Below are 40,455 nucleotides of genomic sequence, written 5' to 3'. Positions count from 1 at the left end.
ATCCCCTTTATATCAATAACTACTTTTTCAAAGAAATTTTATCCTTCGAAGTTATTAGACTTTTGTCAGGCTATTTTCTACATTAACCAATGATTGTCTCGCCTCATTTCTCAGCTTGCTTCGGTCTGAACCGAATGCCAAGAATAGTTTCTAATTATAGTCCGCCACCGATCATTTCAGAGAACTATATTGATCGTAAGAAATATTGACTCCCGTCCTATTTGACTACGAAGCAAAACTTCAATTCAATGTATAAGGTTATAAATATACTTACTAAAAAACGTATCAGGAAACACCGCCCCCATTACCTATAGAGATAACGAGAAGAAATGAGGACATCAATCAGCCCCATTCCAACGATATTAGTCTTGGTTGCTTTCTTCGTCTTCTGTTTCGCTCTCCTTTTTAAAGTCATCAATACTTTCAGCGGTAATAATATCTTTATCTTTTAAAAGATTAAACCAAGTAAACACTTTCTTGATATCAGAGACATAAACTCTTTCCTCATCATACTCGGGCAACGCCTCTTTGAAGGCCTTTTTTAATTCATTGGAAGAAGCTTTTTTGGGATCAACCTCCACCTGTTTTTCAAAAATAGAAGCAAAAACATTGGCCAATTTCACATCACCATCAATAGTGAAAATAGAAATATCTTCCAACGAGCTAATCTTTGAAGTGGCATAGGCAGGCATGCGCTTACCATCCAGCAACGATTCCACAATAATGCTGTTTTTAGCATTGGTAATCAACTTATAAAGACCGGGTTTCCCGGAAATAGCAAGGATTCCTTTTAACATCTTATTTCATTTTTAGTTTGGAGCGACAAAAATAATATAAACCTGTAATTGGCCTTCAGTTTACCCCAATAAAATAAAGTCAACAACCGAAGTATTTTATCCATGATCATCATTAGCGCTCACTTTCGTCAGCTAATACCACGCTCCTTTTTAATTTTGCTGTATGCCTCGTTGACTTTAGCAAATTTTTCATTGGCCGCTTTTTGGAATTCCGGACCAAGATGGCTGACTTTATCGGGATGAAACCTGAGTGCCATTTTTCGATAGGCTTTTTTAACCTCTTCATTAGAGGCAGAAGGGGATATTTCCAATATTTTATACGCCGCCTCCAAATTGTCATAAAACATATTCAGGACAGCCTGATAGTCGGAATTGGAAATACCCAACAAATCAGAAATCCGATGAATGGTGTTGATCTCTGAGGAGTCCAGCAAGCCATCGGACAGTCCCAATCCGAACAACAAATGCAGAAGCTGAACCCGACTATCGTAATTAATATTAATACGAATTTGATGACACACCTCTGTGAGCGGAATTTCTTTATTGGTTAAGTCTCTGAGTAATATCAAAGCCTCTCCGGCTTTTTCCGTTCCCAGGAGATTTTTCAGATAATTTTTAACGTAATCTAGTTCTGAACGTAATATTTTACCATCAGATTTCATCACTGCCGCCATCAGGACAAGCAGCGATACAACAAAACCATCCCTGGTGGAACCATATCCGGCAGTTCTGTTTACCGTATCTCCGGTGGTAGCATTTTCTGCCTGTCGTCCCAAAAACATACCAATTAATGCACCGACAGGTCCCAATAGCCACCATCCCAAACCAAATCCTATAAGTGATCCTAAAAAACCCATTACTTTAATAATTGAAAATGAACATTTAAAACTTGAGGCACAACCAACTGGTTATCATCAGCAACAATCTCATAATCAGCCAAAGGACGCCTTTCATGATCGGTCCACTGATGTTCCATCCGCTTGCGAACTTGTTCAGCGGTTACTCGGTCACGTTTGGTAACCCTGGCGATTCTAACCCTTTCCGAAGCACTGACCAATACAACTTTGTCAAGGAATTGATGTCCTCCTCCTTCCAACAAAACAGCTGCTTCCTCAATCACGTATGGTGCATTCTGTTTTTCTGACCACCGAATAAAATCATCACGTACCACAGGATGAACCATTTCATTCACCTTTGCAATCAATTTGCGATCCTCAAAGATCATTCTGGCAACATGCGATTTATTTAATTTTCCATCAGTGAAAGACTCTTCGCCAAACAAATTCCTATACCCATCCACCAGAAGCGGATGTTGCTCTATTAACCTCCGGGCTTCAGCATCGGCATAATAAACCGGCACCCCCAAAGATTCAAAGATTCTGCAAACAGTGGTTTTCCCACTTCCTATGCCACCAGTAACACCAATCTTCAGCAAAACTATCGCTTTTTTTCGATTAAATAATCCACAAAAATAGGAGAAAAACTAAGAGATTCAATGTTTACCGGTGCTTTATCCAGCCGTACTTTTAAACGATCCGGTCTATCATCATGAAGCACCGGTGAAGCATCCACCACTGCACGAAATTGTGATTCATCAATTGTACCATACTTGCTGATTCCAACCCGGAAGGAGACCTGAATCTCGGAAGGGAAAGTTTTTATCCTCAGGGTATCCGGCAAACCATAGATTCTTAAAGGGATCTTTAGATTCAGTTCTGTAAATGGTTCGACAGGGATGGTCGCCATCACCCTTTTTTCTGAGGACTTAACACGGGAAGGAATAACCAATGGAACACTTGTGGTTACAGAATCGGAAAGACCTTGAATGGATATTTTACGCGTTTCCACATACCGGATAGTATCGACAACGGATTTGGGGCCTGATATTTTCACAGAATCAGGGTCCAGAATAATTGGGCCGGCCTGTAAATATTGTTTTTCAAATCCTATCTCTGCAGAGATGCGGACAGGTACCATGGCATTTCCTTTTTCGGCCAAGGGGACAAATAAAGTATCCGGATGAATCTCTATCAATTCCATTCCCTGAGAAAGCTGGCCAACAATCTTGTTTTGTTCTCCGGAGGTAAGGGTATAAACCCCCTCTCCTGACGCGGATTTCAGAGGTTGCATATCGGAGACACTAAAAGTAAGAGGCAGAAAAGCATTACTTAATTGATAACGGAGGATAACAAACCCCACAGCCCGAACCTTTACTTCTATCCTACTTTTAAAATCATTGGGTAGCATTTTGTCCTCAGGCAGGTCGACAAATTTTACCGGATAGCTGAGTGTGGCTGTATATTCCTTTCGCAAGGCATTCAAAAACCAGAATCCGGTCGATATAACCAGGAAAATCAGAAAAATCAGCATATTTTTATCATGGCGAAATTGGTCGAACCACATCCGGATGCTTCCTAAGATCTTCTGATAACTAATATGAAATCTTTTTTCCCCCATTAAAATAACATTCAATCAAATACTCTAGTTAAAATGCCTGGCAAAAATGGCTTCCGACCGACCCATTGAAAAACCCGGATATAAAAAAAGCCAATGATTTACAAAAATAATCATTGGCCAACTAATACAAAATTATTTTAAATCTAGATAGCTTTGGAAATTATTTTTTTACGGCATCCGACATATCCATAATAATTCCTGCTTTATCTACCTTAATATTTACATTCGTAGCAATTTCAACAACCACATAATTCTCTTTAACTTCGGCTACTTTGCCATAAATACCTCCAGTGGTCACAACTTTGTCACCTTTTTTCAGGCTTTCCCGATATTTTCTCAGTTCTTTTTGTCTTTTTACTTGAGGGCGAATCATAAAAAAATAAAACACCACAATAATTAGAATAAAAGGCAATAATTGCATTAGCATGCCAGGTCTTTCGGCAGCTGCAGCCTGTAAAAATAAGCTCATCATAATTCTTTCAATTTTAATTCAAAAATATATTAATTCGCAATATAAGCAATTAATTAGTTACCTGAGCTACCAACGATAAAAGAATGGGACTTTTCAATCCCTTAAAATAGACACTTACCTGCTGAAACTGGGCTCCATATTTTCCGGTACTGTCAAAAATCACCTCTACAAATCCTGAATCTCCAGGCATGACCGGCTTTTGGGTATATTTTGCCACCGTGCAACCGCAGCCGGTTTGTACTTTTGTAATAACCAGAGGAGCTTCACCTACATTCTTAAACCCAAACCGTGCACCGGCTTCTTCACCTCTTTTCAAGGTTCCCAAATTTCGCTCTACAGTCCCAAACACCGGTTTTCCCAATTGCTCTTCCCGATTCGACAGAGCATTCTCCACATCGCTCCTATTCTGCTTTGACTCATTTGGTCCAAAGCATCCGGTCAGCAATAAAACACCGCCTACAAGCATTAAAACATTTACCAATCTCAATGATAAGTGTTTCATCAGTATAAAGTTTAACTAATTTATTGGTCTGATGGAACTCACATGAACGAGATTTTCACATACTCTTTTGCGGCAATCTCTCATTACCATGCTGTAAAAATGAAATTTAATTAAATCCCCATCTCGCTTCTGCCTGTGCACTATATAGATTCATATTGCGACAAACGAAAATTGGTCATGCTCGTTTCATCCGGGAAAAGTGTATCCCGTTATTTGGTCCGGAACCTCTCCTGAATACCAACGAAAGGCATAAAGAACTCTAATGGCGAAGGGACTAATTCTTCCAATACCATCAGAAAAGGTGTCCACGATGCCTTTCCATGTCCGAATCAATATGTCTAATCCTCAGAGGTCAGCTTTTCCAGCTGATTCTCCTTTTTCAGGTAGTTAATTATTTTATCGAGAATGCCATTTATAAACGTTCCACTTTTGGGAGTAGAATAATGTTTGGCAATTTCAATATATTCATTAAGGGTTACTTTTACCGGAATTTCCGGAAATTCCAAAAACTCGGTAATAGCAATCTCCATTAATACAATATCAAGGTTTGCCACCCGATCAAGGTCCCAATTTCGTGAAAATTTCTTTATCAATGCTTTATAGTCGGAATGATTCAAGATGGTTTTCCGAAATAAGGTTTTCACAAAATCACGGTCCTGTTCATCTTTAAATTCTTTCTGCAGAGATTGCTCTTCACCCTTTTCTTCCTCAAAATCTTTAATGGTTTTAACCACAATACTCACCACAAATTCCGCTTCATCATTCCAAAATATACTCTCTTCTTCACATAAAGCATACAATGGCAGGTACTGTCCTATCACTTTCTCATAGAGCTTAGCAATAAATTTACGATCAGCATCATAGGAGTTATCTTCCGACTCCATGTATTGTTGATACAATTCCGATTCGCGGATACATTTGAAAACATCCCTGACAAATTTCTCATTGTTCTTCCAGGAAACACCGGTTGCGTCAATATACTTCAATAACTGACGATTTTCGTGCAGCTGCTGAATAACCTTATTATTGACAAATTTCCGATTGGGGTTCAAATCCTCGTAAGAAGGTCTTTTCTTGTTCAACCCGATTTCAATACGTTTTTCGGCAAGATCACGAACATCGAGGATTAACAACAAAAGCAAATGATAAAGTTCATGGGATTTGGAAATACTGTGAAACAGTTCATTTTCGGCTTCCCGGAGGGTTGAGTCACCCCCTCTGAAATGACCGTAAACCGTTTGCATCACTTTCACACGGAGCAATCTTCTACTAAGCATTCGTTAAAGAACTTTTATGACTTCAGATAATTTATACCTCACAAAAGTAGATCTTTTTTTATTTCCTACAAGAAAGCCTGCGGCAAAAATCATTGATCTGCTTAATAAATGATATCCTCCCACTGGAAGAGTGGTCTGCAGACAAAAAATAGCCACAGCCAACAACAGATTATAAAGATAAGAAATTCACCACATCTTAATATAATATTCAGACAAATCTGCCAAAAATCATCATTTGTCGTTAAATAGTTTAAATTTTAGAATAATTCTGTAAACAATTATTGGTTATTTTGAAAAATTATTGCCATTTTTGAGCGGGAGAAACACGTAGTTTTCTTACTCAAAAATTTATTATAAGATGGAAGGATTTGACAAAAAAGATGGAATGGAAAAAAAGCGAAATGAAAGGGAAGACATCTTTTCAAAAGTTGTAAGGGCAGGTAAGCGTACTTATTTTTTTGATGTAAAAGCAACTCGAAAAGATGATTATTACCTGACCATTACCGAAAGTAAAAAGCGCTTCGAAGAAGACGGCCGTTTTCACTTCGAGAAGCACAAACTCTTTCTATACAAAGAGGATTTTGAAAAGTTTTCCAATGGTCTCAAGGAAGTCATTGATTTTATTCAGGCCGAGCAAGGGGTATATGAAAGCAGCATGGCTGACCAAGGATCTCAGTCCAGCACTGACGAAGCCCTTTCTACGGCGGAATATACCAATGTAGACTTTGAAGACCTTAACCAGGAGTAATGGTCGATAAGAATTGTTTTTCGAAAAAAATGGGACTGGAAAAATTCCAGCCCCGTTTTTTTTTACATTTTAGAGGTTTTATTGAAGAGAACTTTGATCGGCACTGTTGCCAACGTTTCTTTTTTCAATTTTTTTGAGAATCTCCCCAAGTTCAAAAAAGGTTAGCTTTTTAACATTGGTAAGGACAAAGTCGCGGCGGAGTCCTCCTCCCAGCAAATTGGCTTCTTCAATCGCCATTTTCACTTTCTCATTTAGGGAAACATCAATCGGAACAAGCCCCCAAAAGGTCACAAATTGTCCTGAAAAGGCAATAAACTCCAGCTTTCCATTAAACTTTTCGAACATGTACTCCACTTCCCCGGAGATCACATGTTGACGTGTTTGATCAAAATCACGACCATCCTTCGAAAAAAAGGCACCAAAGAAACGTAATTTTTGTCCTCTTCCCCCTAATCCGGTAGAGATAAACATGGGGGGATGATCCAGCATCGAAGCCTGGAATATTAGTTTACATTCCTGAAGTGCCAGATATGTCCAATCTTCCAAACCTTTGTCAGGATTCTCGTAATAACTTTGAAGGGTACGGATTGCATCCGGTGTGCCTATTGAGGCAAGGGCTGCCAACCGTTTTCGCTTACTTTGTTTGGAAGCGTTTTCGTCCCATAATTCATATTTGCCGGAACTCACCAACTCGGGACGCAGCTCTTTTTTCACCTCCTTCGACATTCTCATGTACGCCATTTGGGTGTCAAGAGATACTTCACGCTCCATGACCTGAATTTCTCCCCCATTTTCTCTGACAACTTTTTGAAAATCTTCAAACGTTCCTGAAAAATCCATGGCGTTCCTTTATTTTATTTTTGCTAGACCTATCAATTATCTTACCAAATTCCTTCCCCAATCCATGCTCATAATCGTTGAAGCCAGCTCTTCCTTGTACGGCAGATTACTTTTTATAACCCGATTGAACTATATTATTCTACAATATATGAATAGATTCTTAAACAAGAATTATTTTATAAACCACTTACCATCTATTCATAAAAGAAAAATTCCACCAACAAATGAATTTTCTTTTTCTCATACGTTCAAAAACCTTTTATCCCCCCAAAGGCAATCTTTGTCATGACCAATAAATAGACACACAGTTCTACGAACAAAGCATCACATAGGTTTGGGCTTTAGTATAACGAACGGAATCCTTTTATGTTTAATTCCTCCATTCTGCCGTTTCGTCACTTCTTTTTCCAACTTCTGTCAATATTACACCTGTTTGAAGGTTAAAAAATAAAAATCCCCAATAATTGGTATTGTTGGGTAATGGAACTATAAGTACTTTTGAAAAATTTCAAGATAAAGGTATCACTACATATATGAATCTTGCAGAATTAACGACCGGACAGGAAGGGGTTATTGTAAAAGTAAGAGGACATGGGGCCTTCCGAAAAAGAATTATTGAAATGGGCTTTGTGAAAGGCAAAAAGGTAGAGGTGATTAAAAATGCCCCATTGAAAGATCCCATTGAGTACAAAGTAATGGATTACAAAATATCCCTTCGAAGGAATGAAGCCAGAATGGTAGAGGTCATCTCCAAAGAAATGGCAAATTCTTTTGAACCTCAATTTTTTAACACCAATGTTACCGATGAAATCTTAACGAAGAAAGCTACCGAAAAAAGGAAAACCATCAACATAGCCCTTGTTGGGAATCCCAACTGCGGAAAAACCACCATTTTTAATCAAGCCAGCGGAGCCAATGAACATGTCGGGAATTACGGCGGAGTAACCATCGATGTTAAAACGGGGATCTTTTTTCATAACGGATACACCTTAAAAGTTTCAGACCTACCCGGCACCTATTCCCTTTCGGCTTACAGCCCGGAAGAAGTTTACGTTAGGGAACACATAAGCCAGGAAGTACCGGATATTATCATCAATGTTATTGACGCATCCAATTTGGAAAGGAATCTTTACCTGACCACCCAGCTGATAGATATGGATGTCCCAACGATTATTGCCCTCAACATGTACGACGATCTTCAAAGAAGGGGCAACAAACTGGATTATCGTCATCTGGGTAAAATGCTGGGCATTCCCTTCGTACCTACTATTGGTTCAAAAGGGGTCGGAATCAATGAATTATTCCAAAAGGTGGTGGATGTCTATGAGGCAAAAAATGATACCATCAGGCACACTAAAATCAATTATGGAGCACCTATTGAAAAGGGGTTGGAAACCATTGAAAAAGAAATTGCCCAACATTCTGAATTAAGTAGTAAAATTTCACCCCGCTTTCTTTCCATTAAATTACTAGAGAAAGATAATGTTTTTCTTGAAGAACTGGCTGCACCTCAATATTCATCTATCCTGGCAGAGACCCAAAAACAATCCAGAAAACTGGAAAAAATCTATCAGGAAGATACCGAAACCATCATTACCGATGCTCGTTATGGATTTATTGCCGGTGCATTAAAAGAGACCTACCGTGAGAATCCGCAACAACGTAGAAGGAAGACTGACCTGATTGATTCTGTGTTGACCCACAAACTATTTGGTTTTCCTTTCTTCTTTTTCTTCATTTGGTTAATGTTTCAAGCCACATTCAGATTGGGAGAATACCCTATGAACTGGATCGAATCGGGGGTTTCCCTGATTTCCGGGTGGGCCTCGTCAACATTGCCGTCAGGGCCATTTGTCGATCTGATCGTAGATGGCATCCTTGGTGGTGTCGGTGGTGTCATCGTTTTTCTTCCCAATATTCTGATATTGTTTTTCTTTATTTCATTTATGGAAGACACGGGATATATGGCCAGAGCAGCATTCATAATGGACCGGATCATGCATAAAATAGGATTGCATGGCCAATCGTTCATTCCGCTCATCATGGGTTTTGGATGTAATGTACCGGCAATTATGGCCACCCGAACCATCAAAGATCCCAATAATCGGATTCTGACCATTTTGATCAATCCATTTATGTCGTGTAGTGCCCGACTTCCTGTTTACATTATTTTTATCAGTGCCTTTTTCTCGGAGCACCCCGGCACGGTTCTTTTTCTCCTATACGGAACAGGTATCACTCTCGCGGTGATTATAGCGCGACTATTTAAACGGTTCCTTTTCAAAAAGAGCGACACACCCTTTGTCATGGAGCTTCCCCCCTACAGACTTCCCACTCTTAAAAGCACCTTGCGCCACATGTGGTCGAAAGGACGTCAATATCTGAAAAAAATGGGGGGTGTCATTATGGTGGCTTCCATAATAATTTGGTTTTTGGGATATTACCCACGGCAAGACGAGGCAGCTGTTGCGCTGAACAAGAATAAGGCTGAGATTGAACAAAAATATAATGCACTGATCAATGCATCCAATGCTGAAGAAAAAATAATTCTGGAGCAAGAAAAAGAGAAGAAAATTGGAGAAATCACCCATTTACAAGAGCAATTAAGACAGCAGAACAGTTACATTGGACAACTCGGTCAAAAAATTGAGCCGGCTATCCGTCCATTGGGTTTTGACTGGAAGATGGGAGTCAGCCTTTTGAGTGGTATTGCTGCCAAAGAAGTGGTAGTAAGCACTATGGCGGTCCTATACCAGGCTGATGAAACGTCCACCAATGAGAATCAACAGCTGATTGAACAGATAAAAAACGACACCTATACAGATGGGACACCTGTTTTTACCCCTTTGACAGCCATTTCCTTTCTGATATTTACATTGGTCTATTTCCCCTGTGTAGCAGTGGTTGCTGCTATTCGCAAAGAAACCGGATCATGGAAGTGGGCTTTGTTTACCATTTTTTATACCACCGGATTGGCCTATTTGCTCTCTCTGTTGGTTTATCAGGTGGGACAATGGTGGATATAGAGCGGGAAAAGAAGCAGCATACAGAAAGAGTAAGAATTTGTAGGATATGAAAGGAGAGGTTTTGATTTCTTTTGGAAAAAGAACCGGCTATTAAAACCGGGATTTTTAAAACAGGAGAATTTAAGACCGGACCCAAAAGCGGACCGAATCATGGCCGCGCATGAAAACAAACTCAAAACAAAATACAACATAGTCGTTTTCTATTTGTTTTGGGAAATAGTGTAAACATTTAAGAAGAGACCGATATGATTCAGGAAATTTTAACGGTAGTTACGGTTGTTGGGGCGTTTATCTATACCATTTACTCTGCCTGGAGAACCATTTTTTCGAAAGAGAAGCACGCTTGTGGGGGTTGCTCTTCTTGTGAAGCCAAAGATTTACTGCTAAAGGACATATACAAAAAGGGCCAAAAGTCGGAATTTAAAACTTTTCGCCCTTTAAGAAGTTAAATGGTTATCACAATCAGAGACTTTTCAGCATAACAAGAAGGTGATCCCAAAATTTCCGAACACTTTCAATATGCAAACGTTCGTCGGGAGAATGAGCGCCTTTAATGGTAGGGCCAAATGAAATCATATCCATGTCAGGATATTTCTGTAGAAAGAGGCCGCATTCCAGGCCGGCATGAATAGCTCTAACCGTAGGTTTTTGATCAAACAATTGCTGATAGGTTGAAACGGCAACTTTCAGCAAAGGAGAGTCCAAGTTGGGAGCCCAGCCTGGATAGCCATCCGAATTTTCCACACTGGCGCCAGCCAATTCAAAAACGCTTCTCACCATATTGGCGATATTGTTTCGGGCACTCTCCACGGAGCTACGCTGACTGGTTGAAATCACCAATGTATCATCAATATATTTCACAGATGCCAGGTTGGTAGATGTCTCCACCAGATTTTCAATCTCCTGACTCCAGGCCATAACGCCATGGGGACAAGCATACAAAGCATTTAAAAATCGCTGTTGAAAGTCTTTGGTAAATACCTTATCGGGCATCTCTGTTGTTCCCAATTCCAGCTTAACTCCCGAATCTGTTTTTCGCAATTCCTGCTGAACATCATGGGCAAGGAAATTCAATACCACTCGCGCTTCTTCCTTATATTTTGATGGGACCAATGCTGTGGCAAAGGCTTCTCTGGCGATTGCATTCCGAAGGTTTCCCCCTTCAAATCGAGCCAAACGCACCCCATAATCACGCTCCATCTGCCAGAGGTATCTGACCAATATTTTAATGGCATTTCCCAATCCTTTATGTATATCGTCTCCTGAATGCCCACCTTTAAGTCCTTTCACCTGAATGTTCAATGCGATATGACCGGCTGGCACCTCTTCCACCTCAGCACGGAACCGCGCTACCGTGTCGATTCCTCCGGCGCAACCAATAAACAGTTCACCTTCATCTTCGGAATCCAGATTAAGAAGAATCCTTCCTTCCAAAAAATCATCCATCAGATAAAATGCACCTGTTAATCCGGTCTCTTCTTCCACTGTGAATAAGCATTCCAAAGGCCCATGCGGCACGTCATCTGATGCCAAAAGTGCCAATTGTGCCGCAATACCGATGCCGTCATCCGCACCGAGGGTAGTCCCATCCGCTTTAATCCACTCCCCATCCCGTATAGGAGTTATCGGATCTTTCAGAAAATCATGTTTTTTGTCCTGATTTTTCTCGCCAACCATATCCAGATGCGATTGCAGTACCACAACAGGTCTGTCTTCATAACCACGATAGGCAGGTTTTGAAATGACCACATTTCCTGCGTCGTCACGTTTGCCTTTTAAACCTTTCTCTTTGGCAAACGCCAATAACCAATCGATAATCTTTTCTTCGTGTCCCGACGGTCGCGGAATCTCACAAATGGCACCGAAATACTTCCAGAGCTTTTCCGGATACAATCCCTCAAAAGTTTTATTCATAATTTCAATAAATCGTTAGAATTTCAGATAGATGCTGCTCTCCATACCCTTAAATGGAGATGCTTCATTTTTATCGGGAAAAATCTCCCGACATTTCATCAGTATAAAATTAGGATAAATCATTGGTCTGATGGAACTCGCATGATCATAAGTTTTATACATTCTCTTGTTGTGATAAACTTCGTTGGTCATGCTCGTTTCATTCGCAAGCTTACACATTTTGATTTTCATTGAAAACCAATCTCAACTCTCTAACCTCTTCAATCTTGTTTTGTTGCCCCACTTGTTCATACGCCAATAAAAGATTATTTAAAACCCGTTTAATGGTATCGAGGTTGGAGCAGGGATTAAAAAAGGACATATTGGTTTCCAGCTTTTGCTGTTTAATAAATTGTTCAATCTCACGCCGTCCCAGCACGGCACCTTTATTAATGGGATTAATGTAGAAAAGCACCGAAGAATCTTCGCTTAGGCGGATACGGTTACTCTGCTCCGGCTCATCCATATAGGCAAGAATATAGTTTTTAGGAAGATTAACGCCATAAACCGGCATTCCCAATCGTTGCGCTATTTCTGCGTAAATAATCGACAAAGAAATGGCATTTCCTTTTCTGGTATCAATAACGTCGCAGATAAATGAGTTTTGAGGCGCCAAAAGATTACTGTTATTTCTGGAAAAACCGTAAACATCAAAAAGAATGTGATTGATGACGCGCACCTTTTCCAAAGCGGTAAGGTGTTCGTTCAGTTCCAGCCAAATATCTTTCCTTAATTTATCAATGGATCGATCAATTTCCTCATAGGTTAATTCCGGATACTGATATTTGGCAATTAACCATACCCCTGTAAGCAAGTCCTCACCATCTGTTGCTTTCCATTCCCGCAATCTCTTTTTCACATCCCGAAACTGCAGGGAATGGATAATATTTTCAAGTCGGCTTTGCACAACCCCATCGGCTTGTGTTTCCCAAATCTTTTCCAGTTCCGGCACAATATCCACCTCTGCTTTCAGCAGTTCATTTTCCACAGTACTGAAAATTTCCTCACTGGGATCATCCAGAAGAGTGATTAGGGCTTTAATTTTTTGGGTATCCATACTCATGGAAAACAACTCTTATTTGGATAAACGTTCTAATACATACTGAATCAATGCTTTTATACCATGCTTATAATCTTTACTGTATGTTCCGGCCTTCCGGTTGGCGATAATGGCACAAACCGTTGCCGCCTTATGACCCAATAGTTTTGACAAACCATAGATTGCCGAACATTCCATTTCATAATTGGTAATTTGGTCTCCTTGAAAATGAAACGCCGATAACTTTTCGTTTATGTCTGGATTTTCCAACACAAGTCGAATCACTCGTCCCTGAGGACCATAAAATCCGGGAGCAGAAATAGTTATTCCATCATGTAGGTTGGTGCCAGCCAAACGATTAACCAACTCCTGATTGGCCTCAACCACATAAGGACGCGTAAGACGTGGCGACCATCCGGTATATTGGGTCAATGCCTTCTCAAATTCCACATCTGAAATGGTTTCAACACCTTCATAGAAATTGAGTAATCCGTCAAATCCAATGGCCTTTTTACTCAACAGCCAACTATCGACCGGAAGCGACTTTTGCAAAGAACCGGAAGTTCCAATCCGCACGAGATTCAACGATTTTTTTTCTGCCTTAACGGTTCTGGTTTTAAAGTCTACATTCACTAGGGCATCCAGTTCATTAAGAACAATATCAATATTGTCGGTACCGATACCTGTGGAAAGGACCGTAAATCCTGTTCCTTTATAGCTTCCGGTACGGAACACGAATTCACGATTTTCAGCGCCAAAATCAATGTGGTCAAAAAATCCGGCAACGGTATCAACCCGCCCCGGATCGCCAACCAAAATTATATTGTCAGCCAATTCACCTGGTTTTATATGCAAGTGAAAAACAGATCCGTCGGGATTCAATATCAGTTCCGATTCTTCTATCCTTCTCATATCTTTAAATTTATTCGTTTATTGACTCTAGTTTAATCCAACAGAATGACCAAGTTCTAAATTTAAAATGCCCGATCCCAGATTTTGTATCTCCAACCCATGTAGATGCTCCATAGCCAGGGCTTCCCGATCCTTTTTCATCCCGATGACCATTTAGATCGCACCACTTATCGCGCCATCCACCAATCTTTTTAATCCATTCTCCGTCCCCATGTCTAACACATTCCCCACAATGAACAGGGCAATTCCAAAATAAGAAAAAATAATCGAAAAATAAAACCCCTAAAAGAGGCGGAACCTCACATTTTTTCTAAGAAAAGATGATTTCACCAACTATTTTATATTTTTGCATCAAAAGAATTCAACAATGATACAACGCATTCAAACCGTATATTTATTTTTGGCTGCTCTACTCACAGGCACCCTGTTTTTCATGACCATTGCCGACATGGCAACCATGGATAGTTTTTATGAATTAACCTGGAAGGGAATTTTCAAGGTAGAATCGGAAACAACGACCACACTGGTGGTCCCCACCATGGCTCTTTCTATTTTAACCATAGCAGCAACCGCAATATCATTCATCACCATCTTCTTGTTTAAAAAAAGGGTGTTACAGATTCGTCTTTGCGGATTAAATATGGGATTATTACCGGGTCTATCCGGCTTGATCTATTACCTGGGAAAAACCGGTGCCAAAAACCTTAATGTCACCGACCTTTCATTCAACTGGCCGTTGGTTTTTCCTCTCATAGCACTGATATTGGTATTTCTGGCCATTCGTGCCATTGGCAAAGATGAAGCATTAGTAAGATCAATGGACAGGATACGATAACCTCTCGAATAACGATGGTTATTTACCCTGTCCTATAGAAATTCTATAACTCCAATAAGCTATTCATGGGGTTTTTACCGCCATGCAACAGCATTTCGGGGTTTTCAATCATTTTCTTAACATCCATCAGGAAGCCTACCGAATCTTTTCCATCGATCACACGGTGATCGTAACTCAATGCCACATACATAATTGGCCGGACTTCCACTCTTCCATTGACCGCAACAGGTCGTTCAACGATGTTGTGCATACCGAGGATGGCCGATTGTGGCGGATTAATCAAGGGTGTTGAAAACATTGAACCAAACACGCCTCCGTTGGTAATGGTAAAAGTTCCTCCGGTCATCTCTTCCAGCGAGATTCTTCCTGAGCGGGCCTTATTGGCAAGTTCCTTCAATTCCATCTCGAGATTGGCAAGAGATTGTCGCTCCACATTTCTAATCACCGGCACCATTAAACCCTTGGGCGTCTGTACTGCCACAGAAATATCCACATACTGAGGTATGACAATATCTTCATTCTCAATCATGCTGTTAACCTTTGGCCGTCCCATAAGGGCCAGGGCGGAAGCTTTCAGAAAAAAGGACATAAATCCCAGCTTCAGTCCATGCTTTTCAACAAATTGTTTTTGATACCTTTTTCGGATATCCATAACTGCCGACATATCGATCTCGTTAAAGGTGGTAAGCATGGCTGTTTCATTTTTCACCTTAACGAGTCGCTGACTCAGCTTTTTACGAAGCTGGCTCATCTTTTCCCGCTTCACACTTCTAACAGCCTCCTCTTCAGCGCCGAGAGATGCGTCTGACGACAATCCTTCAATGACGGCATCCACATCCGAAACGGAAAGTTTTCTGAGTCCCTCAACAATGTCGTCAACCGAAAGGCCGGCAGCTTTCATCTTCTCTCTGGCCAGAGGGGTGGTTTTAACTTTCTTATTGTTTTCGGAAATTATCTCTTTTCGGTCCTTTTTCTCAACTTTTGAATTGGTTGTTCCTCGATCTTTTTCGGTTGGTTCCGACACCGCCGAAGAACCTTTGGGACTTATGAGAGCCTTCTCTTTACCCTCCTCCTCCGCAGTCGGCGCGGCTTTTGCATCTTCCACTTTCACCGAAGTATCTATTTGGCAGGCCACGGACCCTACTTTTGCGGTGGTTCCGGCTTCTACCTGAATAATAATTTTTCCGCTTTCAGGTGCATTAAGGATCAGTGTGGCTTTATCGGATTCAATTTCTGCCAGATCCTGATCTTTATGTACCAAATCTCCATCAGCAACGAGCCAATTGGCCACTTCAACCTCTGTGATGGATTCTCCGGGGCTAGGTATTTTTACTTCTATCATTTTTAACTGTTTATTTTTTAATGGTCCTTACCTAAAATATAAGGTCATTCAATTATTCTCAGAATAATTTCAAACAATTTTTTGTATCGCCCACCAGCAATTGGTCATGCCCTAAAACACCCATAGTTCATGATTTAAATCCTGATCTTATTAAGTAGCGATATTTCAATGTTTACATGGGTTGCACATCAATAGTCTAACTAAGGACCAATGATGGTTAAGTGCCTATTGGGGCACAACGTGACAAACCAACTTCCGGTTGTCATCATCAAATGGAAAATTTTTGCGGCGTTTCAAAATATTTATGTTGCTTCAATATCTCTGCCCTAGTTTTGCCTTCCACGCATTGCAACCCACAATACACATTATTATACTCACAATGGCACTTTTTAAATACCTTTCCAATAATTTCTCTCTGTCCGACAATATGCAGGCCATTGAGTCCTGTGGCGGGACTAGCACTGGCCAGGCGAGCCACCGGGACTAAATTCAGCTCCGGCAATTTATTATTCACATAAAACCAAGCCCCCATGTTTTCCGGTTCTTCCTGAACCCACAAATTGAGTAGTGCATTGGGATATTTTGCGACCACTTCCAATATTTTCTCTTTAGGGAATGGATGCAACTGCTCGATGCGTACCAATGCCACATCTCTGGCGTTAAGTTCTTCTTTGCGCTCAAGCAGATCGTAATAAATTTTCCCACTGCAGAACACAACTCTTTTAACATTTTCTCGATCCGTATTTTCATCATCCAGCACCTCTTGAAACGCCCCTTTTGCAAAATCTTCAATTCCCGAGACACATTTGGGATGGCGCAACAGGCTTTTGGGCGTGAATACCACCAGTGGGGTACGAAAATCCCGCTTCACCTGACGACGTAATGCATGAAAAAAATTGGCAGGAGTCGTACAATTCAATATTTGCATATTATTCTTGACGGCCTGACTTAAAAACCGCTCAATGCGGGCACTGGAATGCTCCGGTCCCTGGCCTTCAAATCCATGCGGAAGTAATAATACCAGCCCATTCCTCAATCCCCATTTTTCCTCCGCCGAGCTGATAAACTGGTCAATAATCACCTGTCCCACATTGCTAAAGTCGCCAAACTGAGCTTCCCAGATGGTCAATCCCTCCGGAATACCCAACGCAAAGCCATATTCAAACCCCAAAACACCATATTCGTTGAGTGGAGAATTGTAAACATTAAAGATTGCCTGCTTCTCATCCAGATGCTGAAGCGGGAAAAAGATCTCATCCTTATCTTCCAACGTAAAACCCGCATGCCGATGCGCAAAGGTTCCTCTCACTGAATCCTGACCACTGATCCGCACCGGGTGGCCCTCCATTAATAAAGAAGCATAAGCTAACAATTCTCCGAGCGCCCAGTCAAAATGATCTTCCCGAACCATTCTTTTCCGATCTTCCACCAACTTCTCCAGTTTACGGAAAAATTTTCTATCGGAAGGAAGGGTATTAATTTTTTTGGCTAACTCCAACAGTTCCTCTTTTTTGACACTTGTCACCGGTGACTCTGAAAAATCATCTGCCTCGGCATGCCGAAAACGATCCCACAAATCCTGCAAAAAAGGCCTGATATGTACCACATCCGTTTTCTGAGATTCGGCATACTCCACTTCCAGTATCTTGTTGAATTCCTTTTGAATTTTTTCAATGTCAGCAGGCGCAAGGACTTTCTCATCCATCAGCCTTTTAGCATATATATCCCGGGGATTGGGATGTGAAGCGATGGCTTTATAAAGAGTTGGTTGCGTAAAGCGGGGTTCATCCCCTTCGTTATGTCCGTACTTACGGTACGAAAGAATATCGATAAACACATCAGAGTGGAAAGTTTGCCGGTACTCTACCGCCAGTTCGATGGCATACACCAAGGCTTCCGCATCATCGCCATTGATGTGAAATACCGGGCTGCGCGTTACCTTTCCCACGTCCGTACAATAAGTGCTTGAGCGGGCATCCAGATAATTGGTGGTGAATCCAACCTGATTATTAATTACGATATGAATGGTTCCTCCCGTAGAATAGCCATTGAGCGTTGCCATCTGGATCACTTCATACACCACTCCTTGCCCGGCAATGGCTGAATCCCCGTGAATGATTATGGGAACAATCTTATTAAAATCACTGCTATAGGCATGTTCGGCCCGCGAACGCGTCAGCCCTTCTACCACCGGGGTCACTGCTTCCAAGTGTGAGGGATTGGGCAACAGACTCACCTTCACCGGCTGCCCCGAACGGGTATCTATAGAATTATCATATCCCAGGTGATATTTTACATCCCCCAGCGAAATGCTATCGTCATATTGATCGCCGTTAAACTCATTAAAAATATCAACAATGGGCTTTTTCAAAATGTTGCAAAGCACATTAAGACGTCCCCGGTGAGCCATTCCAATCACCACTTCCCTAATTCCCAACTGTGCCCCCTTTTCGATGAGTGAATCCAGCCCCGGAATCAACACTTCGCAACCTTCCAGTGAAAAACGTTTCTGTCCCACAAATTTACGATGGATAAAACTTTCAAATCCCACCGCCTCGTTCAGGCGATGAAAAATGCGCAATTTTTTATCGACTGTGAATGAGGGGGTATTGCGTACCTCTTCCATCCTTCTTTTTAACCATGACACCATCTCGGGATGACGAATGTAGAGATACTCAACCCCCACAGATCCACAGTAGGTTTGCTGCAAATGTTCTATAATATCCCTAAGGGGAACGGGACCTAATCCAATCTCATTTCCGGCCTGAAAAACGGTGTTCAGGTCGTCCTCGGACAAACCGAAATTCTCCACATCCAGCGTGGGGAAATATTTACGTCGTGACCGCACGGGATTGGTAGCCGTGTGCAAGTGCCCCCGTTGGCGATAACCATGAATTAAATTGATAACATTAAACTCTTTACCAACAATCCCGTCGGTTGAAAATTCAAAATTACGTGAGGCAAAATCAAATCCCTGAAAAAAATGACGCATACTGGCGTCCACCGACTCGGGATCCTTTTTATAATCCTCATAAAGTTTCTCTATTGCTTCAATGTCGCTGTTGCCGACAAATGAAAATGAATCCATAATTAATTGGTTATATAACTCTTTACCTTATAACATATATAGCTGGAATAAGGGAAACGAAATTAAAGTCGAACAAAAAAATTATCTTTGAAACCGGTAGTAGACCACAATATTATTATTCTTTTTTGGAAAGAACAAAGTACCAACCCTAATTATATCGTAAGAAAGGAGTTCATTGAGGACAACTTTTACCATTAATGGCAGCATCCTATCCGGATGGTTCTGAATGGATTTCGGTCAATTTTCTCAGCTTTTGTAAAGGGTGTGTTAACATACGCATTCTTTGATAAAGATAATACAGTAAAATATCATTCAATATGCAATTTTTTCTGGAACGTTTGGCTCAATACTATCTTCAAAAGTATTCAACAGATATATCAGATTTTTGTTTTGTTTTTCCCAGCCGCAGAGCAGGGGTTTTTTTCCGTCAATATCTGATGGAGATAAGTGATCAACCCTTATTCGCTCCGGAGATTCTCACCATTAATGATTTTTTCACCCGGTTCGACAAACGCCCTATTGCCGATAACATCAGCCTCATATTCAAATTATACAACTCTTATAAAGAAATCATTGACCCCAAAATTTCCATCGATGATTTCATTCCATGGGGTGACATGTGTCTCTCCGACTTCGACGATATAGACAAGTATTTGGCAGATCCGGATCAGGTATTCAGAAACCTGGCAGATCAAAAAGCTCTGGATGACGATTTCAGTCACCTCGACCCTGATCAGATAGAGGCCATCCGTTCATTTTGGAACACGTTTGACCCGAAACGACTGTCTCAACTGCAGAAATCCTTCCTCGAGCTTTGGGAAAAGATGCCTGAACTTTACTGGCATTTTAACGAAAGACTCGACCATGACAATGAAACCTACGAGGGGAAACTCTACAGAGCCGTAGCCAGAAAAATCAACGATAAAACCATCGAGGAAGTGCCCTACCCCCATGTGGTATTTGCCGGGCTGAATGCCTTGAACAATTGTGAAAAACTACTACTCAACTATTTAAAAACCAAAGGAATTGCAGCCTTCTTCTGGGATTATCCACAATGGATTCTCAACAATCCCGGTGCCAACGACGAAAAATACCCCTCTATTGGGGATCACGAAGCAGCCAGATTTATCAAACTCAATCTGCTGGATTACCCCATGCCAGATGATTGGCAGGGCCCCTACTCCGGCGGACCCGAGACCATTACCATTGCCCAGGCAGCCAACGACCTGGAACAAACACAAATTGCGGCTCAGTTTCTTAAGGAGATTCCCAAAACAACGGAAACAGACAACCCAAACAACCTGGTTAAAACGGCGGTGGTACTGCCCGACGAATCCCTCATGCTGCCGGTCATCCATGCCATTCCCGATCAATGGAATTCCATCAATGTCACTCTCGGATATCCATTGAAAAACACTCCGGCCTACAGCCTCATTAATACCCTTATGACCTTGCAGCACACCACCCGCACCACCAAGGAAGGGAAAACCTGGTTTTACCACCGACACCTGCTGGCCCTTCTACGACATCAATATATTTTCCCTTTGTTGGGAAGCTGGGGACGAGACTTGATCAATGAACTCATCAAAGCCAATAAGGTCTTTATTGAAAGAGGGCAAATACCGCAAAATGACTTCATCGATAAAATCCTGGAAAAAGTTGAGACACCACAAGCTCTGACACAATATTTTAAGGAAATCCTCGAAATAGTATATAAAAATCTCCAAAACAGACCAGACACCGATTTCGAACAGGAATTTGTCTACCACCTCTATCTGACCATAAAGCGCCTGGGCGAAATACTATCCAAACTGGAAGAGCCCATCTCTACCGATACATGGTACAGACTCTTCCGTAAGCTGGCCGATTTTCAGACCGTCCCGTTTAAAGGTGAACCCCTCAACGGGCTCCAAATAATGGGAATACTGGAAACCAGGGTCCTCGATTTCGACAACCTCGTAATCACCAGCATGAATGAAGGTATTTTCCCCCACGCCGCACCGCCCAATTCTGCTATTCCCTATAACCTGCGAAAAGGTTTTGGGCTGCCGACCATCGACAACCAGGATTCGATCTTTGCCTACTATTTTTATCGTCTGATTCATCGGGCTAAAAATGTAATCCTCATCTGGTCGGCTTCCGATGCCAACAAACAGGCCGGAGAAATGAGTCGTTTTCTCCATCAGCTCTACTATGAATACCATGGAAAAGTTATCACCCGCAACTATGTCCGGACCCTAGGCACCAAAGCATTACCCGAAATTCATGCCGAAAAAAACGAGCACGTTATGGCCCGGCTCGCGGCTTATCTTCAACCCAACCCACGTGCGCTTTCCCCAAGCGCCTTAAGCACTTACATTGAATGTCCATTACGGTTCTACTATAAATATCTGGCGGAGGCAAAAGAGCCCGAGGACATATCTGAGGATTTAGACCCTCGTATCTTTGGTAATTTATTTCACCAAACCGTAGAAGCATTGTATAAACCCTATATGGGACAAATCATTTCGACCGAAATTCTCCGACAAATCGCCAAACCTGAACACATAAGAAATACACTGAAGGATATTTTTGCGCTCAATGTTCCCTTCATTAAACAGAAGAACAGCCTCTTTTCCGACTTGCAAGGAAAAAACAGTCTGGTGTTCGAAGTATTGATGCGCTACCTGACAGGATTTTTCGAAAATGAATTAAAAAAAGCGCCGTTTGTCATCAAAGGGCTCGAACATTCCATGAGAATGGTTTTTCAAACGCCCAAAGGGCGATCGGTAAACATAGGGGGCAACATTGACAGACTGGAAGAAAAAGACAACATTCTGAAAGTCGTGGACTACAAAACCGGAAAAGGAATCAACCGCGTCAATGCCATAGAGTATCTCTTTGACACGTCTAAACATTCCGAAAATAAAGCGATTTTTCAAACCCTGCTTTATTCGCTCATGGTGGAAGAACAGACCCATCAGAGTCCCGACCTGATACAACCTGCTGTAGTATGGATGCGAAAACTATTTACCGACACCGACACCCAGCTCTATCTTCAAATCTCACGCGGAAAAAAAGAAGTGATCAACCTTGGATTGGTAAAAGAAAAAATGGTTGAAACATTGGGAATTCTGCTGGATGAACTATTCGACCAGCAGCTTCCCTTCCGGCAAACACCGCATGAAAAGAATTGTAGCTATTGTATTTACAAGGAATTGTGTCTGAAGGGTTAAAAAGATGAGGCTTTGCTATTCATCCAACAGGTCGGGACGAAGCTGTCGTGTCCGTTCCAGGGCTTGTTGCTCGCGCCATTCATCAATCAGCTTGTCATTGCCCGAAAGCAACACGTCAGGCACTTTCCAGCCATTGTAGTCAGAAGGACGGGTATAGACCGGTGGCGCCAAAAGATTATCCTGAAATGAGTCGGTAAGGGCCGATGTTTCATCTCCTATCACACCCGGCAACAATCTCACAATGGCATCCACCACCACGGCGGCAGCCAGTTCACCACCGCTCAACACATAGTCTCCTATCGAAATTTCATGGGTAATATAATGATCCCGGACGCGTTGATCGACCCCTTTATAGTGGCCACACAGCAGAATAATGTTCTCACTCAACGAGAGGCGGTTGGCTTCTTTTTGATCAAAGCGTTGACCATCCGGACTCATATAAATAATATGGTCATATTCCCGCTCCGACTTCAATTTGTCGATTACCCGTGCGATAGGTCCTATCTGCATCACCATTCCTGCTCCCCCGCCAAAGGGGTAATCATCCACCCGTTTGTGCTTATCCTCAGAATAATCCCGAATATCGTGTAAATGTATTTCTACCTCCCCCTTTCCTATGGCTCGCTTTATTATGGACTCTGTAAAAGGCCCCTGAAACATACCCGGAAACAGCGTGAGTATATCAATCCGCATGAGATTTTTTTTTGCAAAGATATAAAATTAGGCCAGATGCCTTACCCTATCTGAACAAGCAGAATACACATCCGTTTCATATCAAATAAAAGGACAGAAAATCAACCCACAAAAGACGAATCAATTGAATTAAAATGAAAGAAAACTTCTTTTTAATTACATTTTGATGAAAAATTGTTTGATGATTATAGTTTATTGTATAGTTTCGTAGTTTAAATATAAGTAAGTGATAAGCACCTATCGGCTTAATCGCCTCTTAAAAAAACGAGAAAGATGTTAGCCAACGATCTAAACAAATCATCTGACAAAGAGATGAATTTGAATTCAGAAAAAGCAACTGAAAATACGCAAAGCCAAGCCAACCATTCTACACCGGATCGCAACGTAGAAAAACCTGAAGAGAGTCAACAGGAAAACGCTGAAAATCGGGTCGTAGAATCATCTAATCCGGAGGAAAAGAACGCTGAAGAGACACAAAAGTCTGAAGCTGCTGATATTGCTCAGAGTGAACCCACTCCTGAAGAGGATCAACCTGCCGGAGCAAAAGGCGTGGAAGCAACCGCCGCACAATCGCAACCCAACGAGAATGAATTGGCCATTGGTGGCACAGAAGGCGATGCGCCAAAATCCGAAAAGGAACAAGGCGCTGAGGAAACCGTTGCAGAGCAGAACGACAACACAAATGAGTCGTCGGAAACCACAGCATCTCAACCGGTCGAAGAAGCAGCAGAACCAAAAACCGAAGCTTCGGAACAAGATAAAAAAGAACAAAATATACCTCCGGATGAAGATTACACTTCTCTGTCGCGGGAAGATCTCCTGAAACGGTACCACCAACTACTGAACGAGTATCCTGCCTCTGTCATAAAAGAACATCTGGAAAATATCCGAAAAGAATTTGAAAATAAAAGTGCGGCTGAACTATCCAAATTAAAAGAAAAGTTCGTGGCCTCCGGAGAGCCTGCCGAAGCATTTACGCCACCCCACGACGACCTCTCGGATGCTATGCAGGAAGCCATCCAGACATACCGCAAAAAGAGAGAAGAAGAGAGAGCCCGCATCGAAGAAGAGAAAAAACGAAACCTGGCAGCCAAATACGAAGTGATTGAAGGAATTAAAGAACTGGTCAATCGCCAGGAGTCGCTTCATCACACCTTCGACGAATTCCGTGCCCTCCAAAAAAGATGGCATGAAATCGGTCCCGTGCCGCAAAAAGAGGTACACGACATGTGGGAAAACTATCACCTGCATGTGGAAAATTTCTACAACTACATCAAAATCAACAAAGAGCTTAGAGACCTCGACCTTAAGAAAAACTATGAAGCCAAACTCGACCTATGCGAAAAGGCAGAGCAATTGCTTCTCGACCCATCGATTCTCAAAGCTTTTAAAACGCTTCAAAAATATCATGACCTATGGCGGGAAATAGGTCCCGTGCCAAAGGAGAATAAGGACGAACTCTGGGAACGCTTCCGTGCCGCAACGGTTAAAATCAATCAAAAACACCAGGAATATTACGAGGAGCTGAAAGAGCAACAATTGAAAAACCTGGAGGCCAAGAAAGAACTTTGCGAAAAAGTTGAAGCCATTCTGGAACTGGATCTAAAAAACTATTCCGAATGGGACAAAAACAGCAAAGCCATCATTGAAATTCAGCAAGTCTGGAAAACCATCGGCTTTGCCCCCAAAAAAGAAAATCAGGACATTTACCTCAGATTCAGAAAAGCCTGTGACCAGTTTTTTGAGATGAAAAGAGACTTCTTTAAGCGCCATAAAGAAGAACAATTGCAAAACATGCAACTCAAAAACGAACTGATAGAACAGGCCGAAAACCTAAAGGAAAGCACCGACTGGAGAAATACCACTCAGGAATACATCCGCATCCAAAAACGCTGGAAAGAGATAGGTCCGGTGCCTCGCAAACATTCGGATGCCCTTTGGAAAAAATTCCGCAGCGCCTGCGATCATTTCTTCAACCGTAAATCCGAATTCTTCAAGAATAAAGACGTAGAACAAGAACAAAACTTAAAATTGAAAGAGGCACTCATCGAAGAACTTAAACAGTTCGAACCCGGCGAGGATAATGATGAGACCTTCAAAACACTCCAGGATTTTCAACGCCGCTGGTCCGAAATCGGGTTTGTACCCATTAAAGAAAAAGACCGGATCTATAAGGAATTTCGAAGCCTGATCAATTTCCGCTTCGACCATCTGAACATGGATGAATCGCACAAAACGCTCCAGAAGTTCAAGAACAAACTGGAACAGTGGAAAATGGAACAACAATTTGAAAGCCGAATCATTCAGGAGCGAAATAAAATTATCAGCAAACTGAAACAGCTCGAAAATGACATTGTGCTTTGGGAAAATAACATTGGATTTTTTGCCAAGTCGAAAAATTCTGAAGCATTAGTTCGGGAATTCAGGAATAAAATTGAAAGCGGAAAACGGAACATTACCCTTCTAAACAAAAAACTCGACCTCATAGAAGAGTTGGAAAATGAGGGATAGGGAAGAATAACGCCCGCCCTCTTCTTTCATTTTATTTATTATGAAGTCATATTCCGGGTACTTTTTGCTAACTTTGTGGCTTAATATTTTTCAAAAAAAGCCCATTCGTTGAATCTTTAAATATTGAAAAAAGTGCCCGAAACACGTTATGTTTTTGTCACCGGCGGTGTAGCATCTTCATTGGGAAAAGGAATTATCTCAGCATCGCTGGCAAAATTATTGCAAGCCCGTGGTTATCATGTTACCATTCAGAAACTGGATCCCTATTTGAATGTGGATCCCGGAACGCTCAATCCCTACGAACATGGCGAATGTTATGTGACGGAAGATGGTGCCGAAACCGATCTTGACCTGGGGCATTATGAACGCTTTCTGAATGTTCCCACATCACAGGCCAACAATGTAACAACAGGGCGTATATATCAGAACGTCATTAACAAGGAGCGAAAAGGAGATTATCTGGGAAAAACCGTTCAGATTATCCCCCACATCACCGATGAGATAAAACGCAACATCAAACTTCTGGGGACCAAACACAAATTTGATGTGGTCATCACCGAAATTGGCGGAACCGTTGGCGACATTGAATCCCTCCCCTACATCGAGGCGGTTCGTCAGCTTAAATGGGAACTGGGACATCGAGCCATCGTCATTCACCTGACGCTGGTTCCTTATTTGGCCGCCAGTGGGGAGCTCAAAACCAAACCCACCCAGCACTCCGTTAAAGCACTGCTCGAAATCGGCGTTCAACCTGATGTGTTGGTTCTACGTACTGAAAAAGAGCTGACCACCGACGTACGCAAAAAAGTGGCGCTCTTTTGTAATGTGGATATCCGTTCGGTCATCCAATCCATCGACGTCTCTTCCATCTATGAAGTGCCGGTAAAAATGCAGGAAGAAGGACTGGATGAAACCGTCCTCGAAAAACTTAAGCTTCCCATCGAAGGAAAACCTGAACTTAAAGAATGGAAAGCCTTTCTGGAGAAACTCAAAAACGCTAAAAAAGGCATTCGCATTGCCTTGGTGGGTAAATATGTTGAATTGCCGGATGCCTACAAATCCATCATTGAATCACTTCATCACGCGGGCACCTATAACGATCATAAAGTAGATATCCGACTCATCCACTCCGAAAAACTGACACCGGAGAATATAGAAAACAAACTCAAAGATATTCATGGCATTCTGGTGGCTCCGGGATTCGGACACCGAGGAATAGAAGGCAAATTGGCCGCGGTTAAATACGCCCGCGAGAAAAACATTCCCTTCTTTGGTATTTGTCTGGGTATGCAGTGCGCTGTTATTGAATTTGCACGCGACGTTCTGAAACTCAAGAAAGCCAACTCAACGGAGATGGATCACAGCACTCCCAATCCGGTCATCGACCTGATGGAAGATCAGAAAAATGTTACCGACATGGGAGGTACCATGCGTCTGGGCGCTTATGAATGTCAGCTGAAGAAAAATACCAACTCGCACAAAGCCTATCAAAAAGAGCTGGTGCACGAACGGCATCGCCACCGTTACGAGTTTAACAATGAATTTCTGGAACAATTCGAGGCTGCAGGGATGATCAGTGCCGGTACCAATCCCGAAACAGGACTGGTAGAAATCGTGGAAATACCTTCGCACAAATGGTTTGTTGGCGTTCAATTCCACCCCGAATACAGTAGTACGGTGCTGAACCCTCATCCCATGTTTTTGGCTTTTGTCAAAGCAGCCATTAGCCAGGCCGATGAAAAATAAAGGCTAATATTTCAGCAGTTCGTGAGATTTTCTCATATTTGAAGCCGGCCAACGCATTTAACACTTAAAACTTGTTTTTTTAAGCAAAAACCGCAAGACTTTATGGACAAAAATTCAATAACCGGGTTATTTCTAATTACCGCTATACTCCTTTTATTTTATTGGGTCAACAAACCCTCGGAAGAAGAAATAGCAGCCAGAAAACGACAACTCGACTCTCTGAACCGCATCGAACAACTTAAGGCAGAGCAGGCTGTTATGAATAACGACAGCATCCATAACGTTGCTGAGGCTGCCCAAAGGATCCAAAAACCCATCCGTGATGACAGTTCCCTGATGAGAGCTGCCGGGATCCTTGCTCCCTATCTGGATGGAGAACAAAAGTTCTATACTCTGGAAAACGAAAAAATCAAAGTGGAATTTTCCAATCTGGGAGGGCGCATTTATTCCGTTCAATTAAAAGATTATAAAACCTTCAACGGGAGTCCACTGGTTCTCTTCAGCGGTGATGATAACCGCTACGGCTTTACCTTTACCTACAACACCCGCATATATAACACCAACGACCTCTTCTTTGATGCAGTCAACATTCAAAATAATGCCATATCGTTTGAAATAAGCGGTCCCGATGGTGAAAAACTGGCCATGAATTATTCTCTCACGGAGGATGGCTTTATGGTCCATCACTCTCTGGAAACACAAAATCTGGGCAACAGCTTTGCCACCCCGCGCAACACCCTCGATTTAGAATGGGTTCAAAACATGCCCGCTCAGGAGAAAGGAAGACAATTTGAACAACAATATTCAGGGATCTATTTCAAATATTATCAGGACGAGGTTGACGACATTTCCGGGAAAGGAGATAAAAGCGAAGATCTTCGTACCCCTCTGAAATGGGTCGCTTTTAAGGATCAGTTTTTTAGTTCTGTCCTGATTGCCAATAAGACTTTTGGCAGCGGCGTGGTTGAAACTCAAACCAACGAAGATGCGGCCGGCCCGTTGCTCCGGAAAAATCAAGCCGAACTGGCCATCCCCTTCCGGTTCGAGGACAACCCATCCGTAGAGATGCAGTTCTACTTCGGCCCCAATCACTTTTACACCCTTCGCTCCTTCAAAGATCTGGACCTGCATCAACTGTTACCGCTGGGGTGGGGAATATTCGGCTGGATCAATCGATATGCGGTTATTCCGGTGTTCAACTTCCTTGAAGGTTTCATCGGAAACTATGGTATTATCATACTTATATTGACCATTCTCATCAAATTGATTTTGTTCCCGCTCACCTATAAGTCCTATATGTCAACGGCCAAGATGAGGGTGCTGAAACCACAAATTGAAGAGATCAACGAACGCATTCCCAAGGAAAAAGCGCTGGAACGTCAGCAGGCAACCATGGCGCTGTACCGTAAAGCCGGAGTAAACCCCATGGGTGGATGTCTGCCCATGCTGCTCCAAATGCCCATATTGATTGCCATGTTCCGCTTCTTCCCCGCCTCCATCGAATTGCGGCAGGAGAGTTTCCTTTGGGCTTCCGATCTGTCCACCTACGACAGTATCTTTAATCTGCCCTTCAACATTCCCTTTTATGGCAATCACGTCAGTCTGTTTACACTGCTGATGGCCATCACCAACATCATCTATACCCGCATTAATCAGGAGATGACCCAATCGTCGGCTCAAATGCCGGGAATGAAAGGTATGATGTACATGATGCCGGTGATGTTCCTTTTCTTCTTTAACAGTTATGCCGCCGGTCTCAGCTACTATTATTTCATCTCAACGCTGATCACCATCGGACAAACCATCCTGATTCGCCAGTTTGTCGACGAAGAGGCCATCATGGCCAAACTGAAAGCCAATCAGAAAAAACCGGTGAAGAAATCTAAATTCCAAGCCCGACTGGAAGCCATGCAAAAACAACAAGCACAGATGCAAAAAGCCGGAAAAGGGAAAAGGAGATAGTTTAAGAAGATAGTGAATAGTATGATAAAGAAGGCCGGGTTTAGATAACTCGGTCTTTTTTTAATGAATTAAACAGTGAAACCATTTGCCACTCTATGATAGCAACTTAAATTCACCAACCTCACATCCAATCATATAAAACTGATAATAAATTGACACACAAATCAAATGTCCGGCCTCGAGCCTCTGACCTCTGGCTTCCGGCCCAACATTCGGATATGATAAACAATACGACAATGAAGATTTTAGTAGCCGGCGCAACCGGATATTTAGGACAATTCATAACACAGGAACTGATTAAAAGAGACTACGAAACAACAATCGTCGTCCGCAAAAAAGAGAAAGTAAACCTGAATGCTCCGAACCTTGAAATTGTTGAAGCACAAGTAACTCAGCCCGAAACATTGGCAGGTATTTGCAACGGGGTGGATATCGTGATCAGTACCGTAGGGATTACCAGACAAAAAGATGGTCTGACCTATATGGATGTGGATTACCGGGCCAATGCCAATTTGTTGGAGGAGGCGAAAAAATGCGGTGTTAAAAAGTTTATCTACATCTCGGTGTTAAACGGAGAAAAACTCAGACACCTAAAAATTTGTGCGGCAAAAGAAATGTTGGTCGATACGCTAAAATCTTCCGGATTGGATCACTGCATCGTCCGTCCCAACGGATTTTTCTCGGATATGAGCGATTTTCTTAATATGGCCAAAGGCGGAAAAGTTTATCTTTTCGGAAACGGAGAATTAAAGCTGAACCCAATTCATGGGAAAGATCTGGCTGAAGTGATTGTTGATGCCATGGAGCAGGACAAAAAGGAGATAAACATTGGAGGGCCCGATTTACTGTCTCAAAATGACATAGCCGCATTGGCTCTGAAGGCCATGGGAAAACCCATAAAAATAATCCATTTACCCGATTGGCTAAGAAAATTCGCATTGTGGTCTGTTCGTACTTTTACCGGGCCAAAAACTTACGGGCCCATTGAATTTTTCCTGACAACCATGGCCATGGATATGCAATCCCCTCAATACGGAATTCACAAATTGGAAGATTTTTTCAACGAAACGGCAAAAAAAATGAGTTGAATGTCATTACAACCCATCAATGGAATCAACTGAGAATGACGATTGGAGCCGAAAGCACCACCTGAACAACGATTCCAACAGAAAAGAAACGTCCCTCACCCAAAAAAAGAAGGAAACTTTTCCGAGTCAACCGGATAGCGCATAAACAATAAAGCAACCTCCTATCCTTGAACTATTCGGTAATTTCAAGCCGGTTCCCTTCGCAATCTTCTACCACACTCTCGTAATATCCGTCACCGGTAACTCGTGGCTCACCCAAAACCCGATAACCATCGGTTCGCAGCTGCCCTGTGAGACGGTCAACATTCTGACGGCTACCTACCGAGATGGCAAGATGAGTCAACCCCGGCGCAAAGGCACCATTCCTCTCCCCCTCCCCGATATCGGGATTATGCATCAACTCTATTCGGGTAGTCTCTCCTTCGAACGACAAGAAATAGGATGAGAATTTCTTTTGCGGATTCACATATTTGCCACTGCACAGGGCACCAAAATACCTGACATAAAAATCTCTAACCTTATCAAGGTCTCGTGTCCAGATGGCTATATGGTCTATTTTCATGGTACAATTCTTTTAACCCCAACAAAATTATACAAAGTTGACACAGATTGATTACCACCCCAATAATTTCGGACTTTTAAATCTGCATAAAGGTCTTAGACTTAATCATAAACCTCTTTAACCTAATCATAAACGTCGGAGACCTTAGCATAAACGTCGGAGACCTTAACATAAACCCCGGAAACCTTAGCATAAACCCCGGTGACCTTAGCATAAACCCTGGTGACCTTAGCATAAACCCCGGAAACCTTAGCATAAACCCCGGTGACCTTAACATAAACCCCGGTGACCTTAACATAAACCCCGGAGACCTTAGCATAAACCCCGGAGACCTTAGCATAAACCCCGGGGACCTTAGCATAAAAGCATTATCCCCCAACAATCGGGATTGATAAAGCAATTGAATACGGAATTAGCAGTAGCCATAAAATCTGACCCTCCACAACATCTATGTATCTCAGAAATGGGAGCGATTACGAACTGAAAGCGTTCAACCTCATCCCCGAAAACACATGTCTGATTAAACCTCACTGAATTTTGAGGTATTAAAACAGGTTAGGGCCCATCCTATTAAACAAGTTGTAGCGGCTCATACTCCTAAATATTGTGTTGGGTTGAATTATTCTTTTTGAATAATTTCAAATTCACCATATTTAGTTTTCAAGTCTGTTAAATTGGTTGGATGGCCCAATAAATACATGTCGAAAAACTGCAATAATGCATCGGTAGTTAACCTAAAGGCTTTGTATGGATTTATCGTTCCTGATTCGTTTATAAATTGTAAATGAACCATTAATGGAATATCCATAAAACTAGCGTGACCGCTATTTTTTATTTTAGCATCATAAAAAGCAATGGAACTACCATTTCTAAATGCATAGGTATTAAAATTTGGATGTGGGTATTTCCAGTCTGAAGAAATAATGAGAAAGGGTTTTGTGAGGGTCGAATCTATCATATCACCCCATTGAACGCCATCTAAACTAACACCTGCAACAATTCTGTTATTTTCCAGAATTGATTGACCTATCGCCGAACCGCCCTGAGAATGTCCGCAAACACCAATTTTATTTGTATCTATATGATTTGCCAAAAATGATGCTTTATTCCAGGTATCCAATTCATTAATTACCGAAGAAATATCCTTTGACCACCGTTTTGTTATTTCTGCAGCAATATAGTTTTTCAAAATATGATTTGATATTAGAAGTTTTTCTTCTTCAGTTTTAGCATTGTTAAAGTCTTGCCGGCTTTTCCACGCCAATTCTCCCATTTGTTGAGTACTGACATGTTTTTCATCATATTCTTTATGGTAGAGTTGAATAGTACCGTCCGGAAACAATGTTCCTGTACTTTCGTAGGTATGATTAATATTCATTACAATATAACCGTGACTTACAAGTTCTTCTATAATAGCATAATAACCGGAAGCTATGGAATAATAACCGTGGGAAAAAATTAAAACAGGGAATTTTCCGTTAGCTACTTCAGGCGATTTGTATGTGTGGGTTTCAACATAATCTAAATAATTGAAAGTTGATTTTGGTAAGCCATATTTTTCAGCAAAACCAATTCTTTCGCCATCATTTAAATAGGGTTCTTTCTCTTCATTTTTGACTTCTGCGGGATACCACACTTTAATCATCAGTTCTCTTTTATCATCACTATTTTCTGTGATTTTCTCCTCTCTGTCGGTTTTTAAATGAATATAATCTGAACCTATTTTATATTTCCCGGTAGGTGTTGGCAAACTAAAAACCGGCAGAACATAGGGCAAACCCCAGGCAAGTATCAATATTATGAAAAATGTTAATCCTCTAATTGTTTTTTTAATCCAACCTCCCTTAAAAAATAAAAGCTCTTTATAAAGACACCAAACTAAAATTAGAGTCATTAAGTAGCCTGGTATCATTTGCCATCTATAGCCCTCAAAAATAAAATGCAGAACAATTAAGCCTCCAATAATTATTAATGGAAACTTTTTGTTGAAACGATAGCCTCTGGTTGAAATATAAAAAGGAAAAACTGTGCTAATAAGTAGTAAAATGATTTCAAAAAGTCTCATAATTATTTTTTTGCACAAATATCGACCTCAAATGCTTAGATTCAAATAAAATGGAATAGACAAACGATGGACAAGCCTATTATTATGACTATTTAATATTTAAAAGCGTTGTAAAAAGATCATCATCAGAGGTGAGTCCTAACTTTTTCCTGAGCCGATATCTCGCTTTATTCACGCTACCTTGTGTTATATTTAACAATTGCCCTATTTCCTTTGAACTTAAATTTAACCTTATCAGAGCACACAACTTTATTTCATTTGAAGATATCTCCGGACATATTTTTTTCAGAGACTGACTAAAATTTGGATAAATTTTTTCAAAATTGGAATAAAAGGGGATAAGATTAGGACTGTTTGAACCAGATTGTGTTAATTGATATAGATAATCAGTTATATCTGTCTTTAGTTTTTTAATATTGTCCTCTAAAATTGATAATTTAAGTTCGTCATTTTTTCTTTCTAACTGATTGTATTTTAAAATCTTTTTTTCTTGCCTGGATTTGATCCTGGCAACTTGTTTCCTTCTTATATAAAAAGGAACCACGATGTATAAGAGGATGCATAAAGCTAATGCAGATATAAATAAAATGCTGAAAACAAACCAGGTGTCAGTATTAAATCTAAAATTCATTAATCAAGTGTTTTTTAGTAACATGTGGCGACATATAGTAGCCGGTGGCGCTGCTCTTTCTGCAACCTTACCCTATATAGGACAGCTCTAAAATTGACATTTTCTTTTTTTGAAACCAAAATTCCAAATGCATGTTCAGTGAATAAAATGGTTCTGTCAAATGCGGCTGAGGCACGAAGTCGTTTATATACCCTTGACAGGTTCTGAAGACGGCCTGTCTTTGCGATTAAGGTTTTGGATGTCACACCTTAAGGTTTAAACGCCCTTCAAATTGAATACACAATTGCTGTAGCGTTATTGCCCAGTTTTGAAGAAATTGGGTCCATTTCTTTTCAATATTTTCAGTGGTCAAATAAATTAACTTCAGAAGTGCCATATCGCTGGTAAATGCTCCTTTTGTTTTGATTACTTTCCTTTCCTAGCTTGTTACCGAAAGAACGTTCTTCTTCCGACAAATGATTTTCCATTTCTGCGGGAAGAGCGCTTTCCAGAAATTCCTTTATGATGGGCGCAAAAACGCCTCCTTCGCCTGAAAGTAATTTTCCACTACGTAATTGTTCTAAAGCCAAGTCGCGCAGGGCGCGATACTCGGGTGTTTCTTTTTTCTTGTCTGCCATAAACTGCAATATAAAGATTTATTAGTTTATGGACAGAGTTTAATTTACACTCTCATTTGAGGCCTCAAACGAACTTGATAGAACCAACTTGCTCACTGAATATGCATTTGGAATTTTGGTTTCAAAAAAAGAAAAATGTCTATTTTAGAGCTGTCCTATAAAGGGAAAGTCTACAGGTTACATTCATTAAATTGGCACATTTTACATAACACACAAAATAAACAAAAAACAACTATTTAAATCTTTTAAGTTATGAGTCAAATTGAAATTGGTAATAGCTATGCCAAATTTTTAGATTCTTTTTTAAATGTTGAAAACATAGATGATTTGAATTCATCAAAAAATGAAATTTCTAAATCTATTTACAAGCAAATATTTAAAATTAAAGTAGCTCAATGGAAATATAAAGTAAAGTTTAAAAGAAGGAGAAACATGGCTATTTCAGATTTGTTTCAAGATATAGTCGCATTTTATATTTCCCGATCTTTAGGATCAGACTTTGAAGTCATTATTGAAGAAAAAATTGGAAAATTGCAACCGGACATCCTAATTAAGTATAAAAACAAAAACATATTCATCTTAGAAATAAAAACAACCATTGGGTGGGACAGACGAATGCATGAGAAAGGTGGTAATATGGAAAAAAGAATTAAAAAATTATCTGAGGCAGCAGGAATTCCTGAGGATAATATTGTCTATATATTCATGTCTCCTTGGAATGTTAATAAAAAATTTGCTGCGAAATATTGGGATTTGCAGGAAGATCGCCCGAAAGAATTACCCAAAGAATTTCCATATAATAAAATACGACCATTATTAACTAATGATGACCCTTTTTACTGGAAACAAAATAGGAATTCAAGATATGAAGATTTCAAAGAATTCTCAGACCAAGAAATTGATAATTATGCAAAAAAAGGTATTGTAATACCGCTTGAATTAACAATAAATGAAATAAAAACAGCAGCATCAAAATGTAATTTTATTCATCCAAAGTAGGTATTATAATTAGTAGAATGATGCTATGAATTAAGAATGATTAGTGAGACAATTCGGTTTATGATTTAATCCGCAAGTTACAACTCATTCCAAAGCAATAGAGTCAGAAATGATCTTTTCTAAAGAAAGTTAAGGATAGAGTGTGACGTTTGAGGTGCAGAGACATCACATATCTAATTTTCCTCTGCGCCTTAGCGTCTCTGCGTTTAAAGAAGACATGAAACAGGGATATTATGGCACATTTTGAACCGTTATAAGCGCCTTGGGGCCACAACCGCCTTGGGCAGATCCTAAAAACTCCCTGAAAACCTTTTAGAAATTGGTTTCGAAAAAAAAATTCTACTTTAGCATTGTCAGAAAAGCCTAACTCCCCGGGCTCACGAACCAGCTTAATAGACATCAAGGGAAACAGAACTTCCGACCGAAACCAATCAACGGGTGGAAGAAATCTTACTAACAAAGAAATTCAACAAAATGGCCTTAAACTATATAGAAATCAACAAAAAGCTCTGGAACAAAAAAACGGAGATTCATTACCATTCCGAATTTTATGACGTAGAGGGCTTTATCCGGGGTAAAGACTCACTCAATCCGGTAGAGATACAATTGTTGGGCGACATTAAAGAAAAAACCATATTACACTTACAATGTCACTTTGGTCAGGACACGCTATCGCTATCCAGGCGCGGTGCCCTTGTCACTGGGGTTGATTTTTCAGACAAAGCCATAGAAAAAGCCCGTCAACTCAATGAACAATTAAATGCCAATGCCCGATTCATCCAATCAGACATATACCAACTTCCCGGGATACTTAATGAAAAATTTGATATGGTATACACCTCCTACGGGGTTGTTGGTTGGTTGCCGGATATGACCAAATGGGCGCAAATCATTCATCATTTTCTAAAACCCCACGGCGAATTTATCATGGTTGAATTCCACCCCATAGTTTGGATGTTCAGCGATGATTTTAAAAACATAGCGTATAATTATCTGGATTCAGGCCCAATAATTGAAGAAACGGAAGGAACCTACGCCGACCCGGATGCTCCGGTAAAAGAAAAATCGGTGGGCTGGAATCACGGATTGAGTAAGGTCATCGATTCCCTTCTAAAAGCCGGATTAAAACTTACTGATTTTAAAGAATTTAATTATTCGCCCTACAATTGTTTTAAGAACATGACAGAGGTTGACGACAGAAAATTCAAAATCAAAGGGCTGGAAGATAAAATACCATTGATTTATTCAATAAAGGCAATAAAAATTTAATTCAGCCACATTATTCCCGAAATATGGATTATCACAATAACCATATAACACTTTAAACACCACCAAAACAGAACAAAAAAGTCTGCATAAAGGTCTCCGTGCTCCGCATAAAGGTCTTTGGGCAAAGCATAAAGGTCTGCAACTTACTTACAAGAAAGGGCTATTTTTTTCCTTAAAGTCAAAAATCCATATCTTCGGAGCAACAGTCATCTCATTCATCTCAATTGATAAAAAAAATGAAGACCCAACGAATTATTCTGCTTTTATTTTTTCTGCCCGTAATGCTTTTCGGACAGACCATTGAGAAACCGCGGGGTTGTTTTGCGGGCACCAACGGCACGCACCCCGATGTTCTTTCTCACCCTGAGGCCAGAGGTGTTTTGCTCATGGAAAAGTGGTCGAACCTGGAACCCACGCCGGGTAGTTATAACTTCACCGAGTTGGATGCCAGGATAAAGACCGTAAAAGCGGCGGGGTTAAAATATGCCCTGGCCATTGCGGGTGGTGCCTTCGGAAGCCCCGGTTGGTTAATAGACCAGCTTAATGTGGCGTATCACGATTTCACCTATCAGGAACAAGAGTGGCGGTTGCCATTATGGTGGGATACCACCTGTTATGAAAAGTTGACAGAACTCATCACACAGCTGGGAAACCAATATGCCATGGATACCATGCTGTCGCATGTATATGTCACCCAAATGACAGTTAATGGGGTTGAAGGACATCTTAACGGCGTGGATATGAACCAATTTGTTGACGATGGTTACACCGATGAAAAATGGATTAGTGCTGCCAAAAACACCACTTACGCCTTTGCCAGTGCCTTTCCCGACAAGCCGATAGTTTTCGAAGTGCATGAAATAAACCGCGACACCATTGTTCCGGCCATCATCATGAATGATTTGCTGGATGATGCCGGTCTGTGTAAGAGAGTTGGTTTAGCCATGTGGTGGCTCTCGGGGAAAACATCTTACCAATCGGCACTGCTCGACTATATCCGTAATTTTGCGGGGGATAAATATGCGCAGGTGATCAGTCGTTCGGATAAACCTGAGAAATTTCAAGACAATTATTATGGTTCTGTTTTTTCGCAGGCTAAGGATTTAAACATCCGCTATATTGAACCCTGGCCTTATGAGTTTCAGCACCACACCTGCGACTCCCTGATGGAAGATTTTAATGCCTGGGCCGACACCCATTTTTCAGATTCCGACACTTGTACGCCTTCGGCAATAAAGGATGATGCTATTGTGCCAAACGCCAATGTTTCTATCTTTCCCAATCCCACCAAAGGACAAGTGAACATAAACATTGACAGCCCATACCGGGATATTGAAATCCAATTATTCAACGCAAAGGGTGAGTGTTTGTTATCCGCCTGCAACACAACTGAATTAAATATTGAACCGTTGCCCCGGGGAACTTATTTTCTTAAGCTATTGATTGACGGCACTACGGTAACCAGGCAAATCATTAAAGAGTAACATGCATCAACCTGCGCCAAAACCCGTATATTTCCATCCCAAAAAAGAATGATACCAATGCGAAATAACGTGGCCGGCATTAGTTTGCCCGGGCCGCTGAATGGGGTACATCAGCCAATCAGTATCATCATCAACAGAGTGACATGGACTACCGCGACACCGTATTTATAGCCGTTGCCGAAAATCTGAACTTTTCCAAAGCAGCCGAAGAGCTAAACATCAGTCAGCCGGCGGTGACCAAACACATCCGCGAGATGGAAAACCGGTACAACACCAATCTGTTCGAACGGAAAGGCAACAAGGTCTATCTGACGCCTGCCGGCGAAAAGGTGTACAACCGTTTTAAAGAGATTGCCCGCAAATACCGGGAACTCGATTTCGAAATCGGACAATTGAACCACCATATCTCGGGGACCTTTAAGCTTGGGGCCAGCTCAACCATATCGCAATATGTGATACCGCGGGCCATTGCGTCGTTTCATAAACGCTACCCGCAAATCGAATTAATCCTGATGAATGGCAACTCCTTTGAGATGGAAAAACTACTGTTGGAAAATCAGATTGATATGGCACTGGTAGAAAATCACACCTCGCAGGCCGGCATCAGCTATAAAAATTTTCTGGACGACGAGCTGGTGGTGGTCACCGGCGCCAACAGCGTCTATGCCAAACGGAAGCAGCTGACATTAGATGAGTTCAGGCAAATACCCATTGTATTGCGCGAGCAAGGTTCCGGGACACTGGAAGTAATTCGCGAAGCACTCTCGCGGCATGGTATAGAAATCGGAACGCTCAACACCCTCATTCACCTGGGCAGTACCGAATCGATAAAGAATTTCCTGCTCGACTTTGATGGTTTGGCCATCGTTTCGGAAAAAGCCGTAACAACCGAACTGTATCTGAAAACCCATGTACAGCTAAAGGTCAAAGGCTTTTCCATCCATCGCCGGTTTCGCATTGCCTGTAAGCAGGGACACAAGAGCCGGCAGGTGGAATTGTTCGAAAATTTCCTAGCAGACTATAACTTTTAGTTATCATACCCAACTATTTTGTATTTGCTTTGGTCATAGCGTACCGGTAATTTTGGCCGGCAAAAAACAGAGATATGATTATCGCAAATGCAATTATTAGTGTCAGGAATAAGGGAAAAGAATTCTTTGGAAACCACGAGCGGCTATATGCAATCGTTATAGGGTGTTGCTTTCTTCCGTTTATATCGCCGGCCATAGCGTTGTTTGCCGGACTCCTCTTTTCGCTGCTGGGGATGCGGCACCGCAACATCCACCAATACACCTCCCGCATTCTGCAATGGTCTATAGTGCTGATGGGCTTTGGGATGAGCCTGGAAGAGGTAATCACCGCCTCCAAAAGCGGGTTTGTGGAAACGATAATCTCGGTAACCGGGGTTATGATGACAGGAATATTTCTTGGCAAACTCTTTCGGGTGGAAAAAAACATATCGCTACTGATATCCACCGGCACGGCTATTTGCGGCGGCAGTGCCATAGCGGCGGTAGCACCCATACTGAAAAGCGAAAATTATCAAAACTCGTTTGCATTGATGGTGGTCTTTGTCCTGAATGCGGTGGCGCTGTTTATCTTCCCGGCCATTGGTCATACGCTTGGCTTAAGCCAGGAAACCTTCGGCAACTGGGCAGCCATTGCCATCCACGACACCAGTTCGGTGGTGGGGGCCGGCGCAGCCTATGGCGAAAAAGCGTTACAGATAGCCACCACCGTCAAGCTCATCCGGGCATTATGGATTATACCGCTGTCAATAGTTATCGCCCTGGTAAACAAAAGCGGCAAAGGGGCCATCAACTTCCCCTGGTTCATACTGTTTTTCGTGGGGGCCATTCTTTTTGCCAATATTTTCCCCGAACTGCAAAAAAGTTACGCCCACTTCTACTGGCTGGGCCGTCGCGGCATGGTGGTCGCCCTGTTTCTCATCGGCTCCAACATCACCATCGGTCAGATAAAACAATCGGGTGCCAAAAGCTTTGCTCTGGGCATCTCGTTGTGGGTCATTACGGCAACGGCGTCATTGGTACTTTTAAAATAGATATTTAGATGTAAGATTAGATTCTAAGATGTAAGATTTTTAGATTTAAGAGGTAAGAATTCCGAGGATATATATGGAAATAAGTTGATATAAATTGAAATAAGTAGCCTTAATTTCTTATAATCTAATATCGAATCTCTGGTTGGCTTCAAATGCTCCTCCTCGCTCACCCCCTAACCCCCTGAAGGGCATTGCTGTAAACTTAAGTGGCTAAAAGGTTGATAATGAAATGATAACGCGAGGGCAAACGGAGGCTTCCGCCT

The 40,455-nt window shown here is 41.5% G+C and carries 31 protein-coding genes and 1 pseudogene; 13 read left to right on the top strand and 19 right to left on the bottom strand.

What is annotated here, in order from left to right:
* Nucleotides 1–362: 362 nt before the first annotated feature.
* The 7 genes from ACT29H_RS16155 to nusB all read right to left on the bottom strand — a co-directional run bounded on the left by ACT29H_RS16155 (nt 363) and on the right by nusB (nt 5,505).
* Entirely contained in the window at nt 363–797 is a 435-nt protein-coding gene (locus ACT29H_RS16155) for a DUF5606 family protein (protein ID WP_444822693.1), read from the bottom strand.
* Nucleotides 798–925: 128 nt separating this feature from the next.
* Nucleotides 926–1,654, bottom strand: coding sequence for a TerB family tellurite resistance protein (locus ACT29H_RS16150; RefSeq protein WP_444822692.1), 729 nt, complete (start codon nt 1,652–1,654; stop codon nt 926–928).
* Nucleotides 1,654–2,232, bottom strand: coding sequence for a dephospho-CoA kinase (gene coaE / locus ACT29H_RS16145; protein WP_444822691.1), 579 nt, complete (start codon nt 2,230–2,232; stop codon nt 1,654–1,656). Before coaE ends, ACT29H_RS16150 begins: the two co-directional genes overlap by 1 nt.
* A gap of 2 nt (nt 2,233–2,234) precedes the next feature.
* A complete protein-coding gene (locus ACT29H_RS16140) occupies nt 2,235–3,254 on the bottom strand; it encodes a CdaR family protein (protein ID WP_444822690.1) in 1,020 nt (339 codons plus the stop codon).
* A 160-nt stretch (nt 3,255–3,414) separates the two neighbouring features.
* Complete coding sequence (gene yajC, locus ACT29H_RS16135) at nt 3,415–3,726, bottom strand: preprotein translocase subunit YajC (protein WP_444822689.1); 312 nt, start codon at nt 3,724–3,726, stop codon at nt 3,415–3,417.
* A 49-nt stretch (nt 3,727–3,775) separates the two neighbouring features.
* Entirely contained in the window at nt 3,776–4,228 is a 453-nt protein-coding gene (locus tag ACT29H_RS16130) for a DUF1573 domain-containing protein (RefSeq protein ID WP_444822688.1), read from the bottom strand.
* A 338-nt stretch (nt 4,229–4,566) separates the two neighbouring features.
* Nucleotides 4,567–5,505, bottom strand: a complete 939-nt coding sequence (gene nusB, locus ACT29H_RS16125) for a transcription antitermination factor NusB (RefSeq protein WP_444822687.1) — start codon at nt 5,503–5,505, stop codon at nt 4,567–4,569.
* A 385-nt stretch (nt 5,506–5,890) separates the two neighbouring features.
* On the opposite strand from nusB, the gene ACT29H_RS16120 reads away from it, so the two are divergent.
* The gene (locus ACT29H_RS16120; protein WP_444822686.1) at nt 5,891–6,253 is read left to right on the top strand and encodes a DUF3276 family protein; all 363 of its coding nucleotides are present in this window, start codon (nt 5,891–5,893) and stop codon (nt 6,251–6,253) included.
* A 78-nt stretch (nt 6,254–6,331) separates the two neighbouring features.
* On the opposite strand, the gene ACT29H_RS16115 is transcribed toward ACT29H_RS16120, so the two are convergent.
* Complete coding sequence (locus tag ACT29H_RS16115) at nt 6,332–7,093, bottom strand: hypothetical protein (protein ID WP_444822685.1); 762 nt, start codon at nt 7,091–7,093, stop codon at nt 6,332–6,334.
* A 533-nt stretch (nt 7,094–7,626) separates the two neighbouring features.
* On the opposite strand from ACT29H_RS16115, the gene feoB reads away from it, so the two are divergent.
* Nucleotides 7,627–10,119 carry a ferrous iron transport protein B gene (gene feoB, locus ACT29H_RS16110; protein ID WP_444822684.1) on the top strand — a complete coding sequence of 831 codons (2,493 nt, stop codon included), beginning with the start codon at nt 7,627–7,629 and terminating at the stop codon, nt 10,117–10,119.
* A 462-nt stretch (nt 10,120–10,581) separates the two neighbouring features.
* On the opposite strand, the gene ACT29H_RS16105 is transcribed toward feoB, so the two are convergent.
* Genes ACT29H_RS16105 through ACT29H_RS16090 form a run of 4 tightly spaced genes read right to left on the bottom strand, consistent with a single transcriptional unit; the run spans nt 10,582 to nt 14,023 of the window.
* Nucleotides 10,582–12,033, bottom strand: a complete 1,452-nt coding sequence (locus ACT29H_RS16105) for an aminoacyl-histidine dipeptidase (RefSeq protein ID WP_444822683.1) — start codon at nt 12,031–12,033, stop codon at nt 10,582–10,584.
* A 15-nt stretch (nt 12,034–12,048) separates the two neighbouring features.
* Nucleotides 12,049–12,252: a hypothetical protein gene (locus ACT29H_RS16100; protein ID WP_444822682.1), complete on the bottom strand. Its 204-nt coding sequence runs from the start codon at nt 12,250–12,252 to the stop codon at nt 12,049–12,051.
* Nucleotides 12,245–13,135 carry a transglutaminase-like domain-containing protein gene (locus tag ACT29H_RS16095; protein WP_444822681.1) on the bottom strand — a complete coding sequence of 297 codons (891 nt, stop codon included), beginning with the start codon at nt 13,133–13,135 and terminating at the stop codon, nt 12,245–12,247. The genes ACT29H_RS16100 and ACT29H_RS16095 overlap by 8 nt, the downstream gene beginning before the upstream one ends.
* 12 nt (nt 13,136–13,147) lie before the next feature.
* Complete coding sequence (locus ACT29H_RS16090) at nt 13,148–14,023, bottom strand: nucleoside phosphorylase (protein ID WP_444822680.1); 876 nt, start codon at nt 14,021–14,023, stop codon at nt 13,148–13,150.
* Between the two features lie 367 nt (nt 14,024–14,390).
* Here ACT29H_RS16090 and ACT29H_RS16085 point away from each other — a divergent pair, with 367 nt between their 5' ends.
* Nucleotides 14,391–14,858 carry a DUF4293 domain-containing protein gene (locus ACT29H_RS16085; protein ID WP_444822679.1) on the top strand — a complete coding sequence of 156 codons (468 nt, stop codon included), beginning with the start codon at nt 14,391–14,393 and terminating at the stop codon, nt 14,856–14,858.
* Nucleotides 14,859–14,901: 43 nt separating this feature from the next.
* Here the strand turns inward: ACT29H_RS16085 and odhB are convergent, their stop codons facing one another.
* Nucleotides 14,902–16,200, bottom strand: coding sequence for a 2-oxoglutarate dehydrogenase complex dihydrolipoyllysine-residue succinyltransferase (odhB, locus tag ACT29H_RS16080; protein WP_444822678.1), 1,299 nt, complete (start codon nt 16,198–16,200; stop codon nt 14,902–14,904).
* Between the two features lie 268 nt (nt 16,201–16,468).
* Complete coding sequence (locus ACT29H_RS16075; RefSeq protein ID WP_444822677.1) at nt 16,469–19,288, bottom strand: 2-oxoglutarate dehydrogenase E1 component; 2,820 nt, start codon at nt 19,286–19,288, stop codon at nt 16,469–16,471.
* A 317-nt stretch (nt 19,289–19,605) separates the two neighbouring features.
* Between ACT29H_RS16075 and ACT29H_RS16070 the strand changes: the two genes are divergently transcribed.
* Nucleotides 19,606–22,503, top strand: coding sequence for a PD-(D/E)XK nuclease family protein (locus tag ACT29H_RS16070; protein WP_444822676.1), 2,898 nt, complete (start codon nt 19,606–19,608; stop codon nt 22,501–22,503).
* A gap of 15 nt (nt 22,504–22,518) precedes the next feature.
* Here ACT29H_RS16070 and trmD read toward each other — a convergent pair whose 3' ends face one another.
* Complete coding sequence (trmD, locus tag ACT29H_RS16065) at nt 22,519–23,196, bottom strand: tRNA (guanosine(37)-N1)-methyltransferase TrmD (protein ID WP_444822675.1); 678 nt, start codon at nt 23,194–23,196, stop codon at nt 22,519–22,521.
* 273 nt (nt 23,197–23,469) lie between these two features.
* On the opposite strand from trmD, the gene ACT29H_RS16060 reads away from it, so the two are divergent.
* The 4 genes from ACT29H_RS16060 (at nt 23,470) to ACT29H_RS16045 (ending at nt 30,503) form a co-directional block, all read left to right on the top strand.
* The gene (locus tag ACT29H_RS16060; RefSeq protein WP_444822674.1) at nt 23,470–25,707 is read left to right on the top strand and encodes a DUF349 domain-containing protein; all 2,238 of its coding nucleotides are present in this window, start codon (nt 23,470–23,472) and stop codon (nt 25,705–25,707) included.
* Nucleotides 25,708–25,839: 132 nt separating this feature from the next.
* Complete coding sequence (locus tag ACT29H_RS16055) at nt 25,840–27,453, top strand: CTP synthase (RefSeq protein WP_444822673.1); 1,614 nt, start codon at nt 25,840–25,842, stop codon at nt 27,451–27,453.
* A 102-nt stretch (nt 27,454–27,555) separates the two neighbouring features.
* The gene (gene yidC / locus ACT29H_RS16050; protein WP_444822672.1) at nt 27,556–29,415 is read left to right on the top strand and encodes a membrane protein insertase YidC; all 1,860 of its coding nucleotides are present in this window, start codon (nt 27,556–27,558) and stop codon (nt 29,413–29,415) included.
* Between the two features lie 236 nt (nt 29,416–29,651).
* Entirely contained in the window at nt 29,652–30,503 is an 852-nt protein-coding gene (locus tag ACT29H_RS16045; protein ID WP_444822671.1) for an SDR family oxidoreductase, read from the top strand.
* Nucleotides 30,504–30,675: 172 nt separating this feature from the next.
* On the opposite strand, the gene ACT29H_RS16040 is transcribed toward ACT29H_RS16045, so the two are convergent.
* The 4 genes and pseudogenes from ACT29H_RS16040 to ACT29H_RS16025 all read right to left on the bottom strand — a co-directional run.
* Nucleotides 30,676–31,065, bottom strand: coding sequence for a VOC family protein (locus tag ACT29H_RS16040; RefSeq protein WP_444822670.1), 390 nt, complete (start codon nt 31,063–31,065; stop codon nt 30,676–30,678).
* A 619-nt stretch (nt 31,066–31,684) separates the two neighbouring features.
* Nucleotides 31,685–33,130: an alpha/beta hydrolase family protein gene (locus ACT29H_RS16035; protein ID WP_444822669.1), complete on the bottom strand. Its 1,446-nt coding sequence runs from the start codon at nt 33,128–33,130 to the stop codon at nt 31,685–31,687.
* 88 nt (nt 33,131–33,218) lie between these two features.
* On the bottom strand, nt 33,219–33,761 hold the full coding sequence (locus ACT29H_RS16030; protein ID WP_444822668.1) for a hypothetical protein: 543 nt from the start codon (nt 33,759–33,761) through the stop codon (nt 33,219–33,221).
* A 389-nt stretch (nt 33,762–34,150) separates the two neighbouring features.
* Nucleotides 34,151–34,378 (bottom strand): annotated as a pseudogene (locus tag ACT29H_RS16025) (IS256 family transposase); the annotation flags it as partial.
* A gap of 252 nt (nt 34,379–34,630) precedes the next feature.
* Here ACT29H_RS16025 and ACT29H_RS16020 point away from each other — a divergent pair.
* The 5 genes from ACT29H_RS16020 to ACT29H_RS16000 all read left to right on the top strand — a co-directional run bounded on the left by ACT29H_RS16020 (nt 34,631) and on the right by ACT29H_RS16000 (nt 40,192).
* The gene (locus ACT29H_RS16020) at nt 34,631–35,377 is read left to right on the top strand and encodes a hypothetical protein (RefSeq protein WP_444822667.1); all 747 of its coding nucleotides are present in this window, start codon (nt 34,631–34,633) and stop codon (nt 35,375–35,377) included.
* Between the two features lie 474 nt (nt 35,378–35,851).
* Entirely contained in the window at nt 35,852–36,646 is a 795-nt protein-coding gene (locus ACT29H_RS16015; RefSeq protein WP_444822666.1) for a class I SAM-dependent methyltransferase, read from the top strand.
* A gap of 236 nt (nt 36,647–36,882) precedes the next feature.
* Nucleotides 36,883–38,130: a T9SS type A sorting domain-containing protein gene (locus ACT29H_RS16010; protein ID WP_444822665.1), complete on the top strand. Its 1,248-nt coding sequence runs from the start codon at nt 36,883–36,885 to the stop codon at nt 38,128–38,130.
* A 143-nt stretch (nt 38,131–38,273) separates the two neighbouring features.
* Entirely contained in the window at nt 38,274–39,161 is an 888-nt protein-coding gene (locus ACT29H_RS16005; protein WP_444822664.1) for a LysR family transcriptional regulator, read from the top strand.
* A gap of 74 nt (nt 39,162–39,235) precedes the next feature.
* Nucleotides 39,236–40,192, top strand: coding sequence for a YeiH family protein (locus ACT29H_RS16000; protein WP_444822663.1), 957 nt, complete (start codon nt 39,236–39,238; stop codon nt 40,190–40,192).
* The last annotated feature ends 263 nt before the right edge of the window (nt 40,193–40,455 follow it).

Origin of the sequence: Thermophagus sp. OGC60D27, assembly GCF_052400625.1 — a bacterium.
In the GTDB taxonomy this organism is placed as follows: domain Bacteria; phylum Bacteroidota; class Bacteroidia; order Bacteroidales; family Marinilabiliaceae; genus Thermophagus.
This window is presented reverse-complemented; position numbering and strand designations above follow the sequence as displayed.

Bases quoted from the DNA above. Each gene is read 5' to 3' on its own strand.
- ACT29H_RS16155 (WP_444822693.1), bottom strand. From the start codon at position 797: ATGTTAAAAGGAATCCTTGCTATTTCCGGGAAACCCGGTCTTTATAAG.
- ACT29H_RS16150 (WP_444822692.1), bottom strand. From the start codon at position 1,654: ATGGGTTTTTTAGGATCACTTATAGGATTTGGTTTGGGATGGTGGCTA.
- ACT29H_RS16140 (WP_444822690.1), bottom strand. From the start codon at position 3,254: ATGGGGGAAAAAAGATTTCATATTAGTTATCAGAAGATCTTAGGAAGC.
- yajC (WP_444822689.1), bottom strand. From the start codon at position 3,726: ATGATGAGCTTATTTTTACAGGCTGCAGCTGCCGAAAGACCTGGCATG.
- ACT29H_RS16130 (WP_444822688.1), bottom strand. From the start codon at position 4,228: ATGAAACACTTATCATTGAGATTGGTAAATGTTTTAATGCTTGTAGGC.
- nusB (WP_444822687.1), bottom strand. From the start codon at position 5,505: ATGCTTAGTAGAAGATTGCTCCGTGTGAAAGTGATGCAAACGGTTTAC.
- ACT29H_RS16120 (WP_444822686.1), top strand. From the start codon at position 5,891: ATGGAAAAAAAGCGAAATGAAAGGGAAGACATCTTTTCAAAAGTTGTA.
- ACT29H_RS16115 (WP_444822685.1), bottom strand. From the start codon at position 7,093: ATGGATTTTTCAGGAACGTTTGAAGATTTTCAAAAAGTTGTCAGAGAA.
- feoB (WP_444822684.1), top strand. From the start codon at position 7,627: ATGAATCTTGCAGAATTAACGACCGGACAGGAAGGGGTTATTGTAAAA.
- ACT29H_RS16105 (WP_444822683.1), bottom strand. From the start codon at position 12,033: ATGAATAAAACTTTTGAGGGATTGTATCCGGAAAAGCTCTGGAAGTAT.
- ACT29H_RS16100 (WP_444822682.1), bottom strand. From the start codon at position 12,252: ATGTGTAAGCTTGCGAATGAAACGAGCATGACCAACGAAGTTTATCAC.
- ACT29H_RS16095 (WP_444822681.1), bottom strand. From the start codon at position 13,135: ATGAGTATGGATACCCAAAAAATTAAAGCCCTAATCACTCTTCTGGAT.
- ACT29H_RS16090 (WP_444822680.1), bottom strand. From the start codon at position 14,023: ATGAGAAGGATAGAAGAATCGGAACTGATATTGAATCCCGACGGATCT.
- ACT29H_RS16085 (WP_444822679.1), top strand. From the start codon at position 14,391: ATGATACAACGCATTCAAACCGTATATTTATTTTTGGCTGCTCTACTC.
- odhB (WP_444822678.1), bottom strand. From the start codon at position 16,200: ATGATAGAAGTAAAAATACCTAGCCCCGGAGAATCCATCACAGAGGTT.
- ACT29H_RS16075 (WP_444822677.1), bottom strand. From the start codon at position 19,288: ATGGATTCATTTTCATTTGTCGGCAACAGCGACATTGAAGCAATAGAG.
- ACT29H_RS16070 (WP_444822676.1), top strand. From the start codon at position 19,606: ATGCAATTTTTTCTGGAACGTTTGGCTCAATACTATCTTCAAAAGTAT.
- trmD (WP_444822675.1), bottom strand. From the start codon at position 23,196: ATGCGGATTGATATACTCACGCTGTTTCCGGGTATGTTTCAGGGGCCT.
- ACT29H_RS16060 (WP_444822674.1), top strand. From the start codon at position 23,470: ATGTTAGCCAACGATCTAAACAAATCATCTGACAAAGAGATGAATTTG.
- yidC (WP_444822672.1), top strand. From the start codon at position 27,556: ATGGACAAAAATTCAATAACCGGGTTATTTCTAATTACCGCTATACTC.
- ACT29H_RS16045 (WP_444822671.1), top strand. From the start codon at position 29,652: ATGAAGATTTTAGTAGCCGGCGCAACCGGATATTTAGGACAATTCATA.
- ACT29H_RS16040 (WP_444822670.1), bottom strand. From the start codon at position 31,065: ATGAAAATAGACCATATAGCCATCTGGACACGAGACCTTGATAAGGTT.
- ACT29H_RS16035 (WP_444822669.1), bottom strand. From the start codon at position 33,130: ATGAGACTTTTTGAAATCATTTTACTACTTATTAGCACAGTTTTTCCT.
- ACT29H_RS16030 (WP_444822668.1), bottom strand. From the start codon at position 33,761: ATGAATTTTAGATTTAATACTGACACCTGGTTTGTTTTCAGCATTTTA.
- ACT29H_RS16020 (WP_444822667.1), top strand. From the start codon at position 34,631: ATGAGTCAAATTGAAATTGGTAATAGCTATGCCAAATTTTTAGATTCT.
- ACT29H_RS16015 (WP_444822666.1), top strand. From the start codon at position 35,852: ATGGCCTTAAACTATATAGAAATCAACAAAAAGCTCTGGAACAAAAAA.
- ACT29H_RS16010 (WP_444822665.1), top strand. From the start codon at position 36,883: ATGAAGACCCAACGAATTATTCTGCTTTTATTTTTTCTGCCCGTAATG.
- ACT29H_RS16005 (WP_444822664.1), top strand. From the start codon at position 38,274: ATGGACTACCGCGACACCGTATTTATAGCCGTTGCCGAAAATCTGAAC.
- ACT29H_RS16000 (WP_444822663.1), top strand. From the start codon at position 39,236: ATGATTATCGCAAATGCAATTATTAGTGTCAGGAATAAGGGAAAAGAA.